We start from the raw sequence: 55,957 nt of genomic DNA, 5'->3' as shown, positions 1-55,957 counted from the left end.
TAACCTCAACGCCATCGCCGATCTGTTCGAGCAGAAGATGGCATCGAGCAAGGTCCGCCTGCTCTGGGGCACTGCGAACCTGTTCACGCACCGCCGCTACATGGCGGGCGCCGCGACCAATCCGGATCCCGACATCTTCACCTATGCCGCCGGCCAGGTCCGTGCCGCACTGGAGGTGACGCACCGGCTCGGTGGGCAGAACTACGTGCTGTGGGGCGGACGCGAGGGCTACGAGACGCTGCTCAACACCGATCTCAAGCGCGAGCTCGACCAGCTCGGCCGCTTCGTCTCGCTCGTCGTCGAGCACAAGCACAAAATAGGCTTCAAGGGCCCGCTGCTGATCGAGCCGAAGCCGAAGGAGCCGACCAAGCACCAATATGATTTCGACGTCGCCACCTGCTACGGTTTCCTCGAACGCTACGACCTGCTCAAGGACGTCAAGCTCAACATCGAGCAGAACCACGCCATCCTCGCCGGCCATTCCTTCCATCATGAGGTGGCGCTGGCCGAGGCGCTCGGCGTGTTCGGCTCGCTCGACATCAACCGCGGCGACGATCTGCTCGGCTGGGACACCGACCAGTTCGCGATGAACGTGCCGGAGCTGGCGCTGGTGTTCCACGAGATCCTGAACCGTGGCGGCTTCACCACGGGTGGACTCAATTTCGATGCCAAGATCCGCCGCCAGTCGATCGATCCCGATGATCTCATCCATGCCCATGTCGGCTCGATGGATGCCTGTGCGCGGGCCTTCCTCGCCGCCGCCGACATGCTCGACGCCGGCACGCTGAGTGCGCCGCTCGCAAAACGTTACGAGGGCTGGGCGAGCCCGGAGGGCCGCGCCATTCTCGGCGGCCAGCGCTCGCTCGCCGATCTCGCCGACCGTGCGATGTCTCCCGGGTTCGATCCGCAGCCGCGCTCGGGCCGGCAGGAATATCTGGAATCCCTGGTCAACCGCTATGTCTGAGGAAACGCCGCTGATGACGAAGACTGACGCGACCCCGGTGCTCGAGCTCACCGGCATCGGCAAGGAGTTCGGCGCGATCCGCGCGCTGCACGACGTCGACATGCAGGTCTGGCCCGGCGAGGTGGTCGGCCTGATGGGCGACAACGGCGCCGGCAAGTCGACGCTGGTGAAGATCATCGCCGGCAATTTCCGCCCCTCGCATGGCGAGATGCGCTTTGCCGGCAGCGCGGTGCATTTCAACCGGCCGGTCGATGCCCGCGCCGTCGGCATCGAGGTCGTCTACCAGGACCTCGCGCTCGCCGACAATCTGACGGCGGCCGCCAACGTCTTCCTCGGCCGCGAGTTGAAGCGCAGGTTCGGACCCATTGCCTTGCTCGACCACAAGGCGATGGCATCGCGCGCGCTGGAGCTGTTCGGCGAGCTGCGTTCGGAGACGCGCCCGGACGATCTCGTCAGACAGATGTCGGGCGGCCAGCGCCAGGCCGTCGCGATCGCGCGCACCCGGCTGTCCAATGCGCGGCTGGTGATGATGGACGAGCCGACCGCCGCGATCTCGGTGCGTCAGGTCGAGCAGGTGCTCGGCCTGATCCACCGGCTCAAGGAGCAGGGCGTCGCCGTGATGCTGATCTCGCACCGCATGCCCGACGTGTTCGCCGTATGCGACCGCGTCGTCGTCATGCGGCGCGGCGAGAAGCGCGCCGACAAGTCGATTCACCAGACCTCCCCCGAGGAGGTCACCGCCCTCATCACCGGTGCGAAGGAGGCGGCGTGATGGCCATGCCCTTGGAATCCCCGATCAGCTTCACCAATGTCGGCAAGATCAGGTGGTGGCAGCGCGGCATCTTCGCCTCGCAGACCGGCTACGTCCTGCTCGCGCTGGCGGTGCTGCTGGTGATCATGCATTTCGCCAGCCCCTACTTCTTCACCCAGGGCAACATGCAGAACGTGGCGAAGAACTTTTCCTTCATCGCCATCGCGACGCTCGGCGTCACCTTCGTGATCATCACCGGCGGCATCGACCTGTCGGTGGGATCGATGATGTGCTTTTCCGCCATGATCACATCGATGGTGATGACCGAGCTGTCGGCGCCCGGATCGCCGCTGGTGCACATGGCGGCCGACGGCAAGACCGTGCTCGCCAATGTTCCGGGGCTGATCCTGCTCATCTCGATCCTCGCCGGCCTCGGCGTCGCGCTGATTGCCGGCCTCGTCAACGGCTTCTGCATCGCCGTGCTCGGCCTGTCGCCCTTCGTCACCACGCTCGGCATGCTCTCGATCGTGCGCGGGCTCGGCTATGTCGTCTCCAACGGACGCGGCAGCTTCCCGGGAGGGCCGGACGCCGATTATTTCTACGCGCTCACGTCCGGTGACGTGCTCGGCGTGCCGGCGCCGTTCATCTACCTCGTGATCCTGGCGCTGACCATGGCCGTGGTGCTGCATCACACCTCGTTCGGCCGCCACGTCTTCGCGCTCGGCGGCAACGAGAAGGCGGCCGAGCTCACCGGCATTCCGGTGGTGCGGGTGAAGATCGAGGTCTACGTGATCTGCGCGCTCGCCGCGGGCCTGCAGGGCATCATCATCTCCGGCTGGCTCGGATCGGCGCCGGCCAACATGGCGATGTCCTACGAGCTCAACGTGATCGCGGCGGCCGTGATCGGCGGTGCCAATCTCGCCGGCGGCATCGGCGGTCCGCTCGGGGCCATCGTCGGCTGCGTGCTGCTGGAGGTGATCCGCAACGGCCTCGTGCTGGCCCAGGTCTCCTCGTACTGGCAGCAGACGCTGGTCGGCGTGATCATCATTCTGGCTGTGCTGGTCGACCGCGTCCGCTCGCGGATGACCTGACATGACGACATCTCGGGAAGGCAAGGAAAACGTCGCCTATCCGCTTCCCGGGGGCTTTCGAGGGGATAGGCACCAACAAGAGTGGAGGAGACAATGAGGAAACTGCTTCTTGCCGGCATCGCGGTTGCGATGATGGCCACGCCGGCATTTGCTGCGAACTACCGCTTCGTCATCGTGCCGAAGGCGATGAACAATCCGTTCTTCGATTTTTCGCGCGACGGCTGCCTGAAGCGCGCCAAGGAGCTCGGCAACATCGAGTGCATCTACAAGGGACCGGTCGAGCATGAGCCGGCGAACCAGGCCCAGATCATCCAGGACTTCATCACGCAGAAGGTCGACGGTCTCGCCATCTCGGTCGCGGACGTCGCGGCCATGACCAAGTCGATCGAGGCGGCGACCGCCGCCGGCATTCCCGTCATCACCTTCGATGCCGACGCGCCGGGCTCCAAGCGCATCGCCTATATCGGCACCAACAACAAGGAGTTCGGCCTGGCCCTGGGCAAGGAATTGCTGAAATTGCGGCCTGACGGCGGCAAATACGCGATGGTCTCCGGCGGTCCCGGCGCAAAGAACCTGGCCGAGCGTGTCGACGGCGTGCGCGAGGCGCTGAAGGGCTCGAAATGGACCGAGGTCGCGGGTTCGCCGAGCTTCTGCAACGACGATCCCGCGCTCGCGGTCCAGCAGATGACGGACATGCGCACCGCAACGCCGGATCTCGCCGCCATCGTTCCGATCGGCGGCTGGCCGATGTTCGCGCCCGAAGGTTTCAAGGCCTTCGCCAGCAGGAACAAGAAGGACATCGATTCCGGCAAGTTCACGCTGGTCGTCGCCGATACGCTGAAGATGCAGCTCGAGCTGCTGCGTGACGGCTATGCCAATGCGCTGGTCGGCCAGCGTCCGTTCGAGATGGGCGAGAAGGCGATGGACACGCTGCTCGCCATCAAGAAGGGCGAGAAGGTGCCGGAGATCGTCTACACCGGCCTCGATCTCGTCACCAAGGACAACGTCGCGAAGATGTTGAAGTAGGAGCGCTGCCCAGCCCCGCGCTTCTGCATGCCTCTCCCGCTTGCGGTTTCCGCAAGCGGGAGAGATGATTTGGAATGGACGACGACTGCTGGAAGGCGATGGGAATGAAAAGGTCGCGGCTCGGCGCTCTCGATGTCACCTCGATCGGCCTCGGTTCAGCCCCGCTCGGCGGATTGTTCTCGCCAGTCAGCGATGCCGATGCGCAAGCGACGATTGAACGCGCCTGGTCGCTCGGTGTCCGATTCTTCGACACCGCCCCGCTTTACGGCTTCGGCCTCGCGGAGCGGCGGCTGGGCGCCTTCCTGCGGCAACAGAGGCGCGACTCCTACGCCATCTCGACCAAGGTCGGCCGCCTGCTGCGCGCACCGGACAATGCTGCGCCGGAGGACGAGCACTACAAGGGCACGCCGCGCGAGCGGCCGGTGTTCGATTTCAGCTATGACGGCGTGATGCGGTCGGTGGAGGAGAGCCTGCAGCGCCTCGGCCTCGACCGCGTCGACGTCCTGCTCGTGCATGATCCCGACGATCACTATGACGATGCCGTCACCGGCGCCTTCCGCGCGCTCCAGCGCCTGCGCGAGGACGGCACGGTCAAGGCGATCGGCGCCGGAATGAACCAGTCGGGGATGCTGGCTCGCTTCGCCGAGGCCGTGCCGGTCGACTGCTTCCTGCTCGCCGGCCGTTACACGCTGCTCGACCAGGGCGCACTGGATGCGCTATTTCCGCTGTGCCAGGCCAGCAATATCGGCATCTTGCTCGGTGGCATCTACAACAGCGGCATCCTGGCCAATCCGCGGGCGAGCGCGAAATTCAACTATCAGGATGCTGATGCTGCGCTCGTGGCACGCGCGCTGGAGCTCGACGAACTCTGCCGCAGGCACGGCACCGAGCTGAAAGCCGCCGCGCTGCAATTCTGCATGGCCCATCCGGCGGTGACGGTCGCCGTGATGGGCGCGCGCAATGCCGCCGAGGTCGCCGACAACATCGCGATGTCCGAGAAGGCGGTGCCGCCGGCATTCTGGCAGGAGCTGCGGACGCGAAAGCTGGTCGATGCGCGCGCGCCGCTTCCCGGCGGAGATTAAGGCATGATCGTCGATGCCCACCAGCATTTCTGGGACCCGGCGCGCGCCGATTATCCCTGGATGGAAGCGGACGAGCTGGCGCCGATCCGCCGTGCCTTCGGCCCGGCCGATCTCGCGCCGCTGCTACAGGCGAACGGCATCGAGGCCAGCATCCTGGTGCAATGCCGCTCAGCGCTGGAGGAGACCGAGGAGTTCCTGCGTATCGCGGATGCGACGCCCTCGGTGGTCGGCGTGGTCGGCTGGGCCGATCTCACCGATGCGGCGCTCGGCGAGACGCTCGACCGGCTGCGCGCTCTGCCTGGTGGCGACAAGCTGGTCGGCATCCGCCACCAGGTCCACGACGAGCTCGATGCGGATTGGCTGCTGCGCGAGGACGTCCAGCGCGGACTCACGGCCGTGTTCGCCCACGATCTCGCTTACGATTTCCTTGTCCGCAGCCGCGAGCTGCCCGCGGCGGTCGCAACCGCGCAGGCCTTTCCGCACGCGCGTTTCGTGCTGGATCACGCCGCCAAGCCGCCGATTGCCGCCGGCGGGAGCGCGGAATGGACCGAGCGCATCGCAGCGCTGGCTGCCTGCGGCAATGTCTGGTGCAAGATCTCGGGATTGGCGACCGAGGCGGTCTGGGACGACTGGAATGCGGAACGGCTGTTTCCGTTCGTCGCGCACACCGCAAAATGTTTCGGCGAGGACCGGCTGATCTTCGGATCGGATTGGCCCGTATGCCTGCTCGCGGGAAGCTACGGCGAGATCAAGACCGCGCTGGAGGCCTGCCTGGCGCGGCTCGGCCCGCGCGTGCGGGACAAGGCGTTCGGTGTGAATGCCAAGGCTGTGTATCGCTTGGGTTAATTGCAGTGGATGTGCGGACTTACCCTCTCCCCTTGTGGGAGAGGGTGGCTCGCCGCGAAGCGGCGAGACGGGTGAGGGTCTCTCTCCGCGAGCTCGCGTGTGGATAGATACCCCTCATCCGGCGCTTCGCGCCACCTTCTCCCACAAGGGGAGAAGGAAAAGGCGACGGGGCCCGCCTCGCTACTCCGACATCGGCTTGTCGGAGATGTCCCAGTCTTTCCCGGTGAAGGTGGAGATGAACAGCGTCTTCATCGGTGTGTAGTCCTCGGGCGTGTAGCTGTAGGTGACGCCGTCGAGGAAATAGGGCGAGTGAAAACCTTGGAGGTTCGATGCCTGCTTCAGCACGTTGGCGCGGGTGAGCTCGTTGCCGCAGCGGCGCAGGATCTCGGCCATCGTGGCGGCCTGCCCGTAGCCGGCGAAGGCGATGGTGTTGTCGGGGTCGATCGCCGGCGTGTACTTCTTGCGCAGCTCCTCGAACGCAATCACGTCCGGGTCCTTCTCCCATTTGGGCAGGCCGACCTCCTTGTTGTAGCGGATCGCGACGATGCCGGTGGCGTTCTCGAGGCCCGCGGCATTGAGGATCGAGCGGCCGGTGGAGCCGGCGGACAGGAGGTGCAGCGGCTTCCAGCCGAGCTCGGCCACTTTCCGGATCGACTGCGACGAGGCCTTGCCGGTCGAGATGTTGTAGAAGACGTCGGCTCCGGACTTCGAGAGATTGATGAGCTGGGAATCGACGGTCGGCTCGGTGAGATCGTAGGTCTGCTCCATGATCACTTGCGCGGTGCCGCCGGCGTCCGCCAGTACTTTCTTGAACGGACCGAGGAAGTCGCGGCCGAAATCGTCGTTCTGGTAGAGGATGCCGATCTTCGCGTTCGGCTTCACGCTGACGACGTGCCGCGCGAGGATGCGCGCCTCGGTCGGATAGAGCGGCAGGCCCGCCATCGTCCACTTGAACTCTTTCGGATTATTCCACTTCGACGCGCCGGTGTTGAGCAGGAGCTGCGGCACGCCCTTGGAGTTCAGGTATTTGTGCACGGCGGTCTGCGGCGCGGTGCCGAGCGAGCCGTACAGCGCGAGCACTTCTTCCTGCTCGACCAGGCGCCGCGTGGCCTCGACGCATTTCGGCGCGCTGTAGGCGTCGTCCATGGTGAGGAACTTGACCTTGCGCCCGTTGATGCCGCCCTTCTCGTTCAGCATCTGGAAATAGGCTTCGCCGACGCGGCCGAGCACGCCGTAGAGCGAGCCGGGGCCGGAATGCGGCACGGTCTGACCGATCTTGATCTCGGTGTCGCTGGCGCCCGCATCGTATTTCTTCTCCGCGGCCCAGACGTAGGGCGCGGGCAATGTCGATGCGGCGATGGTGGCGAGCGCGCCGGCGCTGAAATCGCGCCGCGATGGATTCTTGGTCATTGTTGTTTTCTCCCTGATGCGCGCATTGTGCTGACATCGCAGCTCGGCTCGCAAGTGGGAAGTCGCAGCTTTGCGACGCAATGACGCTCAAATCATGAGACGTTAGCGCCTAGACTCAAGTTTTCTCGGCGACGACGACGAGGCCACGCACCGGCTCATTGTTCTCGTTGCGCGGCGAGGCCGGCTCCAGCGTCAGCAGCTTCATCCCCGCCTTCGCGATGGCGCCGCGCACATATTCCGCGGAATGGGCATAACGCAGGCCATCGCCGAGCACGATGCCGTCGCCCGCATGCGTCTCCACCGTGAAGGCGAGCACGCCGCCTGAGACGAGCACGCGCCTTACTTCGCTCAGCACCGGCGCGAGATCGGAGAGATAGACGAACGCATCCGCGGCCACGACGAGGTTCGCGCTCGCGTCGGCCTTGCCGCGCAGGCCCTCGATCATGTCGGCGACTTCGAGTTCGGAATAGAGGTTCGTCGCCCGCGCCTCCTTGATCATGCCGGATGACAAATCGATGCCGGTGAAATGGTCGACCTGCTTGGCGAAGGCAGCGGCCGCGAGCCCGGTGCCGCAGCCGAGATCGATGGCGCGCTTGAAGTAGGCGGGCTTCTTGGCGGCGACGCGCGCCGCCAGCACCGCCTTGAAGATCAGCGTCGGGGCACGATAGCCGAGATCGTTGATCAGCGCGTGCTCGAACCGCGGCGCGTATTGATCGAACAAGGCCTGCACGTAGGCCTTGGGCATCTCCGCCATCTCGGTATCGCCGAGCCGCATCAGGTGCAGGCCGGCGCCGTGCTGATCCCCGGCGTCGCATCGCCGCGCTTCACGAAAGGCCGCGATGGCCTTGTCGCGCTCGCCGAGCTGCTGACGGATCTCGCCGAGCGTGAACCAGGCCGAGGTGAAATCAGGTGCAAGCTCGATCGCCTGCTCCAGGAGGTCGGCCGCGGCGGGAAGGTCGCCCTTGAGCTGGAGATCGCGCGCGAACTCGAAACGGCGGTCGGCCATGAGATCGCCGGAGGTCAGGAACAGGCGGAGCGGCATTGAGGAACCAGGAAACGAAATGGGTAAGTGACTCGAAGATGTGATGGCTCGACTTATATAACAGGCATGCGCCCGCAAGACATCCTGCTGCCAAATGCTGCCGGCCTGTGCTGCAAGCCCGGCGGCTTCCATATCGACCCCGTCCGCCCCGTGGAGCGGGCCGTGATCACCCACGGCCATTCCGACCATGCCCGTGCGGGCCATGGCGCGGTGCTGGCGACGCAGGAAACGCTGGACATGATGCGGCTGCGCTATGGCGAGAACTTCGCCGGCTCGACCCAGGCCATCCGCTATGGCGAGGAAATCCGGCTCGGCGACGTCAAGGTCAAGTTTCACCCGGCCGGCCACGTGCTGGGATCGGCGCAGGTCGCCGTCTCGTGCAAGGACACCTGCATCGTCGCCTCCGGTGACTACAAGGACGCGCCGGACCCGACCTGCGCGCCATTCGAGCTGGTGCCTTGCGATGTCTTCATCACCGAGGCGACGTTCGGCCTGCCGGTCTTCAGGCATGGCGATGCGAGCGACGAGGTCAAGAAGCTGCTGGCTTCGGTCGCGCTGTTTCCGGAGCGCGCGCATCTCGTCGGCGCCTACTCGCTCGGCAAGGCGCAGCGCGTGATCAAGCTGCTGCGTCTGGCCGGCTATGACGCGCCGATCTACCTGCATGGCGCGATGGAGACGATTACGCATTACTATCAGAGCCGCGGGATCGACCTCGGCGAGCTCAAACCAGTGAAGGGCATGAAGAAGGCGGCGCTCGCCGGCACCATCACGCTGGCGCCGCCCTCGGCCACCTCCGATCTCTGGACGCGGCGCTTTCCCGATCCCGTGACCGCCTTCGCCTCGGGCTGGATGCGCGTGCGCGCCCGGGCGCGGCAGCGCGGCGTCGAGCTGCCGCTGGTGATCTCCGACCACGCCGATTGGGACGGCCTCACCGCGACCATCGCGGCGACCGGCGCCGGCGAGATCTGGGTCACCCACGGCCAGGAAGATGCGCTGGTGCATTGGTGCCGGAGCAAAGGCCTGAAGGCACGGCCGCTCGACCTCGTCGGCTATGGCGACGAGGAGGAGAGCGAGACGCCGATTCAAGGCGAGGCCGAAGCATGAACCGCTTCGCCGAGCTGCTCGACCGTCTCGCCTATGAGCCCGGCCGCAACAACAAGCTGCGGCTGATCACCGGTTATTTCCGCGAGGTCGGCGATCCCGACCGCGGCTATGCGCTGGCTGCGCTGACCGGCGCACTCAGCTTCAAGCACGCCAAGCCCGCGCTGATCCGCGACCTCATCGCAGCACGCACGGACGAGGTGCTGTTCGGGCTGAGCTACGACTATGTCGGCGATCTCTCCGAGACGGTGGCGCTGATGTGGCCGAAGGCCGCGCTCGCCGCCCACAACAACCCGCCGCCACCGAGCCTCACCGAGGTCGTTACCACGCTGCGCACGCTGGGCAAGACCGAGCTGCCCAAGCAGCTCGAGCGCTGGCTCGACGAGTTAGATGAGACCGGGCGCTGGGCGCTGCTGAAGCTCGTCACCGGGAGCTTGCGGATCGGCATCTCCGCGCGCCTTGCCAAGACTGCGGCCGCAGCGCTCGGCGACAAGGACCCACACGAGATCGAGCTGATCTGGCCGGGGCTCGTCCCGCCCTATCTCGACCTGTTCGCCTGGCTGGAAGGCCGCGGCGACAAGCCCGTCAATCGCGATCCCGCGCCGTTCCGGCCGGTGATGCTGGCGCATGCGATCGAGGACAACGATTTCGCCGCGCTCGATCCCGCCGACTACATCGCCGAATGGAAATGGGACGGCATCCGCGTGCAGGCGGTGGCCGGGCGCGACGAGCGCGGCCATATCACCGCGCGGCTCTATTCGCGCACTGGCGAGGACATCACGGGAAGCTTTCCGGATCTCGTGCCGTCGCTGCGCCTGCCGGGCGCGATCGATGGCGAGCTCTTGATCCTGCGCGAGGGCCGGGTGCAGAGCTTCAACGTGTTGCAGCAGCGCCTCAACCGCAAGGTCGTGTCGCCGAAGCTGATCAAGGAGTTTCCGATTCACCTGCGTGCCTACGACCTGCTCGGCGACGACGAGAACGATCTGCGCGAGCTGCCTTTTGCCGAGCGGCGCGAGCGGCTGGAGCGATTCATCGCAAAGCTCGACGATCCCCGCATCGATCTCTCGCCCACCGTACCCTTCGATAGCTGGGAGGCACTCACCGCCGCACGCGCGGATCCTGCGAGCGCCGGCGCCGGCGAGGACGCGGACGCCGTCGAAGGCGTCATGCTGAAGCGGCGCGATGCGCCTTATCTGCCGGGGCGGCCGAAGGGGCAATGGTGGAAGTGGAAGCGCGACCCGCACATCATCGACGCCGTCCTGATGTATGCGCAGCGCGGCCACGGCAAGCGCTCGTCCTATTATTCCGACTACACCTTCGGCGTCTGGACCGAGACCGAGAATGGCGAGGAGCTGGTGCCGGTCGGGAAAGCCTATTTCGGCTTCACCGACGAGGAGCTCTTGCAGATCGACCGCTTCGTCCGCCGCAACACCACGGAAAAATTCGGCCCCGTCCGCCACGTCGTGCACGAAGCGGACAAGGGGCTGGTGCTGGAGGTCGCTTTCGAAGGATTGCAGCGCTCGCCCCGGCACAAATCCGGCGTCGCCATGCGTTTCCCCCGCATCAGCCGCCTGCGCTGGGACAAGCCGCCGCGAGAGGCCGACCGGCTGGAGACGCTGGAGAAGATGTTGAAGGCCGAGGCGGCGGAGATCGAGGTGTGAACTGTTGCCACGAGGACGGTGCGCTCCCTCTTCCGCCCGAATTAAACTCCCGTAACCCGATTGACGGCCCCTTGCGGGTTCCCCATGTCCCCCGCCGTGCCTATAATGGGGTCGAATCCCCGCGAGGAGTTTGCGATGGTCCAAGACGTCAGAGATTTGCCGGCCGGCCGCAGCGACGGCCTGCACCGCTTTCTCGGCGGCTCGCCGCTGGCGGTCGCGTTCCGCCTGGTGCTGCTCTCGATCCTAGTCGGCGTGGTGCTGGCGACGATCGGCTTCGACCCCTGGAACATCATCCACAGCATCCGCCTGTTGTTCCAGCGGCTGTGGGACCTCGGCTTCGATGCGGTGAACTGGCTGTGGCGCTACTTCCTGCTTGGTGCGGTCATCGTGATTCCGATCTGGCTGCTGTCGCGCGTGTTCGGCGCGCCGCGCGGCCGGTAAGTCATATTTTTGAGCATGATCTTGTCGGAAAACCGCTTCACACTTTTCCGGATCATGCTCTGAGGGAGTGCGCAGCCGATGCAATTGCGGTTCGTCGGCTGCGGTGATGCCTTCGGCTCCGGCGGCAGGCTCAACACCTGCTTCCACGTCTCGGGGCGCAAAGCGAACTTCCTGATCGACTGCGGTGCGTCGGCGCTGCCGGCGCTGAAGCGGCTCGAGATTGATCGGGGCGACATCGACCTGATCCTGATCACGCATTTCCATGGCGACCATTTTGCCGGTCTGCCGTTCTTTCTGCTCGACGCGCAATTCTCGCGGCGAACGCGGCCGCTGACGATCGCGGGCCCGCAAGGCATCGAGAGGCGGCTGCGCGAGGTGATGGAGTCGCTGTTCGAGCATTCCTCGAACACCAAGCCGCGCTTCGAGCTGAACGTGGTCGAGCTCGCGCCCGGGCAAAGCCAGCGCTTCGGCGCGGTGAATGTGACGCCCTATCCGGTCGTGCACGGCGAATCAGGCGGACCGTTCCTCGCCTATCGCGTCGCGGCCGAGGGCCGCACGCTCGCCTACACCGCCGATACCGAATGGACGGAGACGCTCATTCCGCTGGCGCATGGCGCGGACCTTTTCATCGCCGAAGCCTATATGTACGAGAAGGTGGTCAAGAATCACCTCAGCCTGAAGACCTTGGAACAGCATCTGCCCGACATCGGCGCCAAGCGGCTCGTCCTCACCCATATGAGTGACGACATGCTGTCGCGCCTGGGCGAGGTCGAGCACCTCGCCGCCGAAGACGGCATGGTGCTCGTGTTCTGAAAGATGCACGCACCCGTCCATCACCGCGTCGGCAGCCGGCAGGTCTTCGCCATTGCAGGTCCGGCGATGGTCGCGAACCTCACGACGCCGCTGATCGGCGTGGTCTCGACCACCGTGATCGGGCGGCTCGACGATGCCGCGCTGCTCGGCGGCGTCGCGATGGCCTCCGTCATCTTCGACTGCCTGTTCTGGTTGTTCGGCTTCCTGCGCATGAGCACGCTCGCCTTCACCGCGCAGGCGCTCGGCGCGGGCGAGACGCGCGAGCAGACCGTGATCCTGGTGCGCGGTTTCATCGTCGCCGGCCTGATCGGTGCGGCGCTGATCGTGCTGCAGCTGCCGCTGGCAGGCGCACTGTTCGACCTGATGGGCGGCAGCGAGGGCGTGACGCAGGCCGCAAAGACCTATTTCATGATCAGGATCTGGTCCTCGCCCTTCGCCTTCGCCAATTACGTCATCCTCGGCTGGCTGGTCGGGCAGGCCCGCGCCAATCCGGCCCTTGCGCTCCAGGTCGTCATCAACCTCATCAACATGGTGGCGACGATCCTGCTGGTGCTGGTCTACGACACCGGCATTGCCGGCGCGGCGATCGCCGCGCTTCTGTCCGAGACGATCGGCTTCATGCTCGGCGTGATCGTGTGCAGGCGCCATGCACTCGGCGGTTTTGCCATACCTCGCGCAACGCTGTTCGATCGCGACAAGCTGATGCGGCTCCTGGCGGTGAATACCGACATCCTGATCCGCACCGCGGCGCTGATCGCCGTGTTCCTGTTCTTCACCGCCAAGGGCGCGCGGGCCGGCGACGTCACGCTGGCCGCGAACTCCGTGCTCAACAATTTCCTCCTGGTCAGCGCCTTCTTCCTCGACGGCCTTGCCAATGCGGCCCAGCAGCTCTGCGGCCGCGCCTTTGGCGGCCGCGACGCCAAGGGATTTGCGGATTCGACCAGGCTGGTGCTGCTCTGGGGGCTCGGCTTCGCAATTGTCGTCGCCGTGCTGTTCGCAGCCTTCGGCCCTGCTATCATCAACGTCATGACGGCGAGCGAGGACGTCCGCCGCGCCGCGCGCGAGTTCCTGCCCTTCATCGTGCTGGCGCCGCTCCCCGGCGTGTTCGCCTTCGGTTTCGACGGCATCTATGTCGGCGCGACCTGGGCGCGGGAGATGCGCAATCTGATGCTGCTCTCGCTCGCGATCTTCTTCGCCGTCTGGCTGGCGCTGCAATCGTTCGGCAATACCGGCCTGTGGAGCGCGCTGATCGCGTTCTACGTCGCGCGCGGCGGCTTGCAGGGCGCGAGGTATCCGGCGCTGTACCGGGCGACGTTCGTGAAGCCGTAGAAGAACCGTAGCCCGGATGGAGCGCAGCGTAATCCGGGGGCTTTGTCCATGCCGATAGCTTCCCGGATTGCGCTGCGCTCCATCCGGGCTACGAAGTCTGCGCAGGCGAGGAGAGGCGAAGGACGCCTCACATCCCCGGCCAGTCTTCCGCCGTCAGCGTCGCCGCGTCGGCGCCGACGATCTCCGACAGCGAATCCCGCCCTGTCCGCAGCAATGTCGACGTCAGGTCGCGCTTGATCTCGTCGACCAGGCCGAGGCCCTTGTAGACCAGCGACGAATAGAGTTGGATCAAGCTGGCGCCGGCGCGGATCTTGGTCAGCGCGGCGCCGCCCGAATCCACGCCGCCGACGCCGATCAGCGGGAATGCGCCCTCGACGCGCACATAGGTTTCCGCGACCATGCGCGTCGACAGACGGAACAGCGGCCGGCCGGACAGGCCGCCTTGTTCCTTCGCCCGCGTCTCTTCACGCAACGTGCTCGGCCGCGCGACCGTGGTGTTCGACACGATCATGCCGTCGACCCGGCGCGAGCGCGCGACCTGCACGACATCGTCGAGCTGGGCGAGGCTCAGATCCGGCGCGATCTTGAGCAGCACGGGCGTGTCGCCGGCCTTCTGCCTGACACGCTCGCGGGCCTCGATCACGCGCGCGAGCAGATCGTCGAGCAGCGCGCCTTCCTGAAGGTTGCGCAGGCCCGGCGTGTTCGGCGAGGAGACGTTGACGGTGAAATAGCTCGCCACCGGCGCGAAGGTCTCGATCAGCTTGACGTAGTCGCCGACGCGGTCCGGCGAATCCTTGTTGGCGCCGACATTGACGCCGACGATGCCGCCGTGCTGCGCGCGCGCGGCAAGCCGGCGCAGAGCCGCCTCCGCGCCGTCATTGTTGAAGCCCATGCGGTTGATGATCGCCTCGTCGCGCTCGAGACGGAAGAGCCGCGGCCGCGGATTGCCGGCTTGCGGCTTCGGCGTCACCGAGCCGATCTCGACGAAACCGAAGCCGAGCCGCAGCAGCGCGTCCGGCACCTCGGCGCTCTTGTCGAAGCCCGCGGCCATGCCGATCGGATTGGGAAAGTTCAGCCCGAAGGCGCGCACCGCGAGCTTGGGATCATCGGCGCGCGGCTTGACCGGCGGCAGGAAGCGCAGGCCTTGGATCGCGAGGCGATGCGCGTCCTCGGGATCGAGCCAGCGCAGCACCGGCAGCGAAAAGGCGTCGAACGCGCGGATCACGGCAACAGCTCCGGAACATCGTGACTGCCGTCGGAGCGCATGTTGAGGTTCATCACCGCAAGGACCGCGCCGAGATCGAGCTCGCCATAGAGATGCGGGAAGAGCTCGTCATTGCGCGAGCGTTCCCAGCGCAACTCGCTGCCGAGCGCGTCGCCGTCGACCTCGACCAGGAACAGCGCGCGCTGCCCGAAATAGTGCTTGCGCAGGGTCTCGGGAACCTGGGCCGCGGTCGAGAAATGGATGAAGCCGTCGCGCGCGTCATCTGCGCTGCCCCGGTAGACACCCTGCCGTTCCGCCTCGCGCCAGGCCGAGGCCGGACAGATTTTGTAGATCTTGACCACCGCTACCGCAGCCTTGTTTGTTCTTTGAGTCTCTTGGGTTTTTTCGCTTTTCGCGGGTCCTCGAAACCCCGGCGCGACCGTAAAGCCCGCCCCTTCCGAACTCAAGGTTAGAGCCTTTTCCGCGCCGATGAAATCGGCTCGGGGCTCCAGATTCCCGTTTTGCGCGCTTTCCTGACGCGAACGGCTACCCGTTTCGTTTGCGAACGCCGCCTCGGTCGCCTCTTGCGCGAAAAACGGAAAACCGGTTGATTTGAGGACAGTTTTCCTGAGTTGCGACGGGCTGGACCTTCCATGGTCAGACAGGCCAAAGCGCAGAGGATGCTGACTCACGACCAGATCTGGGCCGCGCTGGACCGGCTGGCGGCGCGCGCCGGACTGTCGCCGTCCGGCCTTGCCAAGCGTGCCGGGCTCGACCCTACCACCTTCAACAGGTCCAAGCGCGTCACCGCCGACGGCCGCGAGCGCTGGCCCTCGACCGAATCGATCGCAAAAGCGCTGGCGGCGGCCGACGCCTCGATCGACAGCTTTGCGAAGCTGATTGATGACGACGGTGGAAGCGGCCGCGGCTCGGTGCCGCTGCTCGGCTTTGCACAGGCCGGAATGAGCGGCGCCTTCGATGAGGCCGGTCTTCCAACCGGCAGGGGCTGGACCGAGATCGCGCTTCCGATCGGAGAGGACGGTCAAGTCTTTGCGCTGGAGATTTCCGGCGCTGCGCTACTGCCTGCCTATCGCGACGGTGACATCATCCTGGTCTCGCCTGCGGCGCCGATCCGCAAGGGTGATCGCGTGGTGGTCAAGATCAAGACGGACGAGATCACGATTGCGACCCTGAAGCGCCGCACGGCAAAGACCCTGGAGTTGGCGCCCCTCGATGCGTCACAGGCGGCGCGAACGGTCGCTGCGAGCGATGTCGCCTGGGTTGCGCGGATCCTCTGGGCGAGCCAGTGATGGCGCCGCTCACGCACTCCTCGCCAGCGCGCCGTCGATCATGTTGACCGCGTTCTGCACGCCGTAGACCGCGACGAAGGAGCCGAAGCGCGGGCCCTTCTCCTGGCCGAGCAGGACCTGGTAGAGCATGTTGAACCAGTCCAGCGTCACGCCCGGGCGGCCGTCCTTGCCCTTCTTGACGTGGTCGAGGAACGGCTCGCGGCGGCCGATCTCGTAGACGACGTTCTGGATGTCCTCGGCGGATGCGTCCTGCGCCAGCTGCGACAGCGCATCGCGCAAATCCTGCAGCGCGGCGCGCTCGCTGTCCGTGGGTACGCGGAACTGCTTCGTCGGCGCGACGAAGTCGCGATAATAGTTGATGGCATAGCCGACCATCGCATCCAGCTTCGGATGCGTCTGCGGACTCACGCCGGGCCGATAGCGGCCGATGAAGCCCCACAGCGTCTCGGCGTTCTCCGCGTTCGACGACGACACCAGCGTCAGGAGCAGCTGGAAGGTGACGGGCATGTCGCCCGTCGGCGGCTTGCCGTTGTGGATGTGCCAGACCGGATTGCCGAGCTGCTGCTTGCCGTCCTGCTTCGGAAAGCCGTCGAGGAATTGCTGGTAGTCGTCGACATTGCGCGGGATGACGTCGAAATACAGCCGCTTGGCCGCCTTCGGCTCGCGGTACATGAACAACGAGAGCGATTCCGGCGAGGCGTAGCGCAGCCATTCGTCGATGGTAAGGCCGTTGCCCTTCGACTTCGAGATCTTCTGGCCCTTCTCGTCGAGGAAGAGCTCGTAGTTGAAGCCTTCGGGCGGCGTGCTGCCGAGCGCTCTGGCGATCGCGCCGGACAGCTTCACGGAATCGATCAGGTCCTTGCCCGCCATCTCGTAGTCGACGCCGAGCGCGACCCAGCGCATCGCCCAGTCGGCCTTCCACTGGCACTTGACGTTGCCGCCGGTGACGGGCGTTTCAACTTCCTGGTTGGTATCGGGATCGACGTAGGTCACCGTGCCCGCCGCGACGTCGCGGCGGATCATCGGCACCTGCAGCACGACGCCCGTGGTCTTGCTGATGGGCAGGAACGGCGAATAGGTCGCGCGGCGATCCGGGCCCAGCGTCGGCAGGATGATCGCCATGATCTTGTCGTAGGCGGCGAGCATCTTCAGCAGCGTCGCATCGAAGCGGCCCGACGTGTAATAGTCCGTCGAGCTCGCGAACTCGTAGTCGAAGCCGAAATGATCCAGAAACGCGCGCAAGCGCGCGTTATTGTGCGCGCCGAACGACGGGTACTCGTTGGAGAACGGATCCGGCACCCGCGTCAGCGGCTTGCCGATATGAGCAGCCAGCATCTCCTTGTTCGGAACGTTGTCGGGCACCTTCCGGAAGCCGTCCATGTCGTCGGAGAACGCCAAAAGGCGCGTCTTGACCTTGTCCTCGGTGAGCACGCGGAAGGCGTGGCGCACCATCGAGGTGCGCGCCACCTCGCCGAACGTGCCGATATGCGGCAGGCCGGACGGACCATAGCCGGTCTCGAACAGCACCTCGTCCTTCGGGCTTTTCTTCAGCCGCGCGACAATGGCCTTCGCCTGCTCGAACGGCCAGGCGTTGGATTGTTCGGCGAGCGCACGCAACTCGCTCGGGTTTGCGGCTAGATCAATAACGGACATCAGGGGCCTCCGGGCCGCGGAAAATAGCGATTTCCCGGCAGAATGCAAAAGCTGCGAGCTAATACCCCCAGCCGTCTCCCGGTTGCGGTTGAGGGCCATCGGATAGCGTGCGCAGAATGCAGCGGCATCGGCAGTGGGCTCCCTCCCCCGCTTGCGGGGGAGGGTTGGGGAGAGGGTGTCTCCGCGTCGGGATTGTTGAGATTAACTGAAGATGTCCCTGCGTGGCGAGAGCCCTCACCCGCCGCGCTCTGCGAGCGCGTCGGCCTCTCCCGCAAGCGGGAGAGGCGAAGCAAGCCCGCAGACAGTCCTCGTGAAATCAATATGCGAGAGCCCAGCCGTGCGGGACGATGCATCGCATCGGCCGGCAGGTGGATCGAATGCGATCCGGCTCAATGCGCCGCTGAGGCCGAGCGTTTCGTCGCCACTTGCTTGGGGGCCGGCTTCGCGCTGGCCTGCGGTGCGCTGTCCCAGCCGCCGTTCGGGGTCGCAACGTTGACGGCATCGTCGGGCTGCGGCTCGGCGCTGAAGGTCTGGATCGCGAGCTTGGCGGCCGCCAGCGATTGCGGGTCGAGGCGCTTGGCGACGTCGTCGCGCTTGCCGGCGGCATCCGCATCGCCCTGGGCAGCTGCCAGGTTGAACCATTTGTAGGATTCGGCGAGGTTCTGCTCGACGCCGATGCCGCGGGCATAGAGGATGCCGAGGTTGAACTGGCTGTCGGCGACGCCGCGATCGGCCGCTTTCCGGAACCACTGCGCCGCGCTCTTGTAATTGGCGCCGCGACCGCCGCCGTCGGCATCGAGCACGGCGAGATTGTGCATCGCCTTGGCGTTGCCGCGCTCGGCGGCCTGGGTGTAGTAGCGGCGCGCGATGTCGGCGTCCTTCTTCACCCCTAGGCCCTTTTCGTAGAGCGTGCCGAGGCGGAAGATTGCGGGGACGACCCCGGCCTGCGCCGCGCGGTCGTACCACTTCGCCGCTTCGTCGTAATTCGTGGCGACGCCCTTGCCTTCGGCAAAGCGCACACCGATCTCGTAGGCCGCGGTCGCATCGCCCTTCATCGCGGCGCTGCGCAAGGCCGGGCCGCCGATGCCGTCAGGCAGCTTCTCGCTCGGCGGCACCTGGACGACGCCGAGCTTGGCGCGACTCGTGCCCGACAGCGCGCCGGTGACGTCGCTTGAGGCCGGCGGCATCACCGCGGCAGGCGCTTGCGGGATTTCAACCGAGGCCGAGCCGCCGGAACCGGGAAGAGGCGCCGGCGCGGCATTGTTCTGCGATTGCCGTCCGATCGGTGTCGGCGATGTCATCGACGGGGTGACCTGCTCGGGCGCGGCTGGCTTGGTCTCGACCGGCGGCGGCGCCGGCTGCGGTGCCGGCTCGCTCGGGATGTTTTGCATCGCCTGCGGCGTCGGTGACGAGCTGCCGCCTTCGAGCAGGTTCATCGCCATCTTGAAGGTGCCGAGCACGATCACGACCACGCTCGCGCCGACCAGCAGCGAGCGGATTTTTGAGGTGATGGTCGAGCCGCCTTCCTGGCCCTTCTCCTTGGCGCGGGCGATCGCGGCTTTGGCGCCGCGGGCCGGCTTCTCGGGCGGCTGTGCGGCGGCAGCTTGCGCCGCGCGGCGGGCGGCCGCGATGAAGCTCGACGACGACACCGGCTCCTTCGGTGCGGCGGCAATTCCGCTGATCGCGCTTTCGGAGGCGGCGATGCGTTCCGACGGCGTGGCGACGCGCCCGCCCGGCCGTGTGCCCGGCTCGAGCGGGTGATCCGGCGGCAGTTCCGGCGCGAGTGCAGCGCGCGCCGTGTGCGGCTCCAGGATCTCGCTGACCGCGCGCGGCGGGGGTGGCGGCGTGGAACTCGCGCGGTGCGGCGACGAAGGCAGCCGGCGGCGCCTGCGCGGCAGCCGGATTGGGCAGCTCGGGCTTCGGATCGTATTTCGGCGGCTGTGCTGGCGGTTGCGGCCGCGGCTCGCGCGCCATCGGCGCCGGCTCCATCGCCGCCGCCATCGGCGTCGACATCGGCTGTGGGGCGGGGGAGGCGGCGCGGTGCGCACCGCGCGCAGATCGTCCTCGATCATCGAGAGGCGATCGACGACGTGACCGAGCGCGCTGTGGACCGCCTCGAGCGAGTCCTGGGTGTGCCGGTTGGTCTCGGCCTGACTGAAGCGGATGTCGGAGAGCTCGCGCTTGACGAGGTCGACCATACCGGAATCGGGCGGCGGAGCGGAGCTGCGGCTCTCGGCGAGGGCCGCATAGGTCGCCTGCTGCCGTTCCAGGTGCCTGAGGATGTCGTGCAGTCCGTCCTCGACGCGGCTCAAATTGCCGTTGCGCGGATCGGCGGCGGCCTCGATCCGCTCCAGGAGATAGGAAACGCGCTGCTCGAGATGGGCGAAGGTCGAGGCGGAATCGTTGCCGACCTGCATGCGGTCGAAACGGTCCGACAGCGCGCGGATCGCAGCTTCGAGATGCTCGGTGCTCTCGGACGGCTGCGGCCGCTCGCGCGTTTCCAGCGCCGCCGTGAGCGCCGCGATGCGCTGCTCCAGCGCCGCAAAGCTGTCGCCGTGGCCGGAGGCGCAGGTGATCTGGTCGACCTTGGACGACAGCAGCTGCACGTCTTCGGATAGCCGTGCCAGCGCCTCGTTGGAGGCCACGTTGGAGACGATGGCGCGCAGCGCGGAGATCGCGCCTTCGAGCTGCTGCACGGTCGAGGGATCGTCATTGGCGCGCAGGATCAGGTCGAGCTTGGCGCCGAGATTGCGGATCGCCTCGTCGTAGCCGGTGAGCTGCTCGGCCGGCGTCAGCGTGCGCAGTACCTGCTTGATGTCGGACAGTGCGCGCTCGATGCCGGCAAGAACCTGCCCGTCGGTGCCGTTGGAGCGGGTCTCGTCGATCCGGCGGTGCAGCGAGCGGATCTCGTTCTCGATCGATTCGATCGCGCGCCGCGGCATCGCCTCGGTGATGGCGGCGCGGATTTCGGCCAGCTCGCTGCGGAAGGCGGCGATCGCCTGCTCGGTATTGTCGGGCCGCTGCAGCGATTCGATCTGGCTCGTGATCTTGAGCAGATGGCGCTCGAGCGCGGAGAAATCCGGCCCCGGCGGCGGTGGCGGCGCATAGGCAGGGGTGTCCGGTGCCATCGGCGGCGCGTTAGGAGCCGTTGGCGCAAGCGGCGGGGCGGCACGCGGCGGCATTTGCCGCGGCGTAAAGCCGTCGAGCTCGCTCTGGCGCGCAGTGATCTCGGCGACCGCGACGTCGAACGAAGCCGGGCTCAGGGGTGGCGAGCCGCGATAGACCTGCGCGGCGGCGCGCTCGACGGCATCGGCCTGGCGCTGGCGCGTCTCGGCCGGGGTGGGGCGAGGGGCCTGCGGCTGCGGCGGTTGCCGCTGTGGGCGGGAGATCTGCGACAGGCGCGCGTCGAGCCGCGAGATCGCATCGTTGAGCTGGCGCGCGACGCCCTGCTCGCGCGAGACGTCTGGTCTTGAGGCGTCTTGTCTTGAGGCTTCTTGGCGCGGGGCGGGTTTTGATATCCGCTCGATCTGCTGGGTGATCGCGTCGAGCCGCTGGTGGATGTCGGCGACTTCGCGGCTCTCCTGACTCGGTCCTTGGCTCGGCACGTGCTGCGGACGCTGATCGTAGGATCCGCGGAAATTAGGCGGGGCAGTTTCGCCGAGCGTGGAGTTCAGCCAATCGTTGAGCGACATGCCGGCACGGCGCGCAGCAGCCTCGGCCCGCTCCCGGACGGATGGATCGATGCCGTCGACACTCCACGATACGCGCGAATTCATGACTCTGTCCGGTTCCGACTTCGGCACCCCACCCCGGCGCCTCCAGCTTCCCCACGCGTGCCGGTTGCAAAGACAATCGAATTTGGCGCGGGTCGTCTGCCTCGAAAACCGACTTTTTCCTGTTACGGTAAATAACGAGTTAAGGAATGCGGCGTGGCTGTCTTAAAGTTGGGCGGCGGGAACTGGGGGCGGTGTTGTGTCGCGCATCCGGTCCCGAAACAAACCGGTGTCATGCCCCGCGAAGGCGGGGCATCCAGTACGCCGCGGCTCCTCGGCTCTAGCCGCGCCGTCTCTGGAATACTGGATCGCCAGCCTTCGCGGGCGATGACAGCGAGGAGGCGGAAAGGGCTCGCGTAACGTCGGCGCCCTCAGCCCTTCTCGCGCTTGCCATCCTCCAGCGGTACCACCGTCGCCTTGCCGCTCATCGCCGACAGCGCTTCCAGCGCCTCCTCGCAGAAGTCGGCCACCATCTGCTCGTGGCGGGCGCCGAGCTGGAGCAGCAGCAGATTGCCGAGATCGAGCCGGCCTTCCGCCGTGCCGTCGGGAAAGCGCTTTTTCAGGATGCGCTCGTAATTGGCGTGGCGGTCGCGGTGGTGCTCCAGGCGGGCCATCAGGTCGGTGCGCATGGGCTCGATGTCGATGCTGTCGAGCGCATGCAGCCGCACCAGGAGGTCGTCCTTGATCGAGGGCGGCGTGCTTGGCCGCGCGGCCCAGTGCCGCAGTGCTGTTCGGCCCTCGGGAGTCAGCGTATAGATCAGTTTATTGGGCTTGCCCGACTGCACGACCTCGCGGCCCTGGATGTAGCCGCGGTCCCGCAGCTTGGAGAGCTCGCGGTAGATCTGCTGATGGTCGGCCTTCCAGAAGAAGCCGATCGAGGAATCGAACGTCTTGGCGAGTTCGTAGCCCGTCATCGGGCGTTCCGTCAGGCATGCGAGGATTGCGTCGCCCAGTGCCATGACTGGCCCCCTTCTTTAGGTTTGACCAAGCTGCTTGACTTTATGCGCATCGGCGCATATGCGTCAATGTGCATATGAGGCAGCGTGCAGGCGGGCCACAGGCCCGACTGAATAATCAAGTGAAAATCAATCTCCTCGCTACTGTGCATGGGGTTGTTTTCGCACTTTTTGCCCTGGCCTTGAGGGAGGCACCCGACAATGACCGGCCTCGATTCCTGGTACGCCTACATGAAGTCTCACGACCGCGCCGCGCTCTGGGACCTCCTGCATCCCGACGCCGTGTTCGAAAGCCCCGTCGTGCATACGCCGCAACGCGGCCGCGACATCACCTTCAAATACCTCTCCAGCGCCGAGAAGGTGCTCGGCGGCCCCGGCTTCACCTATGTCGGCGAGTGGCGCAGCGACAACGGCGCGGTGCTCGAATTCAAGAATGTCATCGACGGCATCGAGATCAACGGCGTCGACATCATCAGCTTCGATAGCGAGGGGCGCATCACCCACTTCAAGGTGATGGTGCGTCCGCTCAAGGCGATCAACATGCTGCACCGCCTGATGGCGGAGCAGCTTGCCGCCGCCCAATCATAAGCCCAACATCCTCCTCAAGCCCCATGCCGGGAGACCACTATGCCGATCTATAAAGCCCCCGTCGAAGACGTGAACTTCCTGCTCAACGACGTCTTCCAGATCGATCGCTACGACAATCTCGCCGGCTTCTCCGATGCGTCCAGCGACGTGCGCGAGGCCATCCTCGGCGAAGCCGCCAAGCTCGCCGAAGAGGTGCTGCAGCCGCTCAACCGCGTCGGCGATCTCGAAGGCTGCAAGCGCGCGGATGATGGCAGCGTCGCCACGCCGAAGGGGTTCAAGGAGGCGTTCAAGCAGGTCGCCGAGGGCGGCTGGCTCGGCCTGTCGGCGCCGACCGAATATGGCGGGCAGGGCCTGCCGGTGACGCTGAGCCAGGCGGTCAACGAATTCCAGATCTCCGCCAACATGGCGTTCTCGATGTATGGCGGCCTCACCATGGGCGCGACCGCAGCGCTCTTGGTGCACGGCACGCCCGAGCAGAAGAAGACCTACGTGCCGAAGATGGTGGCCGGCGAATGGACCGGCACCATGAACCTCACCGAGCCGCATTGCGGCACCGATCTCGGCATGCTCCGCACCAAGGCAGTGCGGCAGGCGGACGGCAGCTTCAAGATCACGGGCACCAAGATCTTCATCTCGGCCGGTGAGCACGATCTCGCCGACAACATCATCCATCTCGTGCTCGCCCGCATCGAGGGCGCGCCGGCCGGCATCAAGGGCGTGTCGCTGTTCGTGGTGCCGAAGTTCCTGGTCAACGCCGACGGTTCGGTGGGCGCGCGCAACGGCGTCGTCTGCGGCTCGATCGAGCACAAGATGGGCATCCACGGCAATTCGACCTGCGTGATGAACTACGACAACGCCACCGGCTGGCTGATCGGCGAAGAGAACAAGGGCATGCAGGGCATGTTCGTGATGATGAACGAGGCCCGGCTCGGCGTCGCCGTGCAGGGCCTCGCGCAGTCCGAGGTCGCCTATCAGAACGCGGTCGCCTATGCCCGCGAGCGCATCCAGGGCCGCGCGCTGTCAGGCGTCAAGGCGCCGGACAAGCCGGCCGACCCGATCATCGTGCATCCCGACGTGCGCCGCACGCTGCTCTCGATCCGCGCGTTCAACGAGGCCGCGCGAGCCTTCGTGATGTGGACCGCGCTGAAGAGCGACGTCGCCCACCGCTCCGAAGACCCCAAGGACCGCCAGGCCGCCGACGACCACATGGGTCTGATGACGCCGGTGTTGAAGGGCTTCCTCACTGACTATGGTTTCGCCAACGCGGTGCAGGCGCAGCAGATGTATGGCGGCCACGGCTACATCGCCGAGCAGGGCATGGAGCAGTTCGTGCGCGATGCGCGCATCGCCATGATCTATGAAGGCGCCAACGGCATCCAGGCGCTCGACCTCGTCGGCCGCAAGCTGCCGCGCGACGGCGGCCGCGCCATCATGGCCTTCTTCGGCGAGGTCATGGCGTTCGCCAAGGAGAACGGCGGCGACGAGGCGCTGAACCCCTTCATCACGCCGCTCTCGACCTCGCTCGGCCATCTGCAGCAGGCGACGACCTGGCTGATGCAGAACGCGATGGCTAAGCCCGACAATGCCGGTGCCGCCGCAACCGATTACCTGCATCTCTTCGGCTTCGTCGCGCTCGGCTACATGTGGGCGCGGATGGCCAAGGTGACGAATGCCAAGATTGCCGAGAGCGGGGCGACGCCCTATCTCTCCACAAAACTCGTCACCGGCCGCTTCTTCATGGAGCGGATGCTGCCGGAGACCGCCGCCAATCTCGCGCGCATCCAGGCCGGTTGCGCCACCATCATGGAACTGCCGGCGGAAGCGTTCTGAGCCTGCTTCCGCTGCCTGCTCCCAATCGTACCGAACATCACATCAGGAGGGCGTCATGCCTGAGGCATTCATCTACGACCACGTTCGTACCCCGCGCGGCCGCGGCAAGCCGGACGGCGCGCTGCACGAAGTCACCGCCCTCGCGCTCGCGACCGTGCCGCTGAAGGCGCTGAAGGACCGCAATAATTTGCCTGAGGATTCGGTCGATGACGTCGTGCTCGGCGTGGTCGATCCGGTTGGCGAAGCCGGCTCCGACATCGCGCGCTTCGCGGCGCTGAAGGCCGGTCTTGGGGAGGCCGTGCCCGGCGTGCAGATCAGCCGCTTCTGCGCTTCCGGCCTCGATGCCGTGAACTTCGCAGCGGCGCAGATCATGAGCGGCCAGCATGAGCTCGTGATCGGCGGCGGCGCCGAATCCATGAGCCGCGTCGGCATCGGCGCCTCCGGCGGGGCCTGGCCGATGGATCCCTCGATGGCGGTGCCTGCCTACTTCATGCCGCAGGGCGTGTCGGCCGACCTGATCGCCACCAAGTACGGCTTCTCGCGCGACGACGTCGACGCCTACGCCGTGCAGAGCCAGCAGCGCGCCGGCAAGGCCTGGGACGAAGGCCGCTTCAACAAATCCGTGGTGCCGGTGAAGGACATCAACGGCCTCACCATTCTCGCCAAGGACGAGCACATGCGCCCCTCGACGACGATGCAGTCGCTGGCGCAGCTGCAGCCGTCGTTCACGATGATGGCGCAGATGGGCGGCTTCGACGGCGTCGCGGTGCAGTCGCATCCGGAGATCGAGCGCGTCAATTACGTGCACCACGCCGGCAATTCCTCGGGCATCGTCGACGGCGCCGGCGCCGTGCTGCTCGGCAGCAAGGAAGCTGGCAGCAAGTACGGCCTGAAGCCGCGCGCCAAGATCCGCGCATTCGCCAACATCGGCTCGGAGCCGGCGATGATGCTGACCGGTCCGGTCGACGTCACCGAGAAGCTGTTCGCGCGCTCCGGCATGAAGAAGTCGGACATCGACCTGTTCGAGCTGAACGAGGCTTTCGCCTCGGTCGTGCTGCGCTACATCCAGGCCTTCGACATCGACAATGCCAAGATCAACGTCAATGGCGGCGCGATCGCGCTCGGCCACCCGCTCGGGGCGACCGGCGCGATGATCCTCGGCACCGTGCTCGACGAGCTCGAGCGCACCAACAAGTCCACCGCCCTCGTCACGCTGTGCATCGGTGGCGGCATGGGCACCGCGACCATCATCGAGCGCGTCTAAGGGTTGAGGAGCAACCAACATGTCGTACAAGAACTTCAAGGTTGAGACCGATTCGGACGGCATCGCGCTCGTCACCTGGGACATCCCGGGCCGCTCCATGAACGTGCTCGACGAGACCTCGACCAACGAGCTCGAGGCGATCGTCAAGGCGACCACGGCGGATGCCGCGGTGAAGGGCATCGTCATCACCTCCGCCAAGGAAGCGTTCTGCGCCGGCGCCGATCTGTCCATGCTCGAAGGCATGAACCAGGCCTATGCGAAGGTTTTCAAGGAGCAGGGCGAGATCGCGGCGAACCAGATGCTGTTCGACCAGAGCCGGCGCTTCTCGCAGGTGCTGCGCGGAATCGAAACCTCAGGCAAGCCGTGGGCGGCGGCGATCAACGGGCTCGCGCTCGGCGGCGGCTTCGAGATCACGCTGTGCTGCCATTATCGCGTCGCGGCGGAGAATCCCAAGACGCGCCTCGGCCTGCCCGAGGTCAAGGTCGGCCTATTCCCCGGCGCCGGCGGCACGCAGCGCGTGCCGCGCCTGGTGCCGCCGCAGGACGCCATGACCATCCTGCTCAAGGGCGACCCCGTCACGGTCGACAAGGCCAAGGCGCTGAATTTGATTCACGCCATCGTGCCCGCAGCCGACCTCATCAAAGCCGCCAAGGACTGGATCAAGGGCGGCGGCAAGGCCGTCGCGCCGTGGGACGAGAAGGGCTTCAAGCTGCCCGGCGGCCCGGTGTTCTCCAAGGCCGGCATGATGATGTTCCCGGCCGGCAACGCGATCTATCGCCGCGAGACCTACGACAATTACCCGGCCGCGCGGGCGATCATGAGCTGCGTCTATGAGGGCCTGCAGCTGCCGATCGACGCCGCGCTGCGGGTGGAGTCGCGCTACTTCACCTCGGTGCTGCGCTCCAAGGAAGCGGCTGCGATGATCCGCAGCCTGTTCCTGTCGATGCAGGAGCTCAACAAGGGCGCGCGCCGTCCCAAGGATGTGCCCGCGACCAAGGTGAAGAAGATCGCCGTGATCGGCGCCGGCTTCATGGGCGCGAGCGTCGGCTATGTCTCGGCCCGCGCCGGCCTCGACGTCGTCCTGATCGATCGCGACCAGGAGAGCGCCGACAAGGGCAAGGCGCATGCCCAGAAGGTGATCGAGGAGCAGATCAAGAAGGGCCGCGCCAAGCCCGCGGACGCCGAAGCGCTGCTCGCGCGCATCACGCCGACCGCGGACTACGCCGCGCTGAAGGACGTCGACCTCGTCATCGAGGCCGTGTTCGAGGACCGCAAGGTCAAGGCGGAGACTTTTGCCAAGGCGCAGCAATATCTGAAGCCTGATGTGATCTTCGCCTCCAACACTTCGACGCTGCCGATCACCTCGCTGGCCGAGAGTTTTAAGGATCAGGGGAAGTTCATCGGCATTCACTTCTTCTCGCCGGTCGAGAAGATGATGCTGGTCGAGATCATCCTCGGCAAGAACACCGGCGACGTCGCGCTCGCGACCGCGCTCGACTACGTCCGCCAGATCGGCAAGACGCCGATCGTGGTCAACGACTCCAGAGGCTTCTTCGCCAATCGCTGCGTCGGCCGCTACGTCGCCGAAGGCAACGAGATGTTCCTGGAGGGCGTGCCGCCCGCGATGATCGAGAACTGCGCCAAGATGGCCGGCATGCCGGTCGGCCCGCTCTCGCTCTCGGACGAGGTCGCGCTCGATCTCGGTCTCAAGATCATGAAGGCGACCGAAGCCGATCTCGGCCCCAACGCGATCAATCCCGAGCAGAAGAAGCTGATGGTGGAGATGGTCGAGAAGCAGGGCCGGCTCGGCCGCAAGAACAGCAAGGGCTTCTACGATTATCCCGAGAAAGGCAAGGGCCAGAAGAGCCTGTGGCCGGGCCTCTCCGCGTTGCAGCCGAAGCAGCTCGACCCCGACACGCTCGATATCGAGGAGCTGAAGCAGCGCTTCCTGGTGGTGCAGGCGGTGGAAGCCGCGCGCACGGTCGAGGACCACGTCATCACCGATCCGCGCGAGGCCGATGTCGGCTCGATCCTCGGCTTCGGCTTCGCGCCGTTCACGGGCGGCACGCTGTCCTACATCGACTTCATGGGCACGAAGAAGTTCGTCGAGCTCTGCCACAAGCTGGAGGCCAAGTACGGCTCGCGCTTCACCCCGCCGAAGCTCTTGGAAGAGATGGCCGCGAAGGGCGAGACCTTCTACGGCCGCTTCGCGCCGAAGAAGGCGGCGGCCTGACGAGAGGCTTGTAGCCCGGATGGAGCGCAAGCGAAATCCGGGAGCAGTCCTTCAACGCGAGAACCCCGGATTGCGCTTCGCTCCATCCGGGCTACGCAAATAAAGGCCGGATCATCGATCCGGCCTTCTTCATTTGCTGTCTCCGAACGGCGAGAAGGCGCGGCCCCCGACCGCATCGTCGGCGAGGCTGGCCTTCCAGCTGCCCTCGTCGCCGCGGCCGATGCGCACCTTGAAACGCCAACCATTCTGGTTGGTAAAGGCGACGTCCGCGCCGCTCTTCGTCCTGGCGTAGCGGCAGGGATATTCGGTCGGCCGGTCCGGAAAGACGATCTTGCGTTCCTTGCTCTCGAACACAGCCGAGGTGATCTGCGGATGGATCGTGAAGATGCAATTGCGTTCCGGCGCGACCGGCGTCGAGAGCCCGAGCATCGCCAGCGGCGCGCCCGCGGCGGTCATGAGGACGATCATGTTCATGGAGGCAATTGTCTCCTGGAGATGCTCCTTCGACGTCGCCGCGGATCAGATGGTTCACAAAAGGAAGGGCTGGATCATCGCTTGGGCGCTCTGCCTTGAGCCTTGTCACATCGATTGATGCGCTTTCGTCTCACCCCAGCACCCAATCCCTCCACCCCGGCCACGCTCGCTTCGCCCTGGCACCGCTCTTGCTGATGATCCACCGGATGGCCCATCGACATTGAAGGTGTCCCGCAATGATCCCCACGGTGTCTCAAGACAGCGCAGCCGGCGTTGCGGTAAGATACGCCCCCTTGTTGCTGCTGGATCGGCCGTGGCGCCGCCGCAGGCTCCTCCGGTGGCGCAGAAAAATTCCTTCGTGGTTTGGCCTGGTCTTACTCGTCCTCGTCTTTGATGTTGCGCTGGCCGTGCTTGCCTGGTTCGCCGTCGATCTCGTCCTGCACTGAAAGCTCACCTCTGTGCACGTAGAACGTCGCCGCCAAATAGGCGACCTGGCCGGCAATCAGGCAGCCGACGACGATTGGAACGCCCGTCCAGAATCCAAAGCCCGAGGTCTGAAGCACCGTCGCGGCAAGGATCGCAGTCGCCGGCGAGACCAGCAATAGAGTCCAGACTCGGAAGAATAGACCCGTCGCCAAGCCGGTGATTGCGCTCGCGAGCAGGAGGAGGATTACAGTCGTCACAATAGCTTTCCGGTCCGACGGTTAGCGTCCTGTCCCGCGCTGAAGTTGAGGCACAGGAGGATTGCTCTCACAAGGATGGCGACGTCCGCGGAGCGCAAAAGGCGGAGTTATTGTTAACCCGGACAATGCTCGTAAAATCCCCGTCAGCGCATCGCGAATCATCGGATTAGCGAATGACGCAAGCAAAGAGCCGAATCATCGGTCCGGCTCTTCGTCGACCCCGCCCGTTACGCTTCGCGAACGGCGGACCAGAGCTGATCGGCGATCATCTGGACAATCACTTGGCCTTCCGTCACGATCTGATTGCCGTCGAGGCCCAGCGCAGGGACTTGGCCCGAAGGAGGCCCCAACTTCAGATAATCCTCACCATTTCGGGCTTCTTGGCGCCGCTACCGACCTCGACCAGGCCACAGAGCGGGCTGGCCTCCAGGAGCACGAGGCGGGGACGGCGGGCACACACCGGGGAAACCATCCGGTTTCGAGGAATTTCCTTCCCCTGACGCTTGGCTCGGCCGAAAGAACGACTACATGCACCTGCTTGAATAGTCAAGATTGATGCAGGTGCATCGAATGGAGTAAGAGACGGGCGACGAGCTTGAGCGGGACCATGAAACGCAAACCATCGACCGAGGCAACCGCCGCCTGGATCCGCCTCATGCGGGTGCAGAGCCGCGTGCTCGATTGCGTCGAGCAGGACTTGAAGAAGGCCGGCTTCCCACCGCTGGCCTGGTATGACGCCCTGCTCGAACTGTCGCGGGCGCCCTCGGGCGAGCTGCGGCCGGTCGAGCTCGAGCGGCAGATGCTGATCCCGCAATATTCGACCTCACGCCTGATCGACCGCCTGGTCGACGAGGGCCTCGCCTCGCGGCGCGAATGCAAGATCGACAAGCGCGGCCAGTTCGTCGAGATCACCGAAGCCGGCCGCGAGCTGCAGAAGCGAATGTGGGGCGCCTATTCGGCCGCGATCGAGAAATATGTCGGCTCGAAACTGTCGGACGCCGACGCCGTCAAGCTCAGCAATCTGCTCGATCGCCTGGGCTGCTCGTGCGGCGAGATGAAACTGCCGCCCGCGGCCGCCAACGAAACCATGCCATCGCGATGATCGCGCGGCAAACCCGCTCGCCCGTGCAACCGGTGGGTTCGCGGGCCGTCCCTGTCACCCGCGCGCGTTCGGTCGAAGCGCTTTTGATTAGAGTTTGATATGGCGCGAGACCAGATCGACATGACGCCGCTGCAATCACGCGACGAGCTCGTCGCGTGGTTCGAGGCAGGCTGCAAGGACCCGTCCGAGTTCCGCATGGGCACCGAGCACGAGAAAACGCCGTTCACGCTCGACGACCATCGTCCGGTGCCTTACGAGGGCGCGCGCGGCATCGGCGCGCTGCTCGAAGGCATGAAGCTCCTGCTCGGCTGGGAGCCGATCATGGAGCAGGGCAACATCATCGGCCTCTACGACGTCACCGGCGGCGGCGCCATCTCGCTCGAGCCCGGCGGACAGTTCGAGCTGTCCGGCGCGCCGGTCGAGAACGTGCACCAGACCCAGAGCGAGCTGATGGCGCACTTGGCGCAGGTGCGCGAGATCGCAACCCCGCTTGGCATCGGCTTCCTCGGCCTCGGCATGACGCCGTCCTGGTCGCGCGCCGATATCCCGGTGATGCCCAAGGGCCGCTACAAGATCATGACCAATTACATGCCGAAGGTCGGCCAATACGGCCTCGACATGATGTACCGGACCTGCACGGTGCAGACCAATCTCGACTTCTCCTCCGAAGCCGACATGGTCAAGAAGCTGCGCGTCTCGCTCGCGCTTCAGCCGGTCGCAACTGCACTGTTCGCTAATTCACCGTTCACCGAGGGCAGGCCGAACGGCTTCCTCTCGTTCCGGTCCGAGATCTGGCGCGACACCGACAATGCGCGCGCGGGCATGATGCCGTGGGCGTTCGAGGACGGCATGGGGTTCGAGCGCTATGTCGATTATGCGCTGGACGTGCCCATGTATTTCGTCAAGCGCGGCGAGGAGTACATTGACGTCTCGGGCTCCTCGTTCCGCGCCTTCTTCGACGGCCGCAACAACAACCTTCCCGGCGAGCGTCCGACCTTGTCGGACTGGGCCAACCACCTCTCGACGATCTTCCCGGAAGTGCGGCTCAAGCGCTATCTCGAGATGCGCGGCTCGGACGGCGGCCCGTGGGGCCGCTTGCCGGCGCTGCCGGCGTTCTGGGTCGGGCTGCTCTACGACGATGCCTCGCTCGATGCCGCCTGGGAGATCGTCAAGCACTGGAGCGCGCATGAACGCCAGGCCCTGCGCGACGACGTGCCGCGCATGGGCTTCAAGGCGCGGATCAAGGACCGCTATCTGTTCGAGATCGCCAAGGAATGCCTCGTTCTTGCCCATGCCGGCCTGCGCCGGCGCGGCCGGATCGACCAGCTCGGCCGCGACGAAACCCGGCATCTCGAGCCGCTCGATCGCATCATCGATTCCGGCCGGACGCCGGCCGAGGAGATGCTGGATAAATTCAACGGACCCTGGAAGGGTTCGGTGGAACCGGCCTACGCGGAATACGCGTTCTAGACCTCTGAAGCCGGGCACCGAGGATTCAGTCGTTCATCGCCCATACAGGTTTGCGGCGATCAAATGACCGGCTGAAAAACCTGAGCGTCGTCAATAACTCGAAAGCTGTTCCGATGTGGAAGGGCCGCCTGTCCGGGGCCATCATGGCCAGCGCCGCGGCATGTGTCACGCTGCTTTCGCTTGCGTTTGCGAGCGCGCCGGCGCTTGCCCAGACGGCGTTCGACCGGCCCGGCGGCGACTATTTCAGTACGCCCGTCACCTCCGGCGATCCCGAGGATTGCGCGCTGCTGTGCGAGCGCGATCGCCGTTGCCGCTCCTGGAGCTTCAACTATCCCGATGTCGAAGGCGGCTCGGCCGTGTGCTGGCTGAAGAACACCGTGCCGGCCCGCGTGCCGGGTAGCTGCTGTATCTCCGGGGTGCGCGGCGCCGGCGTGATCGAGCCGCGCGTCGAAGGCGTCGAGACGTCGATCGACCGTCCCGGCGGCGACTTGCGCAATTTCGAGCTCAAGGACGGCGAAAGCGTCGAGGCCTGCAAGGCCGCCTGCACCGCCGACAACAAATGCCGCGCCTTCACCTATGCCCGCCCCGGCTACACCGGGCGCGAGGCGCGCTGCTTCCTGAAGAAGGAAATCAAGCCGCCGCGAAGGAAGGCGGGGTTCACGTCGGGCGTGGTGCGGTAGCATCCATACTCGTGCCCCGGACGCCATCAGCGCGTTTACGCGCGTCTTCGACGCGCTATGGCGGCGCTTCTTCAGCGCCGCACTGCAGAGACGGGACACGGGAGGCACCTCACTCCGCCGCGATCACCGTGATCTCCGGCCACAGCGCTTTCCAGCGCTTAGCCTTCGCTTCGTAGTTCGCCGCGGAAAAATTGGGTCCTGGATTTGGCCGCGCGATCAGTGCCGCAATGTCGTCAAACCCGCGCGGTGCGTAGACCTCGTGGCCATCGCTTGCGCGCCTGACGCCGACCTGCGTGTTCTGCGTGAGGAAGCGGTCGATGCCTTCCCTCGAGCTTCTCAGCGGCGGATAGGGCAGGCCGTGCTTGGCCGGGTACCACATGTGCACGCGGGCCTGGTTGCGGACCTCGATCTTGGCGCCGAGATGCGCGAGGCGCGCATGGAGGGTGCGGATCACCGCGTCCTCGGCCTCCCACAATGTGTCGGCGCCGAAATAGAACACGTCGTAATCGGCGATGCCGTGGTCGATCGGGCGCCCCGTGAGCACGTTCCATACCGTCTGCACCAGGCATCCCGACACCAGCCACGCATCCGGCAGCGCGAGCCGGTGCAGTTCGTCGAGGATCGCGGCGTTGACCGGATTGCGTAAGGCGAGCGCGAGGAATTCGTCCTTGCTCACCTGCGACCGGTCAGTGCACGGCGGTGAAGAACCGCGACAGCCTGAATCCGGACAGCCAGGTCCACACCGGCTGGCTGCGCATGCCGAGGTCCCAGGAGCCGACCACGGCGTCCGCACGGCCGATCAGATTGTCGATCGGCAGCAGGCCGACGCCGCCGGAGCGCAGCGGCACGCGGCTATCGGCGGAATTGTCGCGGTTGTCGCCGAGCACGAACAGATGTCCCACCGGCACCGTCACCTCGGGCGTGTTGTCGAGCGGACCGCTGTCGCGCATCTTGAAGATCAGATGCGAGACGCCGTTCGGCAGCGTCTCGACATAGCGATAGGCGGGCTCGCTGCCGCCACGGTCGTTCTCGGCGGCACCGACGCCGTCGGGCTTCAGCTCGGCCGGACGGTCGTTGATGAAGAGCTGGCCCTGCCGCATCTGGATGCGGTCGCCGGGCAGACCCACGACACGCTTGACCCAGGCCTGCGAGCGATCGCCGGGCCAGCGGAAGACGACGACGTCGCCGAGCTTCGGCGTCTCCGCGAACACGCGGCCGCTCTCCGGCAGGCTGATCTGGATCGGCAGCGACGAGGTGCCGTAGCCATAGGGGAATTTCGAGGCGAGCAGCGCATCACCGATCAGGAGCGTCGGCTCCATCGAGCCCGACGGCACGTAGAACGGCTCGGCGAGCGCGCCCTTGGCGATGAAGACCGCGGCGACGATGCCGGCGAGCTGAGCGATCTGTCCGCCCCAGCCGCTGCTTTTGCGCTTGGGGCTGACCGTGACCTTGTCTTCAACGCTCATGCGCCGGTTCCACCCACGGTGATGCGTTCCATCAGCAGCGACGGCTGGCCGACGCCGACAGGCACGCCCTGGCCGTTCTTGCCGCAGGTGCCGATGCCGGTGTCGAGCGCGAGGTCGTTGCCGATCATGCGGATGCGATGCAGGTCGGTCGGTCCGTTGCCGATCAGCATGGCGCCTTTCAGGGGCGCCCCGATCTTGCCGTTCTCGATCTTGTAGGCCTCGGTGCACTGGAACACGTATTTGCCCGAGGTGATGTCGACCTGTCCGCCGCCGAAATTCGCGGCGAACACGCCGTTCTTAACCGAGGCGATGATCTCGGCCGGATCGCGGTCGCCGGCGAGCATGTAGGTGTTGGTCATGCGCGGCATCGGCACATGGGCATAACCCTGGCGACGGCCGTTGCCGGTCGGCTTCATGTTCATCAGCCGTGCGTTCTGGCGGTCCTGCATGTAGCCGACCAGGATGCCGTCCTCGATCAGCACGGTGCGATTGGTCGGCGTGCCCTCGTCGTCGATCGACAGCGAGCCGCGGCGCGAGGCGATGGTGCCGTCGTCGACCACGGTGACGCCCTTGGCCGCGACCTGCTGGCCCATCAGGCCCGCAAAAGCAGATGTCTTCTTGCGATTGAAGTCGCCCTCGAGGCCATGGCCCACCGCTTCATGCAGCATCACGCCGGGCCAGCCGGCGCCGAGCACGACGTCCATCTCGCCGGCGGGCGCCGGAATCGATTCCAGATTGACCAGCGCCTCGCGCAGCGCGCCGTCGGCGGCCTCGCGCCAATTCCTGCTCTCGATGAACTCGGCATAGCCGGCGCGGCCGCCATAGCCCTTGCTGCCGCTCTCCTGGCGGTCGCCCTGGCCGGCGACGACGGAGATGTTGACGCGCACCAGCGGACGGATGTCGCGATAGCTCTCACCATCGGGCCGCAGGATCTCGACGACCTGCCAGGTCGCGCCGAGACTGACGCTGACCTGCCGCACCCGTGGATCCTTGTCGCGCAGGTAAGCGTCGATCTCGGCGAGCAGTTTTACTTTTGTCTCGAAGCCTGGGGCATCCAGGGGATTGTCGTCGCCATAGAGGCGGACATTGGTGTGCGGCGGCGGCGCCGAGAAGCTGCCGGAATAGCCGCCGCGCACGGCAGCAACCGCGTCCGCCGCGCGAATCAGCGCCGGCAGCGACACGTCGGAGGAATGCGCATAGCCGACCGCATCATCCTTGACGGCGCGCAAACCAAAACCCTGCGAGGTGTCGTAGGTCGCCTGCTTGAGCCGCCCATTGTCGAACATGAGAGCTTCGGTCTGGCTGTATTCCAGGAACAGCTCGCCGTCGTCAGCGCCGGAAAGCCCACGCGCGACCTCGCTGCGAACCTGGTCGCGGTCGAGATTGGCACGGTCGAGCAGGGAGGTCGTGGCAGGATTGGTCATGCGTCCGTCCATTAGCCGGGGATGTGGGGCAAGATAATGGTTTCGGACCGGTTCCGCGAGAGCGCGAAGCCTCACATTACGGAAACAAAAGGATTGCCAAGGTTAGCCGCTGCTACGGCAGCTTGTCATAGCCCTCGCCGAGCCCGTTCAGGCTGAGCGGGAAGCCGATGCCTTCTTCCGGCGTCTCGAAGATGATGAAGGTCGCGGTCTTGGCGCTGCGGAGCTGACCGAGCAGCTTGTCCTCCAGGACCACCTCGGCGACGCAGCCGTTGGGCAGGCAGCGGACGAAGCCGGCGCGGCCGACGTCCTGGTTGTCGAGCTTGAGCCCGAGGCCGGAGGGCAACAGGACCCCGAGCGGAGCGACCACGCGCATCAGCCGGCTCTTCTGGTCGGCGGTCTTGAGCACGATCACGGTCAGGCCGGCATTGGAGCGGTCTTCCGCCACCACGCTCTGGATCAGGGCGCATTGCTCGGTCTGGGCGCCCGGCGGGGTGTCGCAGCGGATCTGCCAGTCGCCATGGACGGAGCGCACCGCGCCCTGCGCATGGGCAAGCCCTGGCAGCGCTAGCAGGACCATCGCAGCCACGAGGGCGGCGAGCGCCGGGAGGCCGTTCGCCGGCCTTGCCATCGATCTCGAAAGCCCCATCGGGTCGGTCCCTCTGCTCGCCTGGGTTGCTCACGCTTGGCGGACTGATCTGGCGGACTGATACGGAATGACGGCGTCTTGAAGGCGATTCCCAAGCAAATTCCGCGCCGCCCACACCGCCATTGCCCGCACGAATCAGGCTGCCGCGTGGCAGTCTTCCAGTGCCTACCGCGGGCAATTCCGCTGTCAAGCCGCAGCGTCCCGGGAAACGGTATTTTTGTCTGATCTTGCTGGGAAATATCTTGCCGGTGATGGCTGGCAGGCGGGGCTCAAGACTGCATTGCGATAGATCAAGAATTATGGTTTGAGAGGCTTGATTTCGCGTTCTAGCGATCTGGCCCCAATTCCTCTTAGAGGTATTCTTGCGTGGCGGTTTGTCGGACTGGCGGATCGAATAAGCGTTTCCCGCAAGCAGGGGAATGCACGTGGGGTGATCTCGGAAGGGGAGCGCGAACGACATGAGGATGTCGATGGGTCGGGTGGGCCGGCAATTGCTGGGATTGGCCACCATCGCCTTGGTGGCGACTGGAGTCACGCTGGCGACGGGTGGTGCGGCCTTGGCCGAGCTCGGGCAGCCGGCGCCGTGGGAGTGGACGCTTCAGCAGTCCGGTTCCCCGGTGATGGACAACATCGTCTGGTTCCATAACTTCCTCTTCGTGCTGATCACTCTGATCACGCTGTTCGTCCTGGCGCTGCTCGTGATCGTGGTCGTCAAGTTCAACGCGAAGGCCAATCCGGTGCCGTCGCGGACCACCCACAACACGCTGATCGAGGTGGCTTGGACGCTCGTCCCGGTGCTGATCCTGGTCGGCATTTCGGTGCCGTCGTTCCGGCTGCTGTTCCTGGAGCTCGACATTCCGAAAGCGGACCTGACCGTGAAGGCGACCGGCAAGCAGTGGTACTGGTCCTATGCCTATCCGGATAACGGCAAGTTCGAATTCGATTCGCTGATGGCGCAGGACAAGCAGCCCCGTCTGCTCGGCGTCGACAACGAGATGGTGGTGCCGGTCAACAAGGTGATTCGCGTCCAGACCACGGGTGCGGACGTCATCCATGCGTTCGCGCTGCCGGCTTTCGGCGTCAAGATCGACGCCATTCCCGGCCGTCTGAACGAGACCTGGTTCAAGGCTACCAAGACCGGCATGTACTACGGTCAGTGCTCGGAACTGTGCGGCAAGGATCACGCCTTCATGCCGATTGCGATCCGCGTGGTGAGCGACCAGGAGTTCGCCTCCTGGGTCGAGACGGCGAAGAAGAAATTTGCGAGCGGCGGCACCAGCACCTACGCCTCCGCGGCCGGCCCGACGCAGTAAGCGCCGGGGGCGGCCTGAGGGACTGAAAGCGATAAGGGTGGGACCTCCAAAGGTCCGAATGGGACGCAAGGCAGGATTTGAAAATGGCAACGAGCGCAGCGGCACACGGCGATCACGCGCATCATGACGAGCATGCCCATCCGACCGGATGGCGGCGCTACGTCTATTCGACCAATCACAAGGACATCGGCACGATGTACCTGATCTTCGCGGTCGTCGCCGGCATCATCGGTGCGGCGATGTCGATCGCGATCCGGGCCGAGCTGATGTATCCGGGCGTGCAGGTCTTCCACGAGGCCCACACCTACAACGTGTTCGTGACCTCGCACGGCCTGATCATGATCTTCTTCATGGTCATGCCCGCGATGATCGGCGGCTTCGGCAACTGGTTCGTGCCGCTGATGATCGGCGCGCCAGACATGGCGTTCCCGCGCATGAACAACATCTCGTTCTGGCTGCTGCCGGCATCGTTCGCGCTGCTCTTGATGTCGACCTTCGTCGAGGGCGAGCCGGGCTCCAACGGCGTCGGGGCGGGTTGGACCATCTACGCGCCGCTGTCGACCTCGGGCCATCCCGGCCCGGCGGTCGACTTCGCGATCCTGTCGCTGCACCTCGCCGGTGCTTCCTCGATCCTGGGCGCGATCAACTTCATCACCACCATCTTCAACATGCGCGCGCCGGGCATGACCCTGCACAAGATGCCGCTGTTCGTGTGGTCGATCCTGGTGACGGTGTTCCTGCTGCTGTTGTCGCTGCCGGTGCTCGCCGGTGCGATCACCATGCTGCTCACCGACCGCAATTTCGGCACGACGTTCTTTTCGCCCGACGGCGGCGGCGACCCCGTGCTGTTCCAGCATCTGTTCTGGTTCTTCGGTCACCCCGAGGTCTACATCCTGATCCTGCCCGGCTTCGGCATGATCAGCCAGATCGTCTCGACCTTCTCGCGCAAGCCCGTGTTCGGCTATCTCGGCATGGCCTATGCCATGGTCGCGATCGGCGGCATCGGCTTCGTGGTGTGGGCGCACCACATGTACACGGTCGGCATGTCCTCGGCGACGCAGGCCTATTTCGTCGCCGCCACGATGGTCATCGCGGTTCCGACCGGCGTGAAGATCTTCTCCTGGATCGCCACGATGTGGGGCGGCTCGATCGAATTCCGCGCACCGATGATCTGGGCGGTGGGCTTCATCTTCCTGTTCACGGTCGGCGGCGTGACCGGCGTCGTGCTGGCGAACGCGGGTGTCGATCGCGTGCTCCAGGAGACGTACTACGTCGTCGCCCACTTCCACTACGTGCTGTCGCTCGGCGCGGTATTCGCGATCTTCGCCGGCTGGTACTACTGGTTCCCGAAGATGTCGGGCTACATGTACAATGAGGGCCTTGCCAAGCTGCACTTCTGGGTCACCTTCGTCGGCGTCAACCTGGTGTTCTTCCCGCAGCACTTCCTCGGCCTGTCCGGCATGCCGCGCCGCTACATCGACTATCCCGATGCGTTCGCGGGCTGGAACCTGGTCTCGTCGGTCGGCTCATACATCTCCGGCTTCGGCGTGCTGATCTTCCTCTACTGCGTGCTGGACGCCTTCATGAAGAGGGTGCCGGCAGGCGACAATCCCTGGGGTGCCGGCGCGACCACGCTGGAGTGGACGCTGTCCTCGCCGCCGCCCTTCCACCAGTTCGAAGTGCTGCCCCGCGTGCAGTAACCAATCCCCCGCGGCGCCCGTGACGGGCGCCGCGGCGCTGTAACGAAGCGAGTAGATCTAAGTGTCCGTCCTCGACCACAACGCCATCGACATCAATCCCCACATCTCCGAAGCGGAGGTTGGCGATTATCTCGCATTGCTCAAGCCGCGGGTGATGTCGTTGGTGATCTTCACTGCGCTGGTCGGGATGGCGATGGCCCCGGGGCATTTCCACCCGGTGCTGGCGATCACCTCGCTGCTCTGCATTGCCGTCGGCGCCGGTGCCTCCGGGGCGCTCAACATGGCGCTCGAAGGCGACATCGACGCCAAGATGTCGCGCACGGCGAACCGGCCGATCCCGCGCGGCCGCATCACCCGCCCCGAGGCGATGGCGTTCGGCATGACGCTCGCCTTCTTCTCGGTGATGACGCTCGGCATCCTCGTCAACTGGATCGCGGGCGCGCTGCTCGCCTTCACCATCTTCTTCTACGTTGTGATCTACACGATGTGGCTGAAGCGCTGGACCGCGCAGAACATCGTGATCGGCGGCGCCGCCGGTGCGCTGCCGCCGGTGGTGGCCTGGGCCTCGGTGACGGGCACGGTCGATGTCGAGCCGCTGCTGCTGTTCGCCATCATCTTCTTCTGGACCCCGCCGCATTTCTGGGCGCTGGCGCTGTTCCGCTCCGACGACTACGCGCGCGCCGGCATTCCGATGCTGCCGAACGTCGCCGGTCCCGACGCCACGCGTCTGCAGATCCTGCTCTACACCATCGTGCTGATCGCGGTCGCCGCCGCGCCCTGGGCGCTCGGCTATTTCGATGCCGTCTACGGCGTGGTCTCGCTGATTCTCGGTGCCGGCATGCTGGTGCTCGCCATCAACGTCTATCTGCGCCGCGAGCGCAGCCAGTCGCTGCGCGCGACCCGCAAGCTGTTTGCCTTCTCGATCCTGTACCTGTTCGCGCTGTTTGCGACCCTGCTGGCCGAGGTCGTGTACCGGGCGCTTGCTCCGATGGTTGGGGGCGCATGATCACCGCGATGGCCGACAAACCCGAGCCGGAAGGAATCGTCCTCACCGAGGCGCAGCGGAAGAGCCGTCGTCAGCGCTCCATCGCGATCGCTTTGGCGCTCGGCGTGCTCGTGGTGCTGTTCTTCGCCGTCACCATGGTCAAGGGGCCGGCCGTGCTCGTGCGGCCGATGTAGGAAATATGGATCACGAGCCCACCATATCGCAGGACGTCAGCGCCAAGCCGGGCCATCGCAACCTGGGCAAGGGCCGCGGGCTGGGGCGCGATGTGGTGGTCGCGTCCATCTGCGGCGGCGTGGTCGCGCTGATGGTCGGCGCCTCCTACGCGGCGGTGCCGTTCTACAATTGGTTCTGCCGCGCCACCGGATTCAACGGCACGACGCAGGTGGCGACCTCTGCGCCGGCCACGGGTCCGATCGCGCGGAAGATCTCGGTGCGCTTCGATTCCAACGTCGCGCCCGGCCTGCCCTGGAAGTTCGAGCCGGAGCAGAGCGAGATCGAGGTCAATATCGGCCAGGTCGTGACCGTCTTCTACACCGTGACCAACCAGGCGGCGCGCGCCACCGCGGGCCAGGCCGCCTATAACGTCGCGCCCCTGACGGTCGGCGCCTATTTCCAGAAGATCAACTGCTTCTGCTTCACCGAGCAGACCATGGCACCCGGTGAGAAGCGCGAGATGCCGGTCGTGTTCTACGTCGACCCGTCGATCGCCGCCGACCACGAGAACGACGGGCTGAGCACGATCACGCTGTCCTACACGTTCTATCCGGTGCGCGATCCCGTGGTGAAACCGCTGGCATCGGGCGAAGGCGACAAGCGCAAGGGAAATCTTTGACCGCAGGGCTCACGCGCAGGCGGTTGGACGCAAGGGGATAAGTGCCGGACAGGCACGGGATTGAGGAGAGAGACGGAAATGGCCACGGCGCACACCAAGCATCACGACTATCACCTGGTCGATCCCTCTCCCTGGCCGGCGGTCGGCTCGCTCTCGGCCTTCATCATGGCGGTCGGCGCGGTCGCCTGGATGCACCACATGTTCTCGGCGGCGCCGATCGTGTTCGGCGTCGGCACCGTGGGCGTGCTCTACACCATGGCGAGCTGGTGGGCCGACGTGATCAAGGAGGCCCAGTACAAGGGCGATCACACCCGGGTCGTGCAGCTGCATCACCGCTACGGCATGATCCTGTTCATCGCCTCCGAGGTGATGTTCTTCGTCGCCTGGTTCTGGGCTTATTTCAACGCGGCGCTGTTTCCGGCCGACGCCGTCCACGCCACCCGCGATGCGGTGTTCGGTTGCGGCCTCGGCACGCAGCCCGGCGCCTGCGCGGTCCCGGGCACCTGGCCGCCGAAGGGCATCGAGACCTTCGATCCCTGGCATCTGCCGCTGCTGAACACGCTGATCCTGCTCACGTCAGGTACCACCGTGACCTGGGCGCACCATGCGCTGCTCGAGAACGACCGCCAGGGCCTGAAGTATGGCCTGATCCTCACCGTCGTGCTCGGCGCGCTCTTCACCTGCGTGCAGGCCTATGAGTACGCCCACGCGGCGTTCTCCTTCGGCGGCAACGTCTACGGCGCGACGTTCTTCATGGCGACCGGATTCCACGGCTTCCATGTGCTGGTCGGCACCATCTTCCTGCTGGTGTGCCTGTTCCGCGCCTATGCCGGCCACTTCACGCCGAAGCAGCATCTCGGCTTCGAGTTCGCGGCCTGGTACTGGCACTTCGTCGACGTGGTCTGGCTGTTCCTGTTCCTCTGCATCTACGTCTGGGGACGCGGCGCCGAGACCATGGCCAGCGCCGCGCACTGAGCCCGATCGAACCGATCAGGAAGGGCGGCCGCAGGGCCGCCCTTTCGCTTTCCGGCCGCCCGAAGTTTCGTCGGAAACTGTGATAGAGTCCGCCATCATGAACGACAGTGCCGGCACACCCCCGTCCGAAACCACCGTCCTGCAAAGCGCGCTGCGTGGGCTTGCCTGCAAATGCCCGCGCTGCGGCCAAGGCAAGCTTTATGCGGGCTTTCTGACGCTCGCGCCCGCATGCGACCGTTGCGGGCTCGACTATGCCTTCATCGATACCGGCGACGGCCCGGCGATCTTCATCATCATGCTGGCCGGCGGCATCGTCGTCGCGTGCGCCCTCATCGTCGAAGTCAAATACCAGCCGCCATATTGGCTGCATGCGGTGCTCTGGCTGCCGCTCATCCTCGCTACCACGCTGTTGCCGCTGCGCTCGATGAAGTCGTTGCTGATCGCGCTGCAATTCCACCACAAGGCGGAGCCGGGCCGGTTGGTCGATCGCGCGAAATGAACGAGCCTGCGTCGCGCAAGGCCCCCGTGGCCGGCTTCGCGCTGTTCACGCTGTTCCTCACGGCTGTGTTCGTGGTGCTCGGTGTCTGGCAGCTGCAGCGCCGCACCGCCAAGCACGAGTTGATTGCGGCGCTCACCGAACGGCTTGCGGCCGCGCCGGTTGCGCTGCCGCCGTCCGCGCAATGGGTCGCGCTCAATCCCGCCCGCGACGAATTCCGCCGCGTCAGCTTCACCGCGACCTACGCAGCCCTTCCCGATGCAATGGTCTATTCCTCCGGCTCGGCGGTGCGCAAGGACGCCTCCGGCCCCGGCACCTGGGCGTTCCTGCCGGCGCGGCTTCCCGGCGGCGAGATGGTCGTGATCGACGCGGGTTTCGTCGAGAACACGATGCAGGACCGCGGCGTCGAGGATCGCGCGGTGAACAAGCTTATCACGGGCCAACCGGTTGAGCTCACCGGCTATCTGCGCTTTCCCGAGGCGCCAAGCTGGCTGACTCCGGCGGAGAATCGCGGCAAGCGGCTCTGGTTCGTGCGCGATCATCTGGCAATCGCAAGCGTGCTGGGCTGGGGCACGGTTGCGCCGTTCTATATCGATCTCGAACGGCCCGCGCCGGCGAACGGCATCCCGCGTCCGGGACCGCTCCAGGTGAATCTCAAGGACGACCATCTGCAATATGCAATCACCTGGTTCACGCTTGCAGGCGCCGTGCTCATCGCCTTCGGCGTGTGGGCAAGAGGCCGGCGGCAGAGCTGAGCTCATTGGCAGGTCCATCTAGGGAACCCGGTATCGCCCGGGGTTTATTATTCAGCGCATATTCACGAGGGTGGTTCTAAGCCGCCAATATTGTCCGCGGCAGATTGGGTGCGGCGTGAGTGATTTCGACCAGATGGGAATTATCGTCGACTGGGTGGATGCCTGCCGTAAGGGCGACCTCACAGCCCTGCTCGACCTCTATGCCGACGACGCGCAGCTCGAATGCACCTGCGACGGCGCGCGGCGCTTTCGTGGCCGGAGCGAGATCGAGGCCTATTGGCAGCCGCGGCTCAGCGCCTTCTCCTCGGCGGGGTTCGGGCTGGAAGAGATCAATCCCGCGCCCCACGGCGTCCACCTCGAATATTCCGTCGCCGGCGCGCTGCGCATTCAGGCCTCGTTCCGCTTCAGCCCGGATGGCAAGATCCGCAGCACGCTGTGCGAACCGGCGCGACAGAATGCGCATGATGGTTGCGCCTGCTGAATTAGCCTGGTGGCGGAACGTCCCGCATCGTCTCCGCCGGAAGGCGGCAGCGCACGTAGGTTCGGTCATCCACGCGCAACAGCGATAGCGATCCGCTGAGCGCGCGCACGCGCTCATGCATGCCGGTCAGGCCCCGGCCGAAGACGTTGTCCGCAGGGAAACCGCCGCCATCGTCGGAGATCTCGACGACGAGCGTCTTGTCGGCAACAGTCGCCTGCACATGTGCGTTGCCCGCGTTGGCATGTCGCAGCACGTTGGTCAGTGCCTCCTGGATCACTCGATAGACGGTCTGCGCCAGCGGTCCGCCGATTGCGCTGAGATCGCGATCGATCGCATCCGTCAGCACGATATGAGGTGCCTGCTTGCGAAAATTCCGGAGCAGCGTTTGCACGCTGCTCGAAAGGCCGAGCTCTTCGATATAGAGCGGCCGCAGCCGGTCCAGGATGCGGCGGTTGGTCTGCTGCAGGGCCTCGACCGATTGCAGCAGGTCCTGTGCCGAATTGCCGAGATGTCCCGTTGGCTCGGAGGCATCGGTCAGCGCGATCGTGCCGGCGCGGATGCTGAAGAGGAGGGGCCCGAGCTCGTCGTGCAGTTCGCGGGCGAGATCGCGCCGCTCGTCATCCTGCAGCGACACCAGGCGGTGCATCAGATAGCGATTGTCCTGGCTGAGTTGCGCCAGTGTCGCTGCCAGCGCATTGGCTTCCTCGCAGCTCTGCCGGATCTCCGGCGGTCCTCCGACCGGGACCGGCCTTGCGTAGTCGCCGCGCCGAATCCGCGTAAGACCGTCGCCGAGATGTTGCAGGGGGCGCAGGGCCGAACCGGCGAAGACATAGGCAACGGTGCCGGTGAGCACCATCAGGACAGCGACCAGGCTGGTCAGCGCAAGGAAGCCGATCCACTTCTCGAACAAGTCGGCCGATATGTCCGGGAAGAACACGATATCGCCGACATGTCTGCCGTCTATGACGATCGGAAACGCCGCTTCCATCTCTGGTATGGTGATGAGGTTGACGAACCATTGCGGAACCTTCTTCAGGTTGCGCAAGTCTTTCGGAGAAGGCGGGGGACCTCCGTCCATGCGGCGGAATTGAATATCCGTGGAGGCGTCCAAGGACCGAACAAATGCATCGAGGGTCTTTTGCGGATTGTCCGATGCGCGCAGGGTGCTGTTGAGCGCGGCGGCGATGGTCTGGATCGAGCGTCGAGCCGGCTCGTGTTCATCAGCTACCTGACCTGGTGCAAATATCCGCAGTAATATGCCGCCCAGGATCAGGGCTGCGAGAAGGCTCGCGCCGAGCGGGAGAAACAATTGCGTTCGGAACGAAAGTCGTCGCCACATTAGGTCAATTCTAACGCGTATCGGCCGGATTTGCTCTTTCCATTTATTCCCGGCGGGCTATGAGTCGAAAAACAAGAGAGTGCGCGATGCAAGATACCGCCAAGCTGGCGACGAGGGTCCTGATCGTCGACGACCATCCCGTGGTGCTGTCCGGCTGCCGCACCCTGTTCGCATCCGACCATTCAATCCGCATTGACGAGGCGAGCGATGCCAAATCCGGGCATCGCGCCTATGTCAGCAAGCGGCCCGACGTCACCGTGATCGACATCAGCCTGCCCGACGTCTCCGGGTTCGAGCTGATGCGGCGCATCCGCAAGGACGACCCCGACGCCAAGATCATCGTGTTCAGCATGAACGACGATCCGGCGTTCGTCGTGCGGGCCGTCGAGCTCGGGGCGCAGGGCTATGTCTCCAAAGGCGACGATCCCAGGATCCTGCTCAAAGCGGTGCGCAAGGTGGTCGCGGGTGACAACTTCATCTCGCCGCAGCTTGCGGAAGCCGTGACGTTTTCCGGCGCGGCGATCAAGGCCAACCCCGCGTCACAGATGACGCCGCGGGAGCTCGAAATTCTTCGCTTGCTCGGACGCGGCGACAAGATCGTCGAGGTCGCCGAGGCGCTCGGCATCTCCTACAAGACGGTCGCCAACACCACGTCCCTGCTCAAGCAGAAGCTTGGCGCCAAGAACCATTCCGACCTGATCCGGATCGCAGTGGAAATCGGAATGAACTGACTTTCGCCATCGACCGAACCGGCTGCTCCGGGATGCAGCGGTTCGGCCGACGGATCGACGCCGCCGTTGGCCGGGCAATGCATTGGACAACGGGCTGACACCCATCCGCCGACACAATGGGCCGAGGCTGTATTCGTTCCCGCGACTGATTCGGGAAAAAGCGGAATTCAGGGTCAGGATCACGGCCGGGGCTTGGCTGCAACTGCCAAAAGCGAACCAGAGCCGGATCGGGAAGAATAGGAACATTTTCGACACGCGCGGGGTTTTGGACTTGACGATTTCATGACAGGCGACGAAAGCTTGCCGGAACAGTTTTGAGGGCTCGGCGACCCCGACGAGGCAATTGGTCTGCACACAACGACAGGCCTTCCAAGAGAAGGGCTGCGGCAATGCCGCAGCCCTTTTTCATTGGGCGAGGGGTACGCCGGAAGCGGTTTCCCGATGCCGCAAAACACTCTATGGTGGTTCAAAGCCACCGGCTGTTGACAAGTAATTACGTAAAATCAAAGGCTTAAGGGTCGAGCTCCGGCCCGGCCGCCTTTGGAGGGCAGTTTGACTCGCTATATCTCGACCCGGGGCGAAGCCCCCGAACTCGGCTTTTGTGACGTGATGCTGACCGGGCTTGCCCGCGACGGCGGCCTGTATGTGCCGGCGGTGTGGCCACAGCTTCCGAGCGAGACGATCGCCGGCTTCTTCGGCCGCCCCTATTGGGAGGTCGCGGTCGACGTGATTCGTCCCTTCGCCGGTGGCGAGATTTCCGACGCCGAGCTCGGGCGCATGGCGAACGAGGCCTATGCCACCTTCCGCCATCCTGCGGTGGTGCCGCTGCGCCAGATGTCCCCGCACCAGTTCGTGCTGGAGCTGTTCCACGGTCCGACGCTCGCCTTCAAGGACGTGGCGATGCAGCTGATCTCGCGGCTGATGGACCATGTGCTCGAAAAGCGCGGCCAGCGCACCACCATCGTGGTCGCGACGTCAGGCGATACCGGCGGCGCCGCGGTCGAAGCCTTTGCGGGCCTCGAGAACGTCGATCTCGTCGTGCTGTTTCCGCACGGCCGCATCTCCGAGGTGCAGCGGCGGATGATGACCACGACGGGCGCGGCCAACGTCCATGCGCTCGCCATCGAAGGCACCTTCGACGACTGCCAGGCGCTCGTGAAGGGGATGTTCAACAACCATCGCTTCCGCGATGCGACCTCGCTCTCCGGCGTCAATTCCATCAACTGGGCGCGCATCGTCGCGCAGGTGGTCTACTATTTCACCTCTGCCGTCGCGGTCGGTGCTCCGGCGCGCGCGGTCGATTTCGTCGTTCCGACGGGCAATTTCGGCGACATCTTCGCCGGCTACGTCGCCAAGCGCATGGGGCTGCCGGTGCGCACCCTGCGCATCGCCGCCAACGTCAACGACATCCTGGCGCGCACGCTGAAGACCGGCATCTACGAGGTGCGTGAGGTGCACGCGACGGCATCGCCGTCGATGGACATCCAGATCTCCTCGAACTTCGAACGGCTGCTGTTCGAGGCCGGCCGGCGCGATGGCGCCGGCGTGCGTCGCCTGATGGAACAGCTGAAGCAGTCCGGCCGCTTCGTGCTACCCGATGCGACACTCGCCGCGATCCGCGAGGAGTTCGATGCCGGGCGCGCTGACGAGACCGAGACTGCGGCTGCGATCCGCGCCGCCTGGCGCGAAGCAGGCGAGCTGGTCGATCCTCATACCGCCGTGGCGCTCGCCGTCGCGGACCGCGACACCACCGATACGAAGGTGCCGAGCATCGTGCTCTCCACCGCCCATCCGGCCAAGTTCCCCGACGCCGTCGAGGCGGCTTGCGGCCAGCGGCCGCAACTGCCGGCCTGGCTCGACGGCCTGATGACCAAATCCGAACACATGAGGGTGATGAAGAACGATCAGGTCGAGCTCGAGCGGTTCGTGCTGTCCGCCAGCCGCGCCGCAAAGCAGGGAGTTGCCGGATGAGCGTCGAGATGTCCAAGCTTGCCTCCGGCCTCACCGTCGTCACCGACGAGATGCCCCACCTCGAGACGGCGGCGCTCGGTGTCTGGGCCGGCGTCGGCGGACGCGACGAGAAGCCGAACGAGCACGGCATCTCGCATCTGTTGGAACACATGGCGTTCAAGGGCACGACCAGGCGCTCCTCGCGCGAGATCGTCGAGGAGATCGAGGCGGTCGGCGGCGACCTCAATGCCGGCACCTCGACCGAGACCACGTCCTATTACGCGCGGGTGCTGAAGGCCGACGTGCCGCTCGCGCTCGACGTGCTCGCCGACATCCTTGCCAATCCCGCCTTCGAGCCCGACGAGCTGGAGCGCGAGAAGAACGTCATTGTGCAGGAGATCGGTGCCGCGCAGGACACGCCCGACGACGTCGTGTTCGAGCATCTGAACGAGCTCTGCTATCCCGACCAGCCGATGGGCCGTTCGCTGCTCGGCACCGCCAAGACGCTGCGCGCCTTCAACCGCGACATGCTGCGCGGCTATCTGTCGACGCATTATCGCGGGCCCGACATGGTGGTGGCCGCGGCCGGGGCGGTCGATCACGGCCAGGTCGTCGCCGAGGTCGAAAAGCGGTTTGCGAGCTTCGAGGGGACGCCCGGGCCGAAGCCGCAGGCCGCTCGGTTCGGCCAGGGCGGCGCCAAGGTGGTGCATCGCGAGCTCGAGCAGGCGCATCTGACGCTGGCGCTCGAGGGGGTGCCTCAGACCGATCCTTCGCTGTTCTCGCTGCAGGTCTTCACCAATGTCCTCGGCGGCGGAATGTCGTCGCGCCTGTTCCAGGAGGTGCGCGAGAAGCGCGGCCTCTGTTACTCTATCTACACCTTCCACGCCCCCTACACCGATACCGGCTTTTTCGGCCTCTATACCGGCACCGATCCCGCCGACGCGCCGGAGATGATGGAGGTCGTGGTCGACATCATGAACGAATCGGTGGAGACGCTGACCGACGCCGAGATCGCCCGAGCCAAGGCACAGATGAAGGCGGGGTTGCTGATGGCGCTGGAGAGCTGCTCCTCCCGCGCCGAGCAGCTCGCCCGGCATGTGCTGGCCTACGGGCGGCCGCAGACAGTGCAGGAACTGGTTGCCCGGATCGACGCCGTCAGCATCGAATCGACGCGGGACGCGGCCCGTGCGCTGCTGTCGCGCAGCCGGCCTGCGGTCGTCGCATTGGGCAGCGGCAGGGGTCTGGACACGGCGGTGTCTTTTGCGGAAGGATTGACACGGGCGCGCGCCAAGGCGCGGCTGCATTAGGAGCCGCGCGCGGGCCTCGCCCCGGGAAGCATCACATGGCCCTCTTTCGCCTGCCATCCAGTGGACCCGCCGCCCTGGCGCCGCGCGGCAACGGGCTGCTCCTGCGCGCGCCGCAAATGTCCGACTTCCTGCAATGGGCTCATTTGCGCGAGACCAGCCGCGACTATCTGACGCCTTGGGAGCCGATCTGGCCGTCCGACGATCTCACCCGCTCCGGCTTCCGCCGCCGCCTGCGCCGCTATGCCGAGGACATTGCCGCGGACCGCTCCTATCCCTTTCTGATCTTCCGCGAGCTCGACGGCGCCCTGGTCGGCGGCATCACGCTCGCCAATGTCCGGCGCGGCATCGTGCAGGCCGGCACCATCGGCTATTGGGTCGGCCAGCCTTATGCCCATCGCGGCTACATGACGGCCGCACTGCGGGTGCTGCTGCCGACGCTGTTCGGCGAGCTCAATCTGCACCGGGTCGAGGCCGCCTGCATCCCGACCAATGCGCCGTCGATCCGGGTGCTGGAGAAGTGCGGCTTCTCGCGCGAGGGCCTGGCGCGCCGCTATCTCTGCATCAACGGGGTCTGGCAGGATCACCTGCTGTTCGGCCTGCTGCACGAGGACTTCCGCGGCTGAGCAGCCTGATGGATGCAGCCAAATCCCTTTTTGCCGCCTTGGGTTCGCCGATATTGGCGATATAACCCGGCCGGAACATTGCCATGGAGTACGGGTGTTGATGGTGCAGGAGCTTCGGTCATCGCGGACGAGGTTGCGGCGCGGCGCAGCGGTCGTGCTGGCATTATCGGTCGGGCTCGCCTCCGTCTCGCCGGTGGCGGCACAGTCGTTGACCGACCGCTTCAAGAGCCTGTTCGGCGGCAAGTCCGACGAGCCGGCGGAGCCGAAGCCGGCGCCTGCGCCCGGGCAGCCGGCCGAAGACGACCTCGATTGCCCGCAGGTCACGGTACGCGCGGGCGCCTCGACCTACGCGGTCGGCGCCAGCGGCAAGCCGGCGGTCGGCAATGACATCCGCTTCCAGGCCTCGATCACCAAGATGGCGCGCGAATGCTTGCGCAGCAGTGCCGGCATCACGGCCCGGATCGGCATCCAGGGCCGTGTCATCGCCGGCCCCGCCGGGGCGCCTGCCTCCGTCGAGGTGCCGCTGCGCATCGCCGTCGTGCAGGGCGGCGTCGGCGAGAAGGTGATCGCCTCGAAGGCCTACCGGACCACGGTGGCGATGTCGGAAGGCGGCAGCGTGCCCTTCACCTTCGTCGCCGAGGATCTGGCCTATCCGGTGCCGGCGCCCGCGGTTGCCGATACCTACATCTTCTATGTCGGCTTCGACCCGCAGGCGCTCTCGCCGGAGAAGGCCAAGCCGAGGAAGAAGTAGCTTCAGTTCAAGGTCTCGTGCCCCGGACGCGGCGCAGCGCTCCCGGCGATGCGAAGCATCGTCCGGCGGAGCAGCGTTGCACGCTACACCGCGTCCAGGACACGAGAGACCAGCACAAACAAAAAAGCCGGCGCTCGTGGCGCCGGCTTTTTGATTGGTAAGGCAAATCCCTCAGTTCAGCTTCTGCCTGACTTCGTTGATGCCCTTGGCGAGCAGGTCGTCGGCGATCTGGCCCTTGACTGACTGCGACAGGATGGTGGAGGCAGCCTGCACGGCGGCTTCCGCGGCGGCTGCCCGGACGTCCGCAAGAGCCTGAGCCTCGGCGAGTGCGATCTTGCCCTCGGCGGTTTTGGTGCGGCGGGTGACGAAATCTTCCAATTTCGCCTTGGCCTCTGCTGCGATGCGCTCCGCTTCGGCGTTCGCGTTGGCGATGATGTCGGCGGCCTCGCGCTCGGCACCGGCAGTGCGCGCCTTGTAGTCGGCTAGCACCTTGGTGGCCTCCTGCTTGAGGCGCGCCGCCTCGTCCAGCTCGGCCTTGATACGAGCGGCGCGATGATCGAGCGCCGACATCGCCGTCTTGAACACCCCCACATAGGCGAAGATCACCATCAGGATCACGAAGGCGACGGCGACCCAAAACTCAGGTGTGAAGAACATCGAGACTAACCCTTCAAGGTCGCATCAACGGCGGCATTGACCGACGCTGCATCCGGAACGACGCCCGTGAGCTGCTGAACGATGGTGCCGGCTGCATCGGCCGCGATGCCGCGGACGTTGCTCATGGCGGTCGCGCGGGTCGAGGCAATGGTCTTCTCCGCCTCGGCGAGCTTGGCGGACAGTTGCTCTTCCAGCGCCTTGCGTTCGGCTTCCGCCTGCGCATTCGCCTTCTCGCGGGATTCGTTGCCGATCGCCTGTGCGCGTGCGCGCGCCGACGCGAGCTCGCCTTCATAGGCCTTGAGCGCCGCCTCGGACTGGTCCTTCAGCTTCTGCGCTTCGGCGAGATCGCCCTCGATCTTGTTCTGACGCGCCTCGATCGCACCCCCGACACGCGGCAGCGCGAACCGGGAGACGATCAGATACAGCGCGACGAAGGCGATCGCGAGCGACACCAGTTGCGAAGCAAAGGTGCTGCTCTCGAAAGGCGGAAAGCCACCGCCGTGGTGACCGCCATCGGCCTCCGTGTGAGCGCCGGTACCTTTGGCGCCGCCATGACTTTCAGCCATGGAGTTCTCCTGTTGCTGTCAGACGCGCCGCCTCCCACCTGGAAGCGGCGCGAAACGCGTTCAGAGCGGGACGAACAGCAGCAGCAGAGCGATCAGCAGCGAGAAGATGCCGAGCGCTTCGGTCACGGCGAAGCCGAAGATCAGGTTGCCGAACTGACCCTGAGCAGCTGCCGGGTTGCGCATGGCTGCGGACAGATAATTGCCGAAGATGAAGGCCACGCCGATGCCGGCGCCGCCCATGCCGATGCACGCGATGCCCGCGCCGAGAAACTTAGCTGCTTGCGGATCCATTTTTGACTCCTTGGAAGAAAGACAGGTGTGGGTGGAAAAGCACCCGGATCACTCAGTGTCCAGGGTGAATGGCGTCGTTGAGGTAGATACAGGTCAAGATCGCAAACACATAGGCTTGCAGGAACGCGACCAGCAGTTCGAGCGCGGTGAGCGCGACGGCGAGCGCCAGCGGCATGACACCGCCGATCCAGCCGACCACGCCAAGAGACGCGCCGAGCATGGCAACGAAGCCGGCGAACACCTTCAGCGCGATGTGGCCCGCGAGCATGTTCGCGAACAGTCGAACGCTGTGCGAGACCGGCCGCAGGAAGAACGACAGCACCTCGATCGCCATGACCAGCGGCAGGATGTAGCCGGGAACGCCCGAGGGCACGAACACTTTCAGGAACTTCAGGCCGTTCTTGTAGAGGCCGTAGATCAGGACCGTGAAGAACACCAGCAGCGCCAGCGCCGCAGTGACGATGAGATGGCTCGTCACGGTGAACGTGTACGGAACGATGCCTACGAGGTTCGAGACGCAGATGAACATGAACAGCGAGAAGATCAGCGGGAAGAACCGCATGCCATCCGCTCCGGCAGTGCTGCGGATCATGCTGGCCACGAACTCATAGGAGAGCTCGGCCACCGACTGCAGACGCCCCGGAACCAGCTGCTTGCCGCTGGTGAGCAGAAGCAGCGCAATGATCCCCACCGCGACGAACATGTAGAGAGAGGCATTGGTGAAGGCGATCGTGTGATCGCCGATACGGCCGATCGTGAAGAGCGGTTCGACGTTGAACTGATGGATCGGGTCGATTTTCATCCGCGCGGCATCTCTCGTCTGCTGGACAAGCCGACCAGTGAAGATTGGTCGGCCGGCTGTGCCGGCGAGCGGCACGACAGTTAACCCGGCTAGGCCAATTACGAACCACCGCGCCTGTTCGGACCCGCGCCTGCCGTTCTCACCACATTCACCACGCCGGCGATGAAGCCCAGCAGCAGGAACGCGATGAATCCGAAAGGCGACGTCGACAGCAAGTGGTCGAACCCCCAGCCAATCCCCGCTCCGACAGCGACGCCGGCGATCAACTCCGAGGATAGTCGGAAACCAAGCGCCATCGCCGAGGCTCTGGCCGCTTTGTCTCCATCGTCACCTGCGGGTTGCTCGGTCTTGGCCCGGCGGTCGCGAAATTCGGACAACCGCTGATCAAGATTTCCGAGCCGATCGGAAAGCGCGGCTTCCTCGGGCGATCTATCGCGATCTCCATCCTCGCCGTGTCCCGTGCCCTGTGTCATGCAACGAAGACCCGAAACGCTGCGGCTGAATGGAAATTGCGCCCGTCACCCTCAAAAGCCGCGCGGACCATACTGATGGCCTATAATCAAGTCAAGCCAAGTCACGATTGCGTCCCTTCCGATTATGTATTTGATTTACTTGATGATATCGACGCGCACGGCAGCGCTGCACACAGCGTGACGCCGCACCGCAGCAGGTCTGCTTGCGAACGGCGGACGCAGCCGTGCTTTCGCCGCGCTCGCGGGATCAAAGAAGCCGCCGCGTTCGTTGATTTCGGGGGCGGCTTTTTGGCGGCGGATTGCCGGCGGGGGGTGTAGAATTGCAACCGCAGCCGCAGCAGTGCCGGGCGGAGACAATGATGAGACCTGCGACGTCATCCACGACATCATGGCTCGCGGCGGCGGCCGCGGTGATGGTAGTCAGCGGCGGCCTCGCGGCCGCGCAATCTACGCCCGACGGCGAAAATGGCCGCTACAGCATGATGCCCATCCCCGAGGGCGTGCTGCGGCTCGACACGCGCACCGGCACGGTGTCGACCTGCACCAGGAACGGCGCCGGTTGGGCCTGCTACGCGGTGCCCGACGAGCGGACCGCACTCGACGCCGAGATCGGCAGGCTCCAGGCCGAGGTCGAGCGGCTGAAGGCACAGCTCGCGGCGGGGCCAACGGTATCGGGCAAGATCGACGAGGCGCTGCCGAAATCCGATCCACTCAGGAAGCCCGAGCCCAAGGTCGCCGAGGGCGAGCGCAAGATCGAGATCCCGCTGCCGAGCGAGCAGGACGTCGACCGCATGATGTCGTTCCTGGAAAAGGCCTGGCGGCGGCTGATCGACATGGCCAACCGCGTGCAGAAAGACGTGTCGGGGAAGATCTGATGCGGGCCCCTCCATGACATCAGCCAGATCCGTCACCCGCTCCGCACCATCGTCCGTACAGGCCACGACCGTCACATCGGCACTGCTCACCGTGCAGACGCCTGGCCGCGGCTTCACTGATCTGACCAGCGAGGCCGCGAGATTCATCGCCGAGGCGCACGCGGGTGAGGGCGCGTTGACGCTGTTCATCCGCCACACCTCGGCCTCGCTGACGATCCAGGAGAACGCCGATCCCTCCGTGCTGGTCGATCTTACGACGGCGCTGTCACGGCTCGCGCCGGAGAACGCGGGGTGGACCCATGATACCGAGGGGCCGGACGACATGCCGGCCCATATCAAGACCATGCTGACGCAGACTTCGCTTCAGGTCCCGGTCCTGAGCGGCAAGCTCGCGCTCGGCACCTGGCAGGCGATCTACCTGATCGAGCATCGCAACCGCCCGCACCGCCGTGAGATCGTGCTGCAATTCATCGGCAGCGATCGATAACCACACAAAGCAAAACCGGCCGCGGAGACCGCGGCCGGTTGGTGTCGTCGATTGCTGCTGCGATCAGGTCGCCTTGATGTCGACGTCCTTGGTTTCCGGCAGGAACAGGAAGCCGATCACCACGGTAATCGAGGCGAAGATGATCGGGTACCACAGACCGGCATAGATGTCGCCTGTCGAGGCCACGATGGCGAAGGCGGTGGCAGGCAGGAGGCCGCCGAACCAGCCGTTGCCGATGTGGTAGGGCAGCGACATCGAGGTGTAGCGGATGCGGGTTGGGAACAATTCGACCAGCATCGCCGCGATCGGGCCGTACACCATGGTCACGAACAGGACCAGGACGAACAGCAGGCCGATGATCGCCGCCGGCTGCGGACGGAAGACGTCGAACGGATGCGACATCTTCACGATGCCGGTGTCACCCGCCTTGGGATAGCCGGCCGCCTGCACCGCGGCGAGAACCGCCGGGTTGCTGTCCTTGGCGTTGGCGTAGGGCACGTCCTTGCCGTTGACCACGACCTTCACGTCCGAGCCGGCCGGACCTGGCGTCGTCGTGTACCTGACCGACGATTGCGACAGGTAGGCGCGCGCGGTGTCGCAAGGCGCGGTGAAGACGCGGGTGCCGACCGGGTTGAACAGATCGCCGCACTTGGCGGGATCGGCCACCACCTCGACCTTGACCGTCTCGATGGCCTTTTCCAGCGCCGGGTTGGCGTTGGAGGTGATCATCTTGAAGATCGGGAAGAAGGTCAGCGCCGCGATCAGGCAGCCGCCGAGGATGATCGGCTTGCGGCCGATCTTGTCGGAGAGCATGCCGAACACGATGAAGAAGCCGGTGCCGAGCAGCAGCGACCATGCAATCAGCAGGTTGGCGGTATAGCCGTCGACCTTCAGGATCGATTGCAGGAAGAACAGCGCGTAGAACTGGCCGGTGTACCAGACCACGCCCTGGCCCATCACACCACCGAGCAGGGCGAGCAGCACGAGCTTGCCGTTCTGCCAGTTGCCGAAGGCCTCCGTCAGCGGCGCCTTCGAACCCTTCCCCTCTTCCTTCATCTTCTGGAAGATCGGCGATTCGTTCAGGCGAAGCCGGATCCAGACCGAGATGCCGAGCAGCAGCACCGAGACCAGGAACGGAATGCGCCAGCCCCACGCTGCGAAATCGGCCTCACCGAGCGCGGTGCGGGTGAACAGAATCACCAGCAGCGACAGGAACAGGCCGAGGGTTGCCGTG

55 protein-coding genes and 1 pseudogene (2 of these 56 running past the window's edge) are annotated in these 55,957 nt (G+C 65.4%); 35 read left to right on the top strand and 21 right to left on the bottom strand.

Going from position 1 to position 55,957, the window contains the following annotated elements:
- From xylA to N2605_RS32400, 6 genes are all read left to right on the top strand, one after another.
- A protein-coding gene (gene xylA / locus N2605_RS32425; protein ID WP_260344975.1) for a xylose isomerase crosses the window boundary here: on the top strand, positions 1-964 show its 3' portion. Its footprint begins 359 nt before the window's first position; only the last 964 of its 1,323 coding nucleotides appear in the window; its start codon lies beyond the left edge, outside the window; it ends in the stop codon at positions 962-964.
- Between the two features lie 13 nt (positions 965-977).
- The gene (locus N2605_RS32420) at positions 978-1,736 is read left to right on the top strand and encodes an ATP-binding cassette domain-containing protein (protein ID WP_036020484.1); all 759 of its coding nucleotides are present in this window, start codon (positions 978-980) and stop codon (positions 1,734-1,736) included.
- On the top strand, positions 1,736-2,806 hold the full coding sequence (locus tag N2605_RS32415) for an ABC transporter permease (protein ID WP_036020476.1): 1,071 nt from the start codon (positions 1,736-1,738) through the stop codon (positions 2,804-2,806). Before N2605_RS32420 ends, N2605_RS32415 begins: the two co-directional genes overlap by 1 nt.
- Positions 2,807-2,899: 93 nt before the next feature.
- Complete coding sequence (locus N2605_RS32410; protein ID WP_057028437.1) at positions 2,900-3,832, top strand: sugar-binding protein; 933 nt, start codon at positions 2,900-2,902, stop codon at positions 3,830-3,832.
- Positions 3,833-3,936: 104 nt separating this feature from the next.
- Positions 3,937-4,914 carry an aldo/keto reductase gene (locus tag N2605_RS32405; protein WP_036020513.1) on the top strand — a complete coding sequence of 326 codons (978 nt, stop codon included), beginning with the start codon at positions 3,937-3,939 and terminating at the stop codon, positions 4,912-4,914.
- Between the two features lie 3 nt (positions 4,915-4,917).
- Positions 4,918-5,760 carry an amidohydrolase family protein gene (locus tag N2605_RS32400; protein ID WP_260344972.1) on the top strand — a complete coding sequence of 281 codons (843 nt, stop codon included), beginning with the start codon at positions 4,918-4,920 and terminating at the stop codon, positions 5,758-5,760.
- Positions 5,761-5,940: 180 nt separating this feature from the next.
- Here the strand turns inward: N2605_RS32400 and N2605_RS32395 are convergent, their stop codons facing one another.
- Together N2605_RS32395 and N2605_RS32390 are read right to left on the bottom strand one after the other, a co-directional pair.
- Positions 5,941-7,170 carry an ABC transporter substrate-binding protein gene (locus N2605_RS32395; protein ID WP_128265970.1) on the bottom strand — a complete coding sequence of 410 codons (1,230 nt, stop codon included), beginning with the start codon at positions 7,168-7,170 and terminating at the stop codon, positions 5,941-5,943.
- A gap of 115 nt (positions 7,171-7,285) precedes the next feature.
- Entirely contained in the window at positions 7,286-8,212 is a 927-nt protein-coding gene (locus tag N2605_RS32390; RefSeq protein WP_260344969.1) for a class I SAM-dependent DNA methyltransferase, read from the bottom strand.
- A gap of 66 nt (positions 8,213-8,278) precedes the next feature.
- Here N2605_RS32390 and N2605_RS32385 point away from each other — a divergent pair, with 66 nt between their 5' ends.
- From N2605_RS32385 to N2605_RS32365, 5 genes are all read left to right on the top strand, one after another.
- On the top strand, positions 8,279-9,316 hold the full coding sequence (locus N2605_RS32385) for a ligase-associated DNA damage response exonuclease (RefSeq protein WP_260344967.1): 1,038 nt from the start codon (positions 8,279-8,281) through the stop codon (positions 9,314-9,316).
- Positions 9,313-10,974, top strand: a complete 1,662-nt coding sequence (locus N2605_RS32380) for an ATP-dependent DNA ligase (RefSeq protein WP_225157557.1) — start codon at positions 9,313-9,315, stop codon at positions 10,972-10,974. Before N2605_RS32385 ends, N2605_RS32380 begins: the two co-directional genes overlap by 4 nt.
- Positions 10,975-11,109: 135 nt before the next feature.
- Positions 11,110-11,415, top strand: coding sequence for a DUF6460 domain-containing protein (locus N2605_RS32375; RefSeq protein ID WP_035996474.1), 306 nt, complete (start codon positions 11,110-11,112; stop codon positions 11,413-11,415).
- A 78-nt stretch (positions 11,416-11,493) separates the two neighbouring features.
- The gene (locus N2605_RS32370) at positions 11,494-12,228 is read left to right on the top strand and encodes an MBL fold metallo-hydrolase (RefSeq protein WP_260344962.1); all 735 of its coding nucleotides are present in this window, start codon (positions 11,494-11,496) and stop codon (positions 12,226-12,228) included.
- A gap of 3 nt (positions 12,229-12,231) precedes the next feature.
- Positions 12,232-13,557 (top strand): MATE family efflux transporter, encoded by a 1,326-nt coding sequence (locus N2605_RS32365; RefSeq protein ID WP_260344960.1) that lies wholly within the window; start codon positions 12,232-12,234, stop codon positions 13,555-13,557.
- 127 nt (positions 13,558-13,684) lie between these two features.
- On the opposite strand, the gene N2605_RS32360 is transcribed toward N2605_RS32365, so the two are convergent.
- Together N2605_RS32360 and N2605_RS32355 are read right to left on the bottom strand one after the other, a co-directional pair.
- Complete coding sequence (locus N2605_RS32360; RefSeq protein ID WP_035996478.1) at positions 13,685-14,782, bottom strand: quinone-dependent dihydroorotate dehydrogenase; 1,098 nt, start codon at positions 14,780-14,782, stop codon at positions 13,685-13,687.
- Positions 14,779-15,123, bottom strand: a complete 345-nt coding sequence (locus N2605_RS32355; protein WP_035996479.1) for a DUF952 domain-containing protein — start codon at positions 15,121-15,123, stop codon at positions 14,779-14,781. Before N2605_RS32355 ends, N2605_RS32360 begins: the two co-directional genes overlap by 4 nt.
- A 291-nt stretch (positions 15,124-15,414) precedes the next feature.
- Here N2605_RS32355 and N2605_RS32350 point away from each other — a divergent pair, with 291 nt between their 5' ends.
- Entirely contained in the window at positions 15,415-16,071 is a 657-nt protein-coding gene (locus N2605_RS32350; RefSeq protein WP_225112998.1) for a S24 family peptidase, read from the top strand.
- Positions 16,072-16,080: 9 nt separating this feature from the next.
- On the opposite strand, the gene N2605_RS32345 is transcribed toward N2605_RS32350, so the two are convergent.
- From N2605_RS32345 to N2605_RS32335, 3 genes and pseudogenes are all read right to left on the bottom strand, one after another.
- Positions 16,081-17,724: a lysine--tRNA ligase gene (locus N2605_RS32345; RefSeq protein WP_260344958.1), complete on the bottom strand. Its 1,644-nt coding sequence runs from the start codon at positions 17,722-17,724 to the stop codon at positions 16,081-16,083.
- A gap of 389 nt (positions 17,725-18,113) precedes the next feature.
- Positions 18,114-21,500, bottom strand: a pseudogene (locus N2605_RS32340) (tetratricopeptide repeat protein).
- Positions 21,501-21,868: 368 nt separating this feature from the next.
- On the bottom strand, positions 21,869-22,456 hold the full coding sequence (locus tag N2605_RS32335) for a PadR family transcriptional regulator (RefSeq protein ID WP_035996500.1): 588 nt from the start codon (positions 22,454-22,456) through the stop codon (positions 21,869-21,871).
- 198 nt (positions 22,457-22,654) lie between these two features.
- On the opposite strand from N2605_RS32335, the gene N2605_RS32330 reads away from it, so the two are divergent.
- The 4 genes from N2605_RS32330 to N2605_RS32315 are packed head-to-tail and all read left to right on the top strand — an operon-like array spanning position 22,655 to position 28,368.
- Positions 22,655-23,041 carry a nuclear transport factor 2 family protein gene (locus tag N2605_RS32330; RefSeq protein ID WP_035996505.1) on the top strand — a complete coding sequence of 129 codons (387 nt, stop codon included), beginning with the start codon at positions 22,655-22,657 and terminating at the stop codon, positions 23,039-23,041.
- A gap of 39 nt (positions 23,042-23,080) precedes the next feature.
- Positions 23,081-24,871 carry an acyl-CoA dehydrogenase C-terminal domain-containing protein gene (locus N2605_RS32325; protein ID WP_260344955.1) on the top strand — a complete coding sequence of 597 codons (1,791 nt, stop codon included), beginning with the start codon at positions 23,081-23,083 and terminating at the stop codon, positions 24,869-24,871.
- A gap of 55 nt (positions 24,872-24,926) precedes the next feature.
- The gene (locus N2605_RS32320; RefSeq protein WP_036020547.1) at positions 24,927-26,135 is read left to right on the top strand and encodes an acetyl-CoA C-acetyltransferase; all 1,209 of its coding nucleotides are present in this window, start codon (positions 24,927-24,929) and stop codon (positions 26,133-26,135) included.
- Positions 26,136-26,154: 19 nt separating this feature from the next.
- The gene (locus N2605_RS32315) at positions 26,155-28,368 is read left to right on the top strand and encodes an FAD-dependent oxidoreductase (protein WP_225113001.1); all 2,214 of its coding nucleotides are present in this window, start codon (positions 26,155-26,157) and stop codon (positions 28,366-28,368) included.
- A 129-nt stretch (positions 28,369-28,497) separates the two neighbouring features.
- Here N2605_RS32315 and N2605_RS32310 read toward each other — a convergent pair whose 3' ends face one another.
- The 3 genes from N2605_RS32310 to N2605_RS36435 all read right to left on the bottom strand — a co-directional run bounded on the left by N2605_RS32310 (position 28,498) and on the right by N2605_RS36435 (position 29,875).
- Complete coding sequence (locus tag N2605_RS32310) at positions 28,498-28,842, bottom strand: hypothetical protein (RefSeq protein WP_260344952.1); 345 nt, start codon at positions 28,840-28,842, stop codon at positions 28,498-28,500.
- Between the two features lie 374 nt (positions 28,843-29,216).
- On the bottom strand, positions 29,217-29,525 hold the full coding sequence (locus tag N2605_RS32305) for a hypothetical protein (protein ID WP_225113003.1): 309 nt from the start codon (positions 29,523-29,525) through the stop codon (positions 29,217-29,219).
- Positions 29,526-29,752: 227 nt separating this feature from the next.
- Positions 29,753-29,875, bottom strand: coding sequence for a hypothetical protein (locus tag N2605_RS36435; protein WP_338060675.1), 123 nt, complete (start codon positions 29,873-29,875; stop codon positions 29,753-29,755).
- 257 nt (positions 29,876-30,132) lie between these two features.
- Between N2605_RS36435 and N2605_RS32300 the strand changes: the two genes are divergently transcribed.
- The 3 genes from N2605_RS32300 to N2605_RS32290 all read left to right on the top strand — a co-directional run bounded on the left by N2605_RS32300 (position 30,133) and on the right by N2605_RS32290 (position 32,777).
- On the top strand, positions 30,133-30,627 hold the full coding sequence (locus N2605_RS32300; protein WP_035996519.1) for a MarR family winged helix-turn-helix transcriptional regulator: 495 nt from the start codon (positions 30,133-30,135) through the stop codon (positions 30,625-30,627).
- 99 nt (positions 30,628-30,726) lie between these two features.
- On the top strand, positions 30,727-32,097 hold the full coding sequence (locus tag N2605_RS32295) for a glutamate--cysteine ligase (protein ID WP_035996529.1): 1,371 nt from the start codon (positions 30,727-30,729) through the stop codon (positions 32,095-32,097).
- Between the two features lie 113 nt (positions 32,098-32,210).
- The gene (locus N2605_RS32290) at positions 32,211-32,777 is read left to right on the top strand and encodes a PAN domain-containing protein (RefSeq protein ID WP_035996547.1); all 567 of its coding nucleotides are present in this window, start codon (positions 32,211-32,213) and stop codon (positions 32,775-32,777) included.
- A gap of 109 nt (positions 32,778-32,886) precedes the next feature.
- Here the strand turns inward: N2605_RS32290 and N2605_RS32285 are convergent, their stop codons facing one another.
- From N2605_RS32285 to N2605_RS32270, 4 genes are all read right to left on the bottom strand, one after another.
- Entirely contained in the window at positions 32,887-33,453 is a 567-nt protein-coding gene (locus N2605_RS32285) for a nucleotidyltransferase family protein (protein ID WP_260344949.1), read from the bottom strand.
- A 10-nt stretch (positions 33,454-33,463) separates the two neighbouring features.
- Positions 33,464-34,243 carry a signal peptidase I gene (gene lepB, locus N2605_RS32280; RefSeq protein WP_260344947.1) on the bottom strand — a complete coding sequence of 260 codons (780 nt, stop codon included), beginning with the start codon at positions 34,241-34,243 and terminating at the stop codon, positions 33,464-33,466.
- Positions 34,240-35,667, bottom strand: a complete 1,428-nt coding sequence (tldD, locus tag N2605_RS32275; RefSeq protein ID WP_109145594.1) for a metalloprotease TldD — start codon at positions 35,665-35,667, stop codon at positions 34,240-34,242. Before tldD ends, lepB begins: the two co-directional genes overlap by 4 nt.
- A 112-nt stretch (positions 35,668-35,779) precedes the next feature.
- The gene (locus N2605_RS32270; protein WP_036040195.1) at positions 35,780-36,313 is read right to left on the bottom strand and encodes an invasion associated locus B family protein; all 534 of its coding nucleotides are present in this window, start codon (positions 36,311-36,313) and stop codon (positions 35,780-35,782) included.
- A 458-nt stretch (positions 36,314-36,771) separates the two neighbouring features.
- Here N2605_RS32270 and coxB point away from each other — a divergent pair, with 458 nt between their 5' ends.
- The 9 genes from coxB (at position 36,772) to N2605_RS32225 (ending at position 43,871) form a co-directional block, all read left to right on the top strand.
- Positions 36,772-37,626: a cytochrome c oxidase subunit II gene (gene coxB / locus N2605_RS32265; RefSeq protein ID WP_035996579.1), complete on the top strand. Its 855-nt coding sequence runs from the start codon at positions 36,772-36,774 to the stop codon at positions 37,624-37,626.
- Between the two features lie 83 nt (positions 37,627-37,709).
- Positions 37,710-39,326 carry a cytochrome c oxidase subunit I gene (gene ctaD, locus N2605_RS32260; protein WP_036020563.1) on the top strand — a complete coding sequence of 539 codons (1,617 nt, stop codon included), beginning with the start codon at positions 37,710-37,712 and terminating at the stop codon, positions 39,324-39,326.
- A 61-nt stretch (positions 39,327-39,387) separates the two neighbouring features.
- Positions 39,388-40,332, top strand: coding sequence for a heme o synthase (locus tag N2605_RS32255; protein ID WP_035996584.1), 945 nt, complete (start codon positions 39,388-39,390; stop codon positions 40,330-40,332).
- Positions 40,329-40,505 carry a hypothetical protein gene (locus N2605_RS32250; protein WP_035996586.1) on the top strand — a complete coding sequence of 59 codons (177 nt, stop codon included), beginning with the start codon at positions 40,329-40,331 and terminating at the stop codon, positions 40,503-40,505. Before N2605_RS32255 ends, N2605_RS32250 begins: the two co-directional genes overlap by 4 nt.
- 5 nt (positions 40,506-40,510) lie before the next feature.
- Positions 40,511-41,164: a cytochrome c oxidase assembly protein gene (locus N2605_RS32245; RefSeq protein WP_260344943.1), complete on the top strand. Its 654-nt coding sequence runs from the start codon at positions 40,511-40,513 to the stop codon at positions 41,162-41,164.
- A 78-nt stretch (positions 41,165-41,242) separates the two neighbouring features.
- Entirely contained in the window at positions 41,243-42,139 is an 897-nt protein-coding gene (locus N2605_RS32240) for a cytochrome c oxidase subunit 3 (RefSeq protein WP_035996590.1), read from the top strand.
- A 97-nt stretch (positions 42,140-42,236) separates the two neighbouring features.
- On the top strand, positions 42,237-42,638 hold the full coding sequence (locus N2605_RS32235; protein WP_260344940.1) for a DUF983 domain-containing protein: 402 nt from the start codon (positions 42,237-42,239) through the stop codon (positions 42,636-42,638).
- Positions 42,635-43,390: an SURF1 family protein gene (locus tag N2605_RS32230; RefSeq protein ID WP_260344938.1), complete on the top strand. Its 756-nt coding sequence runs from the start codon at positions 42,635-42,637 to the stop codon at positions 43,388-43,390. Before N2605_RS32235 ends, N2605_RS32230 begins: the two co-directional genes overlap by 4 nt.
- A 115-nt stretch (positions 43,391-43,505) precedes the next feature.
- Positions 43,506-43,871, top strand: a complete 366-nt coding sequence (locus N2605_RS32225) for a nuclear transport factor 2 family protein (RefSeq protein WP_035996598.1) — start codon at positions 43,506-43,508, stop codon at positions 43,869-43,871.
- A 1-nt stretch (position 43,872) separates the two neighbouring features.
- Here N2605_RS32225 and N2605_RS32220 read toward each other — a convergent pair whose 3' ends face one another.
- Entirely contained in the window at positions 43,873-45,210 is a 1,338-nt protein-coding gene (locus N2605_RS32220; RefSeq protein ID WP_260344936.1) for a histidine kinase, read from the bottom strand.
- A gap of 86 nt (positions 45,211-45,296) precedes the next feature.
- Here N2605_RS32220 and N2605_RS32215 point away from each other — a divergent pair, with 86 nt between their 5' ends.
- From N2605_RS32215 to N2605_RS32195, 5 genes are all read left to right on the top strand, one after another.
- Positions 45,297-45,941 (top strand): response regulator transcription factor, encoded by a 645-nt coding sequence (locus N2605_RS32215; RefSeq protein ID WP_260344934.1) that lies wholly within the window; start codon positions 45,297-45,299, stop codon positions 45,939-45,941.
- A 552-nt stretch (positions 45,942-46,493) separates the two neighbouring features.
- On the top strand, positions 46,494-47,912 hold the full coding sequence (gene thrC / locus N2605_RS32210) for a threonine synthase (protein WP_260344932.1): 1,419 nt from the start codon (positions 46,494-46,496) through the stop codon (positions 47,910-47,912).
- Complete coding sequence (locus tag N2605_RS32205; protein WP_036040217.1) at positions 47,909-49,198, top strand: M16 family metallopeptidase; 1,290 nt, start codon at positions 47,909-47,911, stop codon at positions 49,196-49,198. Before thrC ends, N2605_RS32205 begins: the two co-directional genes overlap by 4 nt.
- 35 nt (positions 49,199-49,233) lie before the next feature.
- Complete coding sequence (locus N2605_RS32200) at positions 49,234-49,821, top strand: GNAT family N-acetyltransferase (RefSeq protein ID WP_035996611.1); 588 nt, start codon at positions 49,234-49,236, stop codon at positions 49,819-49,821.
- A gap of 100 nt (positions 49,822-49,921) precedes the next feature.
- Positions 49,922-50,572: a hypothetical protein gene (locus N2605_RS32195; protein ID WP_260347528.1), complete on the top strand. Its 651-nt coding sequence runs from the start codon at positions 49,922-49,924 to the stop codon at positions 50,570-50,572.
- Positions 50,573-50,743: 171 nt separating this feature from the next.
- Here N2605_RS32195 and N2605_RS32190 read toward each other — a convergent pair whose 3' ends face one another.
- From N2605_RS32190 to N2605_RS32170, 5 genes are all read right to left on the bottom strand, one after another.
- A complete protein-coding gene (locus N2605_RS32190) occupies positions 50,744-51,229 on the bottom strand; it encodes a F0F1 ATP synthase subunit B family protein (protein WP_035996616.1) in 486 nt (161 codons plus the stop codon).
- 5 nt (positions 51,230-51,234) lie between these two features.
- Positions 51,235-51,795 (bottom strand): F0F1 ATP synthase subunit B, encoded by a 561-nt coding sequence (locus N2605_RS32185; RefSeq protein ID WP_036040220.1) that lies wholly within the window; start codon positions 51,793-51,795, stop codon positions 51,235-51,237.
- Positions 51,796-51,855: 60 nt separating this feature from the next.
- Positions 51,856-52,086, bottom strand: coding sequence for a F0F1 ATP synthase subunit C (locus tag N2605_RS32180; RefSeq protein WP_008541273.1), 231 nt, complete (start codon positions 52,084-52,086; stop codon positions 51,856-51,858).
- Positions 52,087-52,138: 52 nt separating this feature from the next.
- The gene (locus N2605_RS32175; protein ID WP_035996621.1) at positions 52,139-52,888 is read right to left on the bottom strand and encodes a F0F1 ATP synthase subunit A; all 750 of its coding nucleotides are present in this window, start codon (positions 52,886-52,888) and stop codon (positions 52,139-52,141) included.
- Positions 52,889-52,986: 98 nt separating this feature from the next.
- Positions 52,987-53,361 carry an AtpZ/AtpI family protein gene (locus N2605_RS32170; RefSeq protein WP_035996624.1) on the bottom strand — a complete coding sequence of 125 codons (375 nt, stop codon included), beginning with the start codon at positions 53,359-53,361 and terminating at the stop codon, positions 52,987-52,989.
- A 359-nt stretch (positions 53,362-53,720) separates the two neighbouring features.
- Here N2605_RS32170 and N2605_RS32165 point away from each other — a divergent pair, with 359 nt between their 5' ends.
- Positions 53,721-54,236 carry a hypothetical protein gene (locus N2605_RS32165; RefSeq protein WP_225127081.1) on the top strand — a complete coding sequence of 172 codons (516 nt, stop codon included), beginning with the start codon at positions 53,721-53,723 and terminating at the stop codon, positions 54,234-54,236.
- 13 nt (positions 54,237-54,249) lie between these two features.
- Complete coding sequence (locus N2605_RS32160) at positions 54,250-54,723, top strand: secondary thiamine-phosphate synthase enzyme YjbQ (protein WP_225126856.1); 474 nt, start codon at positions 54,250-54,252, stop codon at positions 54,721-54,723.
- A gap of 63 nt (positions 54,724-54,786) precedes the next feature.
- Here N2605_RS32160 and N2605_RS32155 read toward each other — a convergent pair whose 3' ends face one another.
- Positions 54,787-55,957, bottom strand: the 3' portion of a protein-coding gene (locus tag N2605_RS32155) for an MFS transporter (RefSeq protein ID WP_193375171.1). The gene runs 455 nt beyond the window's last position; only the last 1,171 of its 1,626 coding nucleotides appear in the window; its start codon lies beyond the right edge, outside the window; the stop codon is at positions 54,787-54,789.

The sequence above is a fragment of the Bradyrhizobium yuanmingense genome (genome assembly GCF_025200905.1).
Taxonomy (GTDB): Bacteria; Pseudomonadota; Alphaproteobacteria; order Rhizobiales; family Xanthobacteraceae; genus Bradyrhizobium; species Bradyrhizobium yuanmingense.
This window is presented reverse-complemented; position numbering and strand designations above follow the sequence as displayed.

Excerpts from the sequence above, each read along its gene's own strand:
- N2605_RS32385 (WP_260344967.1), top strand. The coding sequence starts at position 8,279 with ATGCGCCCGCAAGACATCCTGCTGCCAAATGCTGCCGGCCTGTGCTGC.
- N2605_RS32195 (WP_260347528.1), top strand. The coding sequence starts at position 49,922 with ATGGTGCAGGAGCTTCGGTCATCGCGGACGAGGTTGCGGCGCGGCGCA.
- N2605_RS32310 (WP_260344952.1), bottom strand. The coding sequence starts at position 28,842 with ATGAACATGATCGTCCTCATGACCGCCGCGGGCGCGCCGCTGGCGATG.
- N2605_RS32370 (WP_260344962.1), top strand. The coding sequence starts at position 11,494 with ATGCAATTGCGGTTCGTCGGCTGCGGTGATGCCTTCGGCTCCGGCGGC.
- N2605_RS32300 (WP_035996519.1), top strand. The coding sequence starts at position 30,133 with ATGAAACGCAAACCATCGACCGAGGCAACCGCCGCCTGGATCCGCCTC.
- N2605_RS32330 (WP_035996505.1), top strand. The coding sequence starts at position 22,655 with ATGACCGGCCTCGATTCCTGGTACGCCTACATGAAGTCTCACGACCGC.
- N2605_RS32350 (WP_225112998.1), top strand. The coding sequence starts at position 15,415 with ATGGTCAGACAGGCCAAAGCGCAGAGGATGCTGACTCACGACCAGATC.
- tldD (WP_109145594.1), bottom strand. The coding sequence starts at position 35,667 with ATGACCAATCCTGCCACGACCTCCCTGCTCGACCGTGCCAATCTCGAC.
- N2605_RS32415 (WP_036020476.1), top strand. The coding sequence starts at position 1,736 with ATGGCCATGCCCTTGGAATCCCCGATCAGCTTCACCAATGTCGGCAAG.
- N2605_RS32315 (WP_225113001.1), top strand. The coding sequence starts at position 26,155 with ATGTCGTACAAGAACTTCAAGGTTGAGACCGATTCGGACGGCATCGCG.
- N2605_RS32190 (WP_035996616.1), bottom strand. The coding sequence starts at position 51,229 with ATGTTCTTCACACCTGAGTTTTGGGTCGCCGTCGCCTTCGTGATCCTG.
- N2605_RS32220 (WP_260344936.1), bottom strand. The coding sequence starts at position 45,210 with ATGTGGCGACGACTTTCGTTCCGAACGCAATTGTTTCTCCCGCTCGGC.
- N2605_RS32175 (WP_035996621.1), bottom strand. The coding sequence starts at position 52,888 with ATGAAAATCGACCCGATCCATCAGTTCAACGTCGAACCGCTCTTCACG.
- coxB (WP_035996579.1), top strand. The coding sequence starts at position 36,772 with ATGAGGATGTCGATGGGTCGGGTGGGCCGGCAATTGCTGGGATTGGCC.
- N2605_RS32235 (WP_260344940.1), top strand. The coding sequence starts at position 42,237 with ATGAACGACAGTGCCGGCACACCCCCGTCCGAAACCACCGTCCTGCAA.
- N2605_RS32295 (WP_035996529.1), top strand. The coding sequence starts at position 30,727 with ATGGCGCGAGACCAGATCGACATGACGCCGCTGCAATCACGCGACGAG.
- N2605_RS32410 (WP_057028437.1), top strand. The coding sequence starts at position 2,900 with ATGAGGAAACTGCTTCTTGCCGGCATCGCGGTTGCGATGATGGCCACG.
- N2605_RS32240 (WP_035996590.1), top strand. The coding sequence starts at position 41,243 with ATGGCCACGGCGCACACCAAGCATCACGACTATCACCTGGTCGATCCC.
- N2605_RS32390 (WP_260344969.1), bottom strand. The coding sequence starts at position 8,212 with ATGCCGCTCCGCCTGTTCCTGACCTCCGGCGATCTCATGGCCGACCGC.
- N2605_RS32185 (WP_036040220.1), bottom strand. The coding sequence starts at position 51,795 with ATGGCTGAAAGTCATGGCGGCGCCAAAGGTACCGGCGCTCACACGGAG.
- N2605_RS32215 (WP_260344934.1), top strand. The coding sequence starts at position 45,297 with ATGCAAGATACCGCCAAGCTGGCGACGAGGGTCCTGATCGTCGACGAC.
- N2605_RS32405 (WP_036020513.1), top strand. The coding sequence starts at position 3,937 with ATGAAAAGGTCGCGGCTCGGCGCTCTCGATGTCACCTCGATCGGCCTC.
- N2605_RS32400 (WP_260344972.1), top strand. The coding sequence starts at position 4,918 with ATGATCGTCGATGCCCACCAGCATTTCTGGGACCCGGCGCGCGCCGAT.
- lepB (WP_260344947.1), bottom strand. The coding sequence starts at position 34,243 with ATGAGCGTTGAAGACAAGGTCACGGTCAGCCCCAAGCGCAAAAGCAGC.
- N2605_RS32365 (WP_260344960.1), top strand. The coding sequence starts at position 12,232 with ATGCACGCACCCGTCCATCACCGCGTCGGCAGCCGGCAGGTCTTCGCC.
- N2605_RS32335 (WP_035996500.1), bottom strand. The coding sequence starts at position 22,456 with ATGGCACTGGGCGACGCAATCCTCGCATGCCTGACGGAACGCCCGATG.
- N2605_RS32180 (WP_008541273.1), bottom strand. The coding sequence starts at position 52,086 with ATGGATCCGCAAGCAGCTAAGTTTCTCGGCGCGGGCATCGCGTGCATC.
- N2605_RS32245 (WP_260344943.1), top strand. The coding sequence starts at position 40,511 with ATGGATCACGAGCCCACCATATCGCAGGACGTCAGCGCCAAGCCGGGC.
- N2605_RS32170 (WP_035996624.1), bottom strand. The coding sequence starts at position 53,361 with ATGACACAGGGCACGGGACACGGCGAGGATGGAGATCGCGATAGATCG.
- N2605_RS32160 (WP_225126856.1), top strand. The coding sequence starts at position 54,250 with ATGACATCAGCCAGATCCGTCACCCGCTCCGCACCATCGTCCGTACAG.
- N2605_RS32345 (WP_260344958.1), bottom strand. The coding sequence starts at position 17,724 with ATGTCCGTTATTGATCTAGCCGCAAACCCGAGCGAGTTGCGTGCGCTC.
- N2605_RS32200 (WP_035996611.1), top strand. The coding sequence starts at position 49,234 with ATGGCCCTCTTTCGCCTGCCATCCAGTGGACCCGCCGCCCTGGCGCCG.
- N2605_RS32230 (WP_260344938.1), top strand. The coding sequence starts at position 42,635 with ATGAACGAGCCTGCGTCGCGCAAGGCCCCCGTGGCCGGCTTCGCGCTG.
- N2605_RS32380 (WP_225157557.1), top strand. The coding sequence starts at position 9,313 with ATGAACCGCTTCGCCGAGCTGCTCGACCGTCTCGCCTATGAGCCCGGC.
- ctaD (WP_036020563.1), top strand. The coding sequence starts at position 37,710 with ATGGCAACGAGCGCAGCGGCACACGGCGATCACGCGCATCATGACGAG.
- N2605_RS32325 (WP_260344955.1), top strand. The coding sequence starts at position 23,081 with ATGCCGATCTATAAAGCCCCCGTCGAAGACGTGAACTTCCTGCTCAAC.
- N2605_RS32165 (WP_225127081.1), top strand. The coding sequence starts at position 53,721 with ATGAGACCTGCGACGTCATCCACGACATCATGGCTCGCGGCGGCGGCC.
- N2605_RS32205 (WP_036040217.1), top strand. The coding sequence starts at position 47,909 with ATGAGCGTCGAGATGTCCAAGCTTGCCTCCGGCCTCACCGTCGTCACC.
- N2605_RS32250 (WP_035996586.1), top strand. The coding sequence starts at position 40,329 with ATGATCACCGCGATGGCCGACAAACCCGAGCCGGAAGGAATCGTCCTC.
- N2605_RS32395 (WP_128265970.1), bottom strand. The coding sequence starts at position 7,170 with ATGACCAAGAATCCATCGCGGCGCGATTTCAGCGCCGGCGCGCTCGCC.
- N2605_RS32320 (WP_036020547.1), top strand. The coding sequence starts at position 24,927 with ATGCCTGAGGCATTCATCTACGACCACGTTCGTACCCCGCGCGGCCGC.
- N2605_RS32270 (WP_036040195.1), bottom strand. The coding sequence starts at position 36,313 with ATGGGGCTTTCGAGATCGATGGCAAGGCCGGCGAACGGCCTCCCGGCG.
- N2605_RS32290 (WP_035996547.1), top strand. The coding sequence starts at position 32,211 with ATGTGGAAGGGCCGCCTGTCCGGGGCCATCATGGCCAGCGCCGCGGCA.
- N2605_RS32375 (WP_035996474.1), top strand. The coding sequence starts at position 11,110 with ATGGTCCAAGACGTCAGAGATTTGCCGGCCGGCCGCAGCGACGGCCTG.
- N2605_RS32420 (WP_036020484.1), top strand. The coding sequence starts at position 978 with ATGACGAAGACTGACGCGACCCCGGTGCTCGAGCTCACCGGCATCGGC.